Annotated in this window: 37 protein-coding genes and 1 tRNA gene; 17 read left to right on the top strand and 21 right to left on the bottom strand. The window is 59.1% G+C overall.

All coding sequences use genetic code 11. The features are described from left to right. Positions 1-443: 443 nt before the first annotated feature. The 4 genes from NFR47_RS08360 to NFR47_RS08345 form a co-directional block, all read right to left on the bottom strand. Entirely contained in the window at positions 444-1655 is a 1212-nt protein-coding gene (locus NFR47_RS08360) for an MFS transporter (RefSeq protein WP_251215121.1), read from the bottom strand. Between the two features lie 55 nt (positions 1656-1710). Continuing rightward, positions 1711-3825: a S46 family peptidase gene (locus NFR47_RS08355; RefSeq protein WP_251215120.1), complete on the bottom strand. Its 2115-nt coding sequence runs from the start codon at positions 3823-3825 to the stop codon at positions 1711-1713. 9 nt (positions 3826-3834) lie between these two features. Further along, positions 3835-4794, bottom strand: a complete 960-nt coding sequence (gene nadA, locus NFR47_RS08350; RefSeq protein ID WP_251215119.1) for a quinolinate synthase NadA — start codon at positions 4792-4794, stop codon at positions 3835-3837. A gap of 408 nt (positions 4795-5202) precedes the next feature. Then, positions 5203-6258, bottom strand: coding sequence for an Mrp/NBP35 family ATP-binding protein (locus NFR47_RS08345; RefSeq protein ID WP_251215118.1), 1056 nt, complete (start codon positions 6256-6258; stop codon positions 5203-5205). 184 nt (positions 6259-6442) lie between these two features. Between NFR47_RS08345 and NFR47_RS08340 the strand changes: the two genes are divergently transcribed. The 9 genes from NFR47_RS08340 to NFR47_RS08300 all read left to right on the top strand — a co-directional run bounded on the left by NFR47_RS08340 (position 6443) and on the right by NFR47_RS08300 (position 19927). Beyond that, a complete protein-coding gene (locus NFR47_RS08340) occupies positions 6443-8902 on the top strand; it encodes a glycoside hydrolase family 95 protein (protein WP_251215117.1) in 2460 nt (819 codons plus the stop codon). Between the two features lie 104 nt (positions 8903-9006). After that, positions 9007-10794: a signal peptide peptidase SppA gene (sppA, locus tag NFR47_RS08335; protein WP_251215116.1), complete on the top strand. Its 1788-nt coding sequence runs from the start codon at positions 9007-9009 to the stop codon at positions 10792-10794. Between the two features lie 190 nt (positions 10795-10984). After that, positions 10985-11446 carry a 6-pyruvoyl trahydropterin synthase family protein gene (locus NFR47_RS08330; protein ID WP_251215115.1) on the top strand — a complete coding sequence of 154 codons (462 nt, stop codon included), beginning with the start codon at positions 10985-10987 and terminating at the stop codon, positions 11444-11446. A gap of 23 nt (positions 11447-11469) precedes the next feature. Next, positions 11470-14343, top strand: a complete 2874-nt coding sequence (gene polA, locus NFR47_RS08325) for a DNA polymerase I (RefSeq protein ID WP_251215114.1) — start codon at positions 11470-11472, stop codon at positions 14341-14343. Between the two features lie 167 nt (positions 14344-14510). Beyond that, a complete protein-coding gene (locus NFR47_RS08320) occupies positions 14511-16064 on the top strand; it encodes an NAD(P)/FAD-dependent oxidoreductase (protein WP_251215113.1) in 1554 nt (517 codons plus the stop codon). A gap of 5 nt (positions 16065-16069) precedes the next feature. Then, positions 16070-17089: a glycosyltransferase family 2 protein gene (locus tag NFR47_RS08315; RefSeq protein ID WP_251215112.1), complete on the top strand. Its 1020-nt coding sequence runs from the start codon at positions 16070-16072 to the stop codon at positions 17087-17089. A 12-nt stretch (positions 17090-17101) separates the two neighbouring features. Further along, positions 17102-18226, top strand: coding sequence for a glycosyltransferase family 4 protein (locus NFR47_RS08310; RefSeq protein WP_251215111.1), 1125 nt, complete (start codon positions 17102-17104; stop codon positions 18224-18226). Continuing rightward, the gene (locus NFR47_RS08305; protein WP_251215110.1) at positions 18207-19364 is read left to right on the top strand and encodes a glycosyltransferase family 4 protein; all 1158 of its coding nucleotides are present in this window, start codon (positions 18207-18209) and stop codon (positions 19362-19364) included. Before NFR47_RS08310 ends, NFR47_RS08305 begins: the two co-directional genes overlap by 20 nt. Then, positions 19361-19927: an acyltransferase gene (locus NFR47_RS08300; RefSeq protein WP_251215109.1), complete on the top strand. Its 567-nt coding sequence runs from the start codon at positions 19361-19363 to the stop codon at positions 19925-19927. The genes NFR47_RS08305 and NFR47_RS08300 overlap by 4 nt, the downstream gene beginning before the upstream one ends. Positions 19928-20280: 353 nt before the next feature. On the opposite strand, the gene NFR47_RS08295 is transcribed toward NFR47_RS08300, so the two are convergent. Next, positions 20281-21018 (bottom strand): RsiV family protein, encoded by a 738-nt coding sequence (locus NFR47_RS08295; RefSeq protein ID WP_251215108.1) that lies wholly within the window; start codon positions 21016-21018, stop codon positions 20281-20283. A 207-nt stretch (positions 21019-21225) separates the two neighbouring features. Between NFR47_RS08295 and NFR47_RS08290 the strand changes: the two genes are divergently transcribed. After that, positions 21226-21300 (top strand) — tRNA-Glu (locus NFR47_RS08290). 133 nt (positions 21301-21433) lie between these two features. On the opposite strand, the gene tpiA is transcribed toward NFR47_RS08290, so the two are convergent. Together tpiA and lysS are read right to left on the bottom strand one after the other, a co-directional pair. Continuing rightward, positions 21434-22192, bottom strand: coding sequence for a triose-phosphate isomerase (gene tpiA / locus NFR47_RS08285; protein ID WP_251215124.1), 759 nt, complete (start codon positions 22190-22192; stop codon positions 21434-21436). 300 nt (positions 22193-22492) lie between these two features. Further along, a complete protein-coding gene (gene lysS / locus NFR47_RS08280; RefSeq protein WP_251215107.1) occupies positions 22493-24214 on the bottom strand; it encodes a lysine--tRNA ligase in 1722 nt (573 codons plus the stop codon). 187 nt (positions 24215-24401) lie between these two features. Here lysS and NFR47_RS08275 point away from each other — a divergent pair, with 187 nt between their 5' ends. Continuing rightward, the gene (locus tag NFR47_RS08275; protein WP_251215123.1) at positions 24402-25739 is read left to right on the top strand and encodes a DNA/RNA non-specific endonuclease; all 1338 of its coding nucleotides are present in this window, start codon (positions 24402-24404) and stop codon (positions 25737-25739) included. Between the two features lie 116 nt (positions 25740-25855). Here the strand turns inward: NFR47_RS08275 and NFR47_RS08270 are convergent, their stop codons facing one another. From NFR47_RS08270 to NFR47_RS08255, 4 genes are all read right to left on the bottom strand, one after another. Further along, a complete protein-coding gene (locus NFR47_RS08270; RefSeq protein ID WP_251215106.1) occupies positions 25856-26512 on the bottom strand; it encodes a phosphatase PAP2 family protein in 657 nt (218 codons plus the stop codon). 77 nt (positions 26513-26589) lie between these two features. Beyond that, positions 26590-28095, bottom strand: a complete 1506-nt coding sequence (locus NFR47_RS08265; RefSeq protein WP_251215105.1) for an MBOAT family O-acyltransferase — start codon at positions 28093-28095, stop codon at positions 26590-26592. Beyond that, positions 28092-29669, bottom strand: a complete 1578-nt coding sequence (locus NFR47_RS08260) for an SGNH/GDSL hydrolase family protein (protein ID WP_251215104.1) — start codon at positions 29667-29669, stop codon at positions 28092-28094. The genes NFR47_RS08265 and NFR47_RS08260 overlap by 4 nt, the downstream gene beginning before the upstream one ends. Next, positions 29669-30352 (bottom strand): zinc metallopeptidase, encoded by a 684-nt coding sequence (locus NFR47_RS08255; protein ID WP_251215122.1) that lies wholly within the window; start codon positions 30350-30352, stop codon positions 29669-29671. The genes NFR47_RS08260 and NFR47_RS08255 overlap by 1 nt, the downstream gene beginning before the upstream one ends. A 216-nt stretch (positions 30353-30568) precedes the next feature. On the opposite strand from NFR47_RS08255, the gene NFR47_RS08250 reads away from it, so the two are divergent. From NFR47_RS08250 to NFR47_RS08230, 5 genes are all read left to right on the top strand, one after another. Then, positions 30569-31813 (top strand): ABC transporter permease, encoded by a 1245-nt coding sequence (locus NFR47_RS08250; RefSeq protein ID WP_251215103.1) that lies wholly within the window; start codon positions 30569-30571, stop codon positions 31811-31813. Further along, positions 31810-32532 (top strand): bifunctional demethylmenaquinone methyltransferase/2-methoxy-6-polyprenyl-1,4-benzoquinol methylase UbiE, encoded by a 723-nt coding sequence (gene ubiE, locus NFR47_RS08245; RefSeq protein ID WP_251215102.1) that lies wholly within the window; start codon positions 31810-31812, stop codon positions 32530-32532. The genes NFR47_RS08250 and ubiE overlap by 4 nt, the downstream gene beginning before the upstream one ends. Positions 32533-32621: 89 nt before the next feature. After that, positions 32622-33062, top strand: a complete 441-nt coding sequence (locus NFR47_RS08240) for a hypothetical protein (RefSeq protein ID WP_251215101.1) — start codon at positions 32622-32624, stop codon at positions 33060-33062. Continuing rightward, positions 33059-33532 carry a hypothetical protein gene (locus NFR47_RS08235; RefSeq protein ID WP_251215100.1) on the top strand — a complete coding sequence of 158 codons (474 nt, stop codon included), beginning with the start codon at positions 33059-33061 and terminating at the stop codon, positions 33530-33532. The genes NFR47_RS08240 and NFR47_RS08235 overlap by 4 nt, the downstream gene beginning before the upstream one ends. 103 nt (positions 33533-33635) lie before the next feature. Continuing rightward, positions 33636-33842 (top strand): hypothetical protein, encoded by a 207-nt coding sequence (locus NFR47_RS08230; protein ID WP_251215099.1) that lies wholly within the window; start codon positions 33636-33638, stop codon positions 33840-33842. Between the two features lie 56 nt (positions 33843-33898). Here NFR47_RS08230 and NFR47_RS08225 read toward each other — a convergent pair whose 3' ends face one another. The 7 genes from NFR47_RS08225 to NFR47_RS08195 all read right to left on the bottom strand — a co-directional run bounded on the left by NFR47_RS08225 (position 33899) and on the right by NFR47_RS08195 (position 38931). Then, complete coding sequence (locus tag NFR47_RS08225; RefSeq protein ID WP_251215098.1) at positions 33899-34525, bottom strand: outer membrane beta-barrel protein; 627 nt, start codon at positions 34523-34525, stop codon at positions 33899-33901. Between the two features lie 25 nt (positions 34526-34550). Then, a complete protein-coding gene (locus tag NFR47_RS08220) occupies positions 34551-35192 on the bottom strand; it encodes a DUF4136 domain-containing protein (protein WP_251215097.1) in 642 nt (213 codons plus the stop codon). A gap of 146 nt (positions 35193-35338) precedes the next feature. Beyond that, positions 35339-35947, bottom strand: a complete 609-nt coding sequence (gene folE, locus NFR47_RS08215) for a GTP cyclohydrolase I FolE (protein WP_251215096.1) — start codon at positions 35945-35947, stop codon at positions 35339-35341. Positions 35948-35964: 17 nt separating this feature from the next. Next, on the bottom strand, positions 35965-36546 hold the full coding sequence (gene rdgB, locus NFR47_RS08210) for an RdgB/HAM1 family non-canonical purine NTP pyrophosphatase (RefSeq protein WP_251215095.1): 582 nt from the start codon (positions 36544-36546) through the stop codon (positions 35965-35967). A 5-nt stretch (positions 36547-36551) separates the two neighbouring features. Continuing rightward, on the bottom strand, positions 36552-37310 hold the full coding sequence (locus NFR47_RS08205) for a hypothetical protein (RefSeq protein ID WP_251215094.1): 759 nt from the start codon (positions 37308-37310) through the stop codon (positions 36552-36554). Next, the gene (locus tag NFR47_RS08200) at positions 37307-37942 is read right to left on the bottom strand and encodes a hypothetical protein (protein WP_251215093.1); all 636 of its coding nucleotides are present in this window, start codon (positions 37940-37942) and stop codon (positions 37307-37309) included. Before NFR47_RS08200 ends, NFR47_RS08205 begins: the two co-directional genes overlap by 4 nt. A gap of 122 nt (positions 37943-38064) precedes the next feature. Further along, on the bottom strand, positions 38065-38931 hold the full coding sequence (locus tag NFR47_RS08195) for an HAD family hydrolase (RefSeq protein WP_251215092.1): 867 nt from the start codon (positions 38929-38931) through the stop codon (positions 38065-38067). A gap of 55 nt (positions 38932-38986) precedes the next feature. Between NFR47_RS08195 and NFR47_RS08190 the strand changes: the two genes are divergently transcribed. Next, entirely contained in the window at positions 38987-39517 is a 531-nt protein-coding gene (locus tag NFR47_RS08190) for a nitroreductase family protein (RefSeq protein ID WP_251215091.1), read from the top strand. 161 nt (positions 39518-39678) lie between these two features. Here the strand turns inward: NFR47_RS08190 and recJ are convergent, their stop codons facing one another. The 3 genes from recJ to lipA form a co-directional block, all read right to left on the bottom strand. Further along, the gene (recJ, locus tag NFR47_RS08185) at positions 39679-41442 is read right to left on the bottom strand and encodes a single-stranded-DNA-specific exonuclease RecJ (protein ID WP_251215090.1); all 1764 of its coding nucleotides are present in this window, start codon (positions 41440-41442) and stop codon (positions 39679-39681) included. A 140-nt stretch (positions 41443-41582) separates the two neighbouring features. After that, positions 41583-42509: a lipoyl(octanoyl) transferase LipB gene (gene lipB, locus NFR47_RS08180; protein ID WP_251215089.1), complete on the bottom strand. Its 927-nt coding sequence runs from the start codon at positions 42507-42509 to the stop codon at positions 41583-41585. Continuing rightward, positions 42506-43393, bottom strand: a complete 888-nt coding sequence (lipA, locus tag NFR47_RS08175; RefSeq protein ID WP_251215088.1) for a lipoyl synthase — start codon at positions 43391-43393, stop codon at positions 42506-42508. The genes lipB and lipA overlap by 4 nt, the downstream gene beginning before the upstream one ends. Positions 43394-43957 lie beyond the last annotated feature (564 nt).

The following is a 43957-nucleotide window of genomic DNA, read 5'->3' as shown; positions in this document are numbered from 1 at the left end:
CGTCAAGGCTCCCGACTCACGGGCGCGGTAGCCCGCAGCAGGCGCTGAAGCAATCGCTCGGATGAATGACAGAAAAATGAATAATGAATAGTTAATAAGGAATAATTGACAAAGACATGAAAAAGCAATTATTCACTATTCATTGTTAATTATTCATTAACCCAAGTTTTCTGCCAGACTGGAATGAATAACTGACGGCACAAATGAACTATCCTGTCAGACCGAGAAAAAGCTGAAACGTTCTTCATGCCAGCCGACTAATCCGCCCGAAAAAACGGCTCAACAGCCCGCTAAATCGTTTTAGCACCTCGGCGGTATGCCGCCAGCGGATTGCTGAATCTGCCTGGCCTCGCTGGCAGCACCCTTTCGACGAACCGAAACGCCAAGACGAAAAAAGTGCGTGAATGAACCGTAACCCATGCCATTCCGGGCCAGAACTGCTTTTATCGGGAACCGTTTCTGAGGTCAGGCAGAAAACCTGCGACAACCCCCAAAAGCGGCAGGAAAGAACTGATACGGAAAATGAACCCGACACCGGTACGATCGGCCAACCACCCGAAAAACGCCGAGCCGATGCCGCCCAAACCGAACGAAAGCCCGAAGAAAATGCCCGCAATCATCCCGACCTTGCCAGGCATGAGGTCGGTGGCATAGACCAGAATGGCCGAAAAAGCGGACGAAATGACGAGCCCGATGACGACGGACAAAACAATGGTAGCCTGCAAACCCGTATAGGGGAGCGCGAGGGCGAAAGGCGCGGCCCCGAGAATGGAACCCCAAATAACGTACTTGCGGCCGAAACGGTCGCCGAGAAAACCGCCTGCGACGGTACCCACGGCGGAAGCGGCGAGAAAAGCGAAGAGACAGAACTGGGACGCCTGGACCGAAACGCCGAACTTGCCGATAAGGAAAAACGTGAAATAGCTGTTGATGCAGGCGATATAGAAATGCTTGGAAAACATCAGCACAATCAACATCGCCATGGCCCGCCGGACCGTCTTGCGAGAGAGACCGCAGCCCTCGGAATCCATAGCCCCGGAAACTGCCCGGACATGGGCCAGCTGCCGGCTGTACCACTTGCCGACCCGCACGAGAACGACCGCCGCAACGATGGCCGCCAAAGAAAACCAACCGATCGCACCCTGCCCGTAAGGCACGACGACCAGGGCCGCCAACAAAGGTCCCACGGCCGTACCGCCATTGCCGCCGACCTGAAAGATGGACTGCGCCAACCCCTTGCGTCCGCCCGAAGCCAACTGCGCGACCTGCGAAGCCTCGGGGTGGAAAATCGACGACCCGAACCCGATGATGCTGACGGCGGCGACCAACACCCGGAAATCGGGCGCAACGGCGAGCGCACACAAACCGACCAGCGTGAAACACATGCCGACGAACAGGGAATAAGGCCGGGGATGACGGTCGGCATATCGCCCGACGAAAGGCTGGAGAATGGAAGAAGTCAGCTGAAACACCAAGGTAATGATACCTATCTGCGCGAAGGACAGGTCGAATTTCTCCTTGATAAGCGGGTAGACGGCGGGCACGACGGACTGAATCATGTCGTTGAGCAGATGGGCGAACCCGATGACGAACAACACGACGAAAGCCGTACCCTGGACACGGGCGGCAGACGAAACGGAAGAAGCGCTACGCATAGCAACCAACCAAAAAAAGCCGGGGCAGGGCCCCGGCCTGAAGAAAACGAACGGACTATCTGAACTGCATTTCGTCGAGCAACCACCCGGCGCCCGCGAACTTGTCGATGACGAACAGCACGTAGCGCACGTCGACAGCGATAGTCCGCTGCAACTCGGGCTCGAACGCCACGTCGCCGGACATGGCTTCCCAATTGCCGTCGAAAGCGAGACCTATCAAATCGCCGCGCGAATCGAGGACGGGCGAACCGGAATTGCCGCCCGTAATATCGCAGTCGGCGAGGAAAGCGACGGGCAGCTCGCCCTGCTTATTGGCGTAAGGCCCGAAATCCTTGGAATAGTACAGTTCCTTGAGCTTCGCAGGCACGGTGAACTCGGCGGGGTTCTTGGGGTCCTCCTTCTCGATAACGCCCTTGAGGGTCGTATAGTGGTTGTAACGGATTCCGTCGGCAGGGTCGTAAGGCAGCACGCGACCATAGGTGAGACGGAGGGTGAAATTGGCATCGGGCGCCCAGGCCTTGTCGGGATACTGACGCATCAACCCGGCGACATACTTACGATGACCCTCGCGGTAAAGCTGCGAGAAAGGACGGGATGCCTTGCTCAGCTCCACGTATTTCTTCCACACCGATTCGGCGAAAGGCACGAAAGGATCGGCGGCCCACTTTTCGGCGGAAAAATCGTCGACCAACGCCGCGGTCTTCTCCTCGGAGACGAAAACGGAATTGTCATAAAGATAATCAACGTAAGCATCGGTATCGCCGCCGAAATCCCTGTCGACGATTTCGGTGTAGAACGACGGCAGGTCGGTCATGTGCTCGCGGGCGATTTTCAGCATCCGCTTGGCCACCTTGCGGTCAGTGGGAGCATTATAATCCTTGTACCAATCGGCTAACCGCTGCTTGCTCTTCTCGGGGTCGGCGATTTTCTCCTTGCCCATGAAAGAACGGCAGGGAGTAAGCGCCTCGACGGACATAAGGAACGCTTCGGCGAGGTACTGACGATTATGGTCGATTTCTCCGCGGCCGTCGACATACTCCTTGATTTTGGGCAGTGCCGTAATGAAACCCTCCTCAGGCACGGTGTTCTGCTGTGCCCAGGCCTGGAACTCAGCCTCCTGCGCCTGCTTGCGGGCCTTGACGTTCAGCTTCTCGATGCCGCGCGACATGCCGATGGAATTCTTCCAATAATTGGAGGAACGGGCATATTTGGACGCATACTGGATGCGCACCTTGTCGCTGGCCAACATATCCTCCCAAAGGATAGCCTGCCGCTCCCCGCGGATGAAGATACGGTTGGGATTGGAAACACCGAGCATATCGTCGATTTCATAGGAAGTCATGTAACGCTCGGTAGAACCGGGAAAGCCCATAATCATGGCGAAGTCGTTTTCGTCGACCCCGTCGAGCGAAATCCGCAGGAACCTGTCGGCCTTGTAAGGCTTGTTTTCAGGCGAATAATCGGCAGGCTTGTTATCGGGTCCGGCGTAGACGCGGAACACGGAGAAATCGCCCGTATGACGCGGCCACATCCAATTGTCGGTATCGCCGCCGAACTTTCCTATGGACTGCGGAGGAGCGCCGACCAGCCGCACGTCGGTAAACTTCTCGATGATGAAAGCGAAGAACTGGTTGCCGCCGAAAAAAGCATCCACCTCGACACTCATGCCGGGATACTCGGCAAGGAGCTTTTCGGTCAGCGCCTTGCGATTGGCGGCCGTAATCTGCTCGAACTCCTCCTGCCCGGCAATGGAAGGCACGTTGCCGATGATTTCGGACGTGACGTCCATGATTTTGCGGATGAACCGCACGGAAAGACCGGGAGCGGGCAGCTCCTCCTCGGGCGACATGGCCCAAAAACCGTTCTTGAGATAATCGTGCTCGACGGACGAAAGCTCCTGGATGGACGAAAAACCGCAATGATGGTTGGTGAAAAGCAACCCGTTGGGAGAGACGATCTCCCCGGTGCACCCGTTACCGAAGATGACGATGGCATCCTTAAGCGACGACTTATCAACGCTGTAAATATCTTCGGCGGAAAGTTTGCACCCGCGCGCCTTCATCGTGCGGATATTCATCTTCTGGAGATAAGGCAAGAGCCACATCCCCTCGTCGGCGAAGGCCGAAACCGAAGCGACCGAAGCGACGAACAACAACAAAAGTTTCTTCATATCAACTAACTATTTAATCTGTATCATATTCAAAATAGAGCGTTCGGCCTTGAGCCGCGTCTGCTCGTCGAGGATGATTTCGGGGGCCTCGTTTTCGAGACACGCCACGATATTTTCGAGCGTCACCATCTTCATGAAACGGCAGTTGTTGCAACCGCATGTCTCGTCGTCGGGCGGCGCAGGAATAAACGTCTTGTCCGGAAAACGCCGCTGCATCTCGGCAAGAATACCCGCTTCGGTAACAACGATAAATTCGGTCGAATCAGTATCCCCGCAGTAGTCAAGAATGGCTGCGGTAGAACCGACGAAATCGGCAATGTCGAGGATGTAGGCCCGGCACTCGGGATGGGCAACGACCTTGGCCTTAGGATGTTTCCGCTTGAGCTCCAACAGCTTTTCGAGCGAAAATTCCTCGTGAACATGACAGGCACCGTTCCACAGAACCATGTTTTTCCGCCCGGTCAGTTTCTGAATATAAGAGCCCAAATTGCGGTCGGGCCCGAAAATCAACGGCTGGTCGGCCGGAATGGACTGCACGACTTTAAGCGCATTGGAAGAGGTACAGCAAATATCCGTCAGGGCCTTGACACCCACCGTCGTATTGACATAGGAAACCACCTTGTGATCGGGATAGCGGGCCTTGAATGCCGCAAAAGCCGCGGCATCGCACGATTCGGCCAACGAACAGCCCGCTTCGGGACAAGGTATCAGCACCTTTTTCGAGGGGCAGAGCACCTTTGCCGTCTCCGCCATGAAGTGAACTCCCGCAAAAAGGATGATTTCGGCGTCTATCGTTTGTGCGCGAACTGCAAGCGCAAGGCTGTCGCCCAAAAAATCCGCTGCCGATTGCACTTCCGGGCGTGTATAGTAGTGGGCCAATATGACGGCTTTCTTTTGACTTTTCAATTCGGCAATGCGGGCGAGCAAGCGTGTAGTGGATTGGGTATCCGAAGTTTTTACGAGGTTCATTTGCGGGTTCGAGTTTTCGGGTTTCGACAGGTTTTATATTTTTCTTTTTTAGTTAATTTAAATAATTATTAAAAAGAATAAATATAATGGCTGTTAGGCGTGTTAATGATATTTCAGAAAAGAATCTTATCAACAGAAGTATATATAGTATTTTTGTGAAAATCATTTATAATCAGATATATAAAACATATTTGAACAACTATTGATAATCACTATAAACAAATTGACAGCAGTTTTTTATAAACAATTTCTCAGTTTCGGTTTTGACAGAAGTACTAATAAATCGTCAAAACTTTTTTTTGTTCTTTCCGGGAATTCATATATGACCGTCGTTTCTGATATTCGCAATTTTTGGGAGAGTAAAGTTATCTCGAATTATTGACGAATTTTTGGTGTATTATACACAGTTTATCGACTGCTTTTTACGGTTTTTTCAACGATTTGCTCTGCGATGTTGCGATACCATTGTTCTACGCGTGCGTCAATACCGACAGCCGGGCGCCCCTCTTCGGAACCGTCCATAATGGATTGAACAATAGGAATTTCGCCTAAAAAATTGATGTCGTTTTCTTTGGCGAAACGCTGAGCCCCTCCTTTGCCGAAAAGGTAATAACGGTTATCTGGCAATTCTTCGGGAGTGAACCAGGCCATGTTTTCGATTATACCGGCGATAGGAATATCGACATTCGGGTTGCGGAACATTTCAACTCCGCGGACAACATCGGCGACAGCGATCTGCTGCGGGGTAGAGACAATGACTGCAGAATCTATCTTCAGTTCGCCGATAATCGAGAGGTGGATATCTCCGGTACCCGGGGGAAGATCGCACAGCAGAAAATCGAGCGTTCCCCACTGGGTCTGATGAATCATCTGTTTCAGTGCATTGACTGCCATGGCACCGCGCCACAACAAGGCGTCGGTGGGCTTGATAAAGAAACCGATGGACATGAGTTTGATGTCCATGGATTCGGCGGGAACGATTCGGTCCATGCCGTCCTCTTGTACAGCGTCGGGCAGGTAACCTTCGACGCCGAACATTTTAGGCTGCGACGGACCGTAAATATCGGCGTCAAGAATACCGACCCGGAATCCCATGTTGCGCAAGGCAACGGCGAGGTTGGCCGTGACGGTCGATTTTCCGACCCCGCCTTTACCGGATGCGACGGCAATAATATGAGCAATGCCGCCTGTGGTAGTCGAGGTTTTCGGTTCAGGGCGTGGAGGCTGTCCACCCTCTTTGATGACAACCAGAATTTCGGATTGGGGAAAATGCTCTTGCAGAACGGTTTCGACCTGTTTCCGGATTTTTCCGGCGAACGGGTCCCGGGTCTTGGCGAAGCGTAATACGATAGTAATTTTGTTCGCTGTGGAAGCGATATGTTCGATAAAACCGTCGGAAACAATGTCTTTTCCGGTTTCGGGATGAACGACGGCTGCAAGTAGCCCTTTGATTTCGTTTTCCATTATTGACAAATAACTTCTATGGACAAAGATAGCGCAAGTCGAGAGCAATGCCAAATTTATTTGGACATTGCCGAGACGCAGCCTATCTTCTGTAAAGATACGAATAAGCTGAGTGTAATGCCAAATTTATTTGGTGCTGCATGCAGTTCATATTATTTTTGTATAAAACAAAGAATCCTGCAAGATGAAAAATTGGTTTTTTGGATTGTTGGTACTGGTCGGATGCCGGACCGAAAGCGAGGATTTGAAACTTCGCTACGACCGTCCGGCGGAAGTGTGGGAAGAAGCCCTTCCGCTGGGCAACGGTCGGATCGGGGCCATGGTCTTCGGCGCTCCCGAACACGAGTGTTTCCAGTTGAACGAAGAAACGGTGTGGGGCGGCTCGCCCTACAACAATACCAATCCGGCCGCCAAGGATGCCTTGCCCGAAATCCGGCAGCTGATTTTCGAGGGACGAAACCGCGAAGCGCAGGAACTTTGCGGTCCGGCCATCTGTTCGCCGCAGGGTGCCAACGGCATGCCTTATCAGACGGTAGGTTCGCTGTGCCTGGATTTCGAGACCGGAGCGGAGTTTTCCGATTACGAACGGGAGCTGGACCTCGGGCGGGCAGTGGCGGTCACCCGTTTCACGTCGGGCGGTGTGACTTATCGCCGGGAAGCCTTTACTTCGTTTGCGGACCAGTTGCTGATTGTCCGGCTGACGGCTTCCAAAAAGAACAGCATTTCGTTTACGGCCCGGTATGCGACGCCTTACAAGACGAATGTCGTGCGGCATGCCGACGGAAACGAACTTTGGCTGGAGGGCAGGGCCGATGACCACGAGGGCATCGAGGGCAAGGTGCGGTTTGCCGCCGTGACGCGTATCGAGCCCGTGGGCGGTGAGTTGAAAATATTGTCCGACAGCACTTTGCAGATATGCCATGCCGACGAAGCAATCGTCTATGTTTCGATAGGGACCAATTTCAGAAATTATAAAGACGTGTCGGGCGATGCCCCGGAGCAGGCCCGGAGCCATTTGGCCAATGCAGGGCGCTGTTACCGGAAGGCGCTTCGGGACCACGAAACAATTTACAAGCGTTATTTTCGGCGCGTTTCGCTCGACTTGGGGCGTACGGCGCAGGCCGACAAGCCGACCGACGTGCGGGTCCGCGAATTCGCTTCGGTAGGCGATCCCCAGTTGGCTGCGCTTTATTTCCAGTTCGGACGCTATTTGTTGATAAGTTGTTCGCAGCCGGGCGGGCAGGCGGCCAATCTGCAAGGTATCTGGAACCATCGGCGCCATGCGCCTTGGGACGGGAAATATACCACCGACATCAATGTGGAGATGAATTATTGGCCCGCCGAGGTCACCAACCTGGCCGAGATGCACGAACCCTTCCTCGGTTTGGTCCGTCGGACGGCCGAGCAGGGTCGGGCGGCCGCAGCCATGTACGGCTGCCGGGGTTGGACCTTGCACCACAATACCGACATCTGGTGTTCGACGGGGGCGGTGGACGGTCCCAAATACGGTATCTGGCCCACTTGCAATGCGTGGTTCTGCCAGCACCTGTGGGATCGTTACCTCTTTTCGGGCGACAGGGATTATTTGGCCGAAGTCTATCCCCTGATGCGCGATGCGTGCCTGTTCTATCTTGATTTTCTGGTGACCGAGCCACGGCGCGGCTATTCGGTCGTGGCGCCGTCGTATTCGCCGGAGAACGCGCCGAAGGTGGACGGAAAACGCGATTTCGTTGTTGTGGCCGGTGCAACGATGGACAATCAGATGGTCTACGACCTTTTTTCCAATACGCTCGACGCGGCCGCAGTCGTGGGCGAGAATCCCGCGTTGACGGACAGTCTGCGGGCGGTGCTGGGTCGTTTGGCTCCCATGCAGGTGGGGCGTTGGGGGCAGTTGCAGGAGTGGCTCGAAGACTGGGACAATCCGCAGGACCGCCATCGCCATGCGTCGCACTTGTGGGGGCTTTATCCGGGGCGTCAGATTACCGGCGCGCATCCGGCGCTGATGCAGGCGGCCCGTACAACGCTGCATGGCCGCGGCGACCATTCGACGGGTTGGTCGATGGGGTGGAAAGTATGTTTCTGGGCGCGGTTGCTCGACGGCAACCATGCTTATAGGTTGATTGCCGAGCAGCTGCATCCGACTTCCGACACCCGGGGGCAGAACGGCGGGACCTATCCCAATCTGTTCGACGCCCACCCTCCTTTCCAGATCGACGGCAATTTCGGCTGTACGGCCGGAATCGCCGAAATGTTGGTGCAGAGCCATGCCGGAGCGGTGCATCTTTTGCCTGCGCTGCCCGACGTATGGGCCCGCGGGTCGGTGAAAGGGTTGCGCTGCCGGGGCGGATTCGTGCTGGACGAAATGACATGGGACGGCGGCCGTCTTCGGAGAGCCGTGTTGACATCGACGGTGGGCGGGGTGCTCCGCATCCGGTCGGCCGTGCCTTTGAAGCTGAACGGCAGGGCGTTGCGGACTGCCGGCACTGCCCCATGTCCGAATCCGTTGTTGCGGGCGCAGACCGTCCTTGCGCCGCTCGTTTCGCCGGAAGCACCCCGGCAGCCGGATGCCGAACACATGGATTTGCTCTACGATGTGGAAACGAAGCCCGGAAAAAGCTATTGTTTTACCGGAGTAGAGGAATGAATGTTACACTTTATCGAAAAACGATAAATTTTATTTGTTTCTCGGAAAATATGGTTATCTTTGCATACGACAGAGCCGCACAGCAAACTTAAATATATATAGGTATGAATTTCTTCAAAACATTTTTGGCCGGGGTGCTTGCCTTTTTGGTGGGTTCGTTCCTCTCGCTGTTTTTCTGGATTTTTCTGTTCGGAATGATTGCCGGCATGGCTGCGTCGCTGAACGGAGGTCCCGTAACGGTTCGTCCGGGGTCGATTCTCAAAATCGACCTGGCCGAAGAGATCGTCGATTCGCCGTCGACCGATCCCTTTGCCGCCATCGACTGGATGACGATGACTTCGACCAAGCAACTTTCGCTTATCAAGGCGTTGCGGGCCATCGAAACCGCCAAGGACGACGACCGCATCGAGGGTATCTACTTGCGGCTCAACGGCGGAGGCGGAATTTCGGGCTCGGCCATCTTGGAGGAACTGCGCGCTGCGGTGGTCGACTTCAAGGAGAGCGGCAAGTTCGTGGTCTCGTACAACGAAGTCTATTCGCAGGGCCAATACTACTTGGCTTCGGCCGCCGACAGCATCTATCTTCAGCCGCAGGGCGGTATGGACTGGACGGGGCTTTCGTCGACGCTGATGTTCTATAAGGGATTGTTCGACAAGCTGGACCTCAAGGCCGAAATCTTCCGCCCGACGGTCTGCAAGTACAAGAGTGCCGTGGAGCCCTATATTCTGACCAAGATGTCGGACGCCAACCGCGAGCAGATGCAGCAGCTGGTCAATTCGCTGTGGAAAACCATTGCGGAGGGGGTTGCCGAATCGCGCCGTATCGACCTTGCGGAACTGAACCGCATTGCCGACGGTCTGGAGGTTTCGCTGCCGGAAGAAGCGCTCGAGAAGAAGTTCGTCGACGGATTGCTTTTCGAGGACCAGATGGACGATGTCTTCGCGGCGCTGGGCGTGGAGACGGACAAGCAGGGCGACTATCGGTTCGTATCGCTGGGCGAATACGCGTCGCAGCTTCCGGCCGACACGAATTTTGCCGCTCCGCAGGTGGCGATTGTCTATGCCGAGGGCGAAATCGTGGACGGAGAAGCGTCGGGCGGTACTATCGGCGGCAACACGATGGCCCGGACGCTGGCCGAAGTACGTGAGGACGACGACGTGAAAGCGGTGGTCCTGCGCGTGAATTCGCCGGGCGGCAGCGCGCTGGCTTCGGACCTGATTTGGCGCGAAATGGAACTGCTCCGGGCCGAGAAGCCCGTAGTGGTGTCTATGGGTTCCTATGCGGCGAGCGGCGGTTACTATATTTCGGCTCCGGCCGATGTCATCGTAGCCGACAAGATGACGCTGACGGGTTCCATCGGAGTATTCGGGATGTATATCGACAAAATCGACGCGCTGAAGAACAAGTTGGGCATCACGCTGGACGGCGTGAAAAGCAATGCTTCGGCCGGAGCCGGAACGGTGGCGCCGCTGACGCCGCTGGAACGGGCTGCCGTCATGCGCGGTGTGGACAAGGTCTACGAAACCTTTACGGGCTATGTGGCCGAGGGCCGCAACCTGCCCATCGAAAAGGTGCTGAACATCGCCGGGGGCCGCGTATGGTCGGGCGAAGATGCGCTGGGAATCGGTTTGATCGACACCTACGGCGGTCTGAAGACGGCCATTGCGCTGGCAGCCGACAAGGCGGAAATCGGCGGCGACTACCGCGTGGTCGAAAAGGTGGACCAGCCGACGGGCCTTGCGGCGATTCTTGCTTCGTTGGAGGTTCGGGTACGGACGTTGGTATCCGGTTCGCAGCTTGGTGTTCCGGAAGCCGAACTGCGGCAGATGCGCGAAGCGCTGAACCGCCAGGGTGTCATGATGTATTCGCCCTACAAGGTGGAATTGCGATAAGTCGCACGCAGTCGAAATACGGGCCGCTTCTTTATCGAGAAGCGGCCCGTATTTTTTGTGGTTGAGGGCGGAATAGGGTATCGGGGGTTTCTCGGCTTGCGCACTTTGTCTGTACGCCGAAGATAGGCTGCGTCTCGGCAATGTCCAAATAAATTTGGCATTGCTCTCGACTTGCGTTATCTTTGCATTTATGGCAACGATAAGACTGACAAAAGAATTTTCGTTCGAGGCGGCCCATGCGCTGGAAGGCTACGACGGTCCGTGCCGCGAAATACACGGCCATTCGTACCGTTTGTTCGTGACGGTGAAAGGCGAACCCTCGACTGCCGAGGGCGACCCCAAGTGCGGGATGGTCATGGACTTCGGGATGCTCAAACGCATCGTGACCGAGGAAATCGTCGGTCGGCTGGACCACACGCTGATTCTGAGGGCGACAGCGGCCAACGAGGAGTTGCGTGCGACGCTCGCCCGGCAATTCGGCAATATCGCGGAGGTGGATTACCAGCCCACCTGCGAGAACATGCTGGCCGATTTCGCGCAGCGGATTGCGGCCCGGCTGCCGCAGGGCGTGCAGCTCTGGTCGCTGCGCCTGCACGAAACCGCGACCTCCTTTGCGGAGTGGTTCGCCGAAGACAACCGTCCCGGAGCCTGAGGCCGGGACGCAACCGAAGGGATATGAAAAAACTGTTTCTGGTCGACGCATACGCGTTGATGTTCAAGTACTACTACGCATTTCTGGGACGCCCGATGCGTAACCGCACGGGGATGAATACCTCGGTGGTGTTCGGGTTCGTCAAATTCCTGCGCGACATTCTCAAGCGCGAGCGCCCGGATTTGCTGGGCGTGGCGTTCGACCCCAAGGGGGGCAGCTTCCGCCGCGAAATCTTCACGGACTACAAGGCCAACCGCAGCGAAACGCCCGAGGACATCATCCTTTCGGTGCCCTATGTCAAGCGGGTGCTGGAGGCGATGTGCATCCCGATTCTGGAGGTGGCGGGCTACGAGGCCGACGACGTGATAGGGACCCTTTCGCAGAAGGGCGCCGACGCGGGCTACGACGTCTATATGGTGACGCCCGACAAGGACTACGGCCAGTTGGTGCGCGACAACTGCAAGATTTACAAGCAGAAAGGCACGGACGGAATCGAAATCGTAGACCCTGCGGCCATCCGCGAGAAGTACGGTATCGACGACCCGGTGCTCGTGCGCGACATCCTGGCCCTGTGGGGCGATGCGTCGGACAATATCCCCGGCGTGCCGGGTATCGGCGAGAAAATCGCGTGCAAGCTGGTGCAGGAATGGGGTCCGGTGGAGAACATCCTGGCCAACGTGGCCAGCATTCCGGGCAAGCAGGGCGAGAAAATCGCGGCGTGGGCCGACAATCTGATGTTGGCCAAGAAGCTGACGACCATCTGCTTGGACGTGCCCATCGAGTTCCGCGAGGAAGAATTGACGATGTGCGACCCGCATATCGACGACCTGCGGGCCCTGTTCGCCGAATTGGATTTCAAGTCGTTTCTTGGCGACCTGACCAACGTGGCGCCCGCCGAACCGCTCTCCGACGCTCCCCGGCAGGAGGCGCAGCGCCAATTGGCCGAAATGGCCCGGGCGAAGTCGGCGGCGGCCAAAAAGGCGGCGCTGGCGGGGCAGGGCGACCTCTTTGCGGGTCCGGCGGTGCCTGCGGCCGACGCGGTCGTGGAAGAATCGCTGCTTGTGGAAACCGTTCCCGAGCCGGAGCCGCTGCGGACGGCGCTCGACACGTCGCACCTGTATATATTGGCCGACACGCCGGAAGCGGTGCGGCAGGCGGTGGCCGAAATCGAAAAGTATCCCGAATTCTGTTTCGACACCGAGACCACGGGGCTGGATATTTTCACCGACCGGATCGTGGGGCTGTCGCTGGCCGTAAGGGCCCACGAGGCGTGGTATATCCCTTTCAAGGAGGAAAATACGGCGGAGCTGGCGGCTTTGGTGAAGCCGCTTTTCGAGAACGAAAAAATCGACAAAATCGGGCAGAACGTCAAGTTCGACCTGATGGTCCTGCGGCGGCTCGGAATCGCCATGCGGGGCCGGAAGTTCGACACGATGATTCTGCATTATCTGCTCGACCCGGAATCGCGCCACAACATGAACGCCTTGTCGGAGCGCTATCTGAACTATCGGCCCATCGAAATCGAGACCTTGATAGGCAAGGGCTCCAAGCAACTGACGATGGACCTGGTGAACGTGGAGCGGGTCAAGGAATATGCGGCGGAGGATGCCGACGTGACCTACCAGCTCAAGCAGAAACTCTATCCGATGGTCGAGGAGCTGGGGCTGCACGACCTCTATTTCCGCATCGAGGAGCCGATGATCGAGGTGCTGGCCGACATCGAAATGGCTGGTGTGCGCATCGATGTCGACGCGCTGGCTGAGTACAGCGTGGAGCTGAGCCGGAAAATCGCGGAGCTGGAAGCCGAAATCCGCCGCGAGGCGGGCGAACCGTCGCTCAACATCAATTCGGCGCGCCAGCTGGGCGAAGTGCTCTTCGGCAGGATGCGCATCGCCGAGAAACCCAAGATGACCAAAACCAAGCAGTTTTGCACCGACGAGGAGTATCTGCAATCGTTTGCCCACAAGCACCGCATCGTGGCCTTGATACTCGAATACCGCGGGGTCAAGAAACTGCTGTCGACCTATGTGGAGGCGCTGCCCCAGCTGGTGAACCGGGCGACGGGACGAATCCATACGTCGTTCAACCAGGCCGTTACGGCGACGGGCCGTCTGTCGTCGGCCAATCCCAATCTCCAGAACATTCCGGTCCGCGAGGAGATGGGCCGCCGCATCCGCAAGGCGTTCATCCCTACGGACGAAGAACATGTGTTGCTGTCGGCGGATTACAGCCAGGTGGAGTTGCGGCTGATGGCCCACCTCTCGGGCGACGAATCGCTGATAGCGGCGTTCGAGCACGGCGAGGACATCCACGCGGCGACAGCGGCGCGTCTGTTCGGCAAACGCATCGACGAAGTGACGACCGAAGAGCGCCGCCGGGCCAAGACGGCCAATTTCGGAATCATCTACGGGATTTCGGCGTTCGGCTTGAGCCAGCGGCTCGAAATCCCCCGCAAGGAGGCCCGCGAGCTGATAGAGGGTTATTTCGCGTCGTATCCGAAAGTGAAGGAATACATGGAGCACGTGGTCGAAAAGGCCAAGGAGGAAGGTTTCGTTGCGACGATTTTCGGCCGTCGGCGTTACTTGAACGACATCGCTTCGCACAATGCCGTGGCGCGCGGTCTGGCCGAGCGCAACGCCGTGAACGCTCCGATACAGGGTTCGGCGGCCGACATCATGAAGATAGCGATGATCGAGGTGCACCGCCGTTTTGCGGCCGAGGGAATCCGTTCGCGGGTCATCCTGCAGGTGCACGACGAATTGGTGGTCGACACGCTGATAGCTGAACAAGAGCAGGTTGCACGTATCATCACGGAGAGCATGGAGCAGGCCGCGGCGCTCAAAGTCCGGCTGCTGGCCGAGTGCGGAGCGGGCCGGAACTGGCTGGAAGCACATTGAGTATAAAGTGAAAAGTGAAAGGTGAAACGTGAAAACGAAAATATTCAAGAGCCGTTCATAAGACGGATTCGGAGCGCACGTTTTTGCCGGATGCAGTCCGCAGGTGCCTCGGTTTCCGTTCAATTGCATTTTTGACCTTTAACTTTTAACCTATAACCTTTAATAGAATGTCCCGTCAAATCACCCTTGTCCTCTCCCCGCGCGAAGCGGCCGACGCCCGGTTTTATACGGCGCTGGCGGCCCGTCGGATGGGTGTGGCCGAACGCGACGTGGCATTGGTGCGGGTGGTCAAGCGGTCGATAGACGCGCGGCAGCGCCAGCCGAAAGTCAACCTCACGCTGGAAATTTTCGTCGACGGCGAGCCGACGCCGGGGCCCGTGCATTTCGATTATCCGTCGGTGGCAGGGCGCACGGAGGTGGTTATTGTGGGGGCCGGTCCCGCGGGGTTGTTCGCGGCTCTGCGGCTTATCGAGCTGGGTCTGCGGCCCGTTCTGTTGGAGCGGGGGCGCGACGTCTCGGCCCGCAAGGTCGACATCGCCCGAATCAACCGCAACGGCCGGGTCGACCCCGATTCCAACTACGCGTTCGGCGAGGGTGGCGCGGGGACTTTTTCGGACGGCAAGCTCTTCACTCGCAGCAAGAAACGCGGCGATTACAACAAGGCGCTCCGGACGCTGGTTTTCCACGGCGCGACGCCCGAAATCCTCTACGAAGCCCATCCGCACATCGGCACCGACCGGCTGCCGGGCATCATCCGCAACATCCGCAAGACCATCGTCGACGCAGGCGGCGAGGTGCTTTTCGAGCGGCGGGTGACCGGCCTGATAATCAAGGGCGGGCGGATTTGCGGCGTGGAGTGCGGCGACGAACGGATCGAGGGGGCCGCGGTGGTGCTGGCGACGGGCCACTCGGCGCACGATATTTACGAACTGCTTCACAGGCAGGGGGTCCGGCTCGAAGCCAAGCCCTTTGCGATGGGGGTCCGCATCGAGCATCCGCAGGCGCTCATCGATTCGATTCAGTACCACTGCGCCGAGCGCGGCGAATACCTTCCGGCGGCGGCCTATTCGCTTGTCAGCCAGGAGGGCGGCCGCGGGGTCTACTCGTTCTGCATGTGCCCCGGCGGCTTCATCGTCCCGGCCATGACCGATGCCGCGCAGTCGGTGGTCAACGGCATGTCGCCCAGCGGCCGCACGTCGCCTTATGCCAATTCGGGAATCGTGACGGAGGTAAGGCTCGGCGACTTCGGGCATCTGCGCGCCGAATGGGGCGAGCTGTCGGGACTGAAGTTCCAGCATCAGTTCGAAGAGCTCGCGCGGCAATACGGCGGCGAGCACCAGATAGCTCCGGCCCAGCGCGTGGCCGATTTCGTGGCCGGGCGTGCGAGCGGTACGCTGCCGTCGACCTCCTATATTCCGGGTATCGTGCCGTCGCGGCTGGACCGTTGGATGCCGCGCTTCATCGCGGAGGGGCTGCGGGCCGGAATCGCGACCTTCGGCCGCCGGATGCGAGGTTTCGTCACCTCCGACGCGGTGGTCGTGGGGGTCGAATCGCGCACCTCGTCGCCCGTCCGCATTCCGCGCGACCCGGCGACGCTGATGCACCCCGACGTCGGCGGTCTGTTCCCGTCGGGCGAGGGTGCAGGCTATGCGGGCGGCATCATTTCGGCGGCGCTCGACGGCGAGCGGATTGCCGACCGGGTGAAAGCATACATTCAATAAAACCGATGATAAGTGAAGAGACTTCGGAACCGGTTGTTTCGATAATCGTTCCGGTTTACAATCTGGAAGCCTACGTCGACCGTTGTCTGGAATCGGTCGCGGGGCAGACGTTCGGCCGTTTCGAGGCCATCGTGGTCGACGACGGTTCGTGCGACGGCTCCTGGGCCGCGATTCAGCGCCACGCCGCTGCCGACGCACGCATCGTGGCGGTTCATAAGGAAAACCAGGGTGTCGCCCGCGCCCGCGAAACGGCGCTTGCCCATGTTCGCGGGCGGTATGTCTGTTTCCTGGACGGCGACGACTGGTGGGAGCCCGACATGCTGGAGCGGATGGTGGCGGCCATCGAGGAGGAGGGAGACTGCGATATGGTATGCTGCGGATATACGCGTGTTTCGCGGACCTACCGGACGGCGGTGCCCGAACGAAACTTAGGTGTAATGGACGGTGATGTTTTTTTGCAAAGCGTTGTCGGACATGAAATTATGCCTGCCCTGTGGTCCAAGATTTATCGGCGGGAGCTGTTCGGCGAATCGCTTTGCCATTATCCCATGCCGATGGGGCAGGACCTTCTCCTCAATTTGCAGATTGGCTGCCGGGTCGCCCGGGTCCGCATAATCGACTATGTAGGTTACAACTATTTGCAGCGGGCCGGGTCGTCGATTCACCGCAACAAGCTGACGTTCGATTACTGCAAGAAGTTTGCGGAGTGCGTGGACGATATTTTCGTGCGGAATGCCGGAGCCGTCACCCCGGAGCAGGCCGAATTCCTGTCATTGGTCAGCGGGGTGAGGTGGTACGTAAGCTATATTTCCAAAAGCAGCAACAGCTGGAGAGGTTCGGACGAATTAGCCAAGAAACTGCACGAGATGGCACCGCGTTATCGGAAAGCCTTGCGGACGATTTTTTCGGGCAAGCAATTGCTGCTTTTCCGGCTCGACCGACGGCGGGCCTTGCGCCCGGCGGTTATCGCCCTTTCAACGGTGTTCCGTTGGGGTGAGAGTATCAAACGCCGTTTGTCGCGCTGATAAAAGGATAACATGAAGACAGAGAAACCGATTTTTCAGATTTTTGCTTCCGCGACATGGGGCGGCGGCGAACAGTTCATAGCCGATCTTTCTCGGCGGCTGACGGCCGACGGCTACAAGGTGGTGCTGATTGCCCGCTCGGGGCAGGTCATCCGTGAACGCACGGCCGACGTGCCGGTTCCGTTCTATCGCCTGCCGCTCAAGGGGATACCCGATTTGTTTTCGGCGGTGGCGCTTGCCTGGCTGATGTTGCGTCATCGTCCGGCAACGGTCCATGTGCACCATTTCAAGGATGCGTTTACGGCGCTCTATGCCCGGGCCCTGGTGCGGGTGTTCGGACTGCGGCCGCGGATTGTGCTGACGCGTCATTTGGTTCGCCGGGCCAAATGCGATTGGCTGCACCGTTGGCTGTACCGCCGTTTGGACCGGGTGGCGTTCGTTTCGGAACGGGCCCGGCAGGAGTTTTTTTCGACCGGTCCGGCGATGGACCGGGAACGGACGACCATTATCCTCAACAGCTCGCCCGAAGGACGCATGGGCGGCGAAGCACCCGATTTGCGGAAAACTTACGGGCTGGCTCCCGACGTTCCGCTGCTGCTGTTTTGCGGACGGCTGGTCGAGGAGAAAGGCTGCGACGTGTTGTTGCGTGCTTGTGCCCGAATGGGGGGAGGAAGAGGCTTCGCGCTGGTTTTCGCCGGGACGACCGACAACGCGGAATATCTTGCGAAGCTCCGTGCCTTGGCGGCGAAGTTGCCGCCGGAGGTCCGGGTCGAATTCATCGGTTTTGTGCCCAATGCGGGAGCGTTGCTTGCGCAGGCCGATATTTCGGTGCTGCCCTCGGTCGTGCCCGAAGCGGGCGGCGGTCTGACGCTCATCGAGTCGATGCAGGCGGGCTGCGCGGTTATCGCTTCCGACAACGGTTCGCAGCCGGAGTATGCGGTGGCGGGCGTTACGGGGCTGCTGGTCCCTCCGGCCGACGAAGCCGCGCTGGCCGCCGCGCTGGCCCGGCTACTGGACGACAAGGCCCTGCGCGATGCGATGGGTGCGGCCGGGCGTCGCCATTTTGAAGAAAATCTTGCCTACGAACATTTTTACTGCAAATATCTTGCTCTCTACCATGACGGACAAACCGCTTAAGATAGCCTACGAGGCCAAACGCATCACCCACAACGCTACGGGTTTGGGTAACTACGGCCGCACCATCGTGGAGATGCTGGCCCGGTCGGCTCCGCAGAACCGCTATTTGCTCTATACGCCCGACCTCGGGCGGGAAGCCCTGCGCAAACGATTGCCGGAGTGCGAACAGATTGAATTCCGCCTGCCCCGGACCCCGAAACACGGGTTGGCGAAAGCGTGGTGGCGCAGCGCGGGGGTCTGCCGTGAACTTCCGGCCGACGTATCGTTGTTCCACGGGTTGGGGGCGGAGCTGCCGTGGGGGCTGCGCAAGCGGGGCATCCCGTCGGTAGTGACGATTCACGACCTGATATTCCTGCGTTTTCCGGCCTATTACAAGTGGTTCGACCGCCGGATTTATACGTGGAAATACCGTGCGGCTTGTCGGCAGGCCGACCGCATCATTGCCATCAGCGAAGCGACCAAACGCGACATCGTCGATTTTTTCGGCATTGCGCCCGAGAAAATCGACGTGGTTTACCAAGGCTGCGACGAGAGTTTCAAGCGCGAGGTGACGGACGAAACCAAACGGGCGGTGCGTGCGCAATACGGGCTGCCCGAGCGGTATGTGCTGAGCGTGGGGAGTATCGAAGAACGTAAGAACCTGCTGCTGCTTGTGCAGGCGGCGGCCCGGATGACGGAGCCGATTCATATCGTGGCGGTCGGGAAACGGACCCCCTACACGGCTGAAGTAGAGAAATTTGCGGCGGAAAACGGTCTTGCGGAGCGGCTCCACATCTATCACGACGTCAAATTCGCCGACCTCCCGGCGTTCTACCGGATGGCCGAAGTGTTCGTCTATCCTTCGCGCTTCGAGGGGTTCGGCATTCCGATGATCGAAGCGGCGTGCTGCGGCGTGCCGACCGTCGGGGCGACGGGTTCGTGTCTGGAAGAAGCGGGCGGGCCCGATGAGGCCTATGTCGACCCGGACGACCCGCAGGAGCTGGCCGACAAGCTGACGGAGATTCTTGCGGACGAAGAACTGCGCCGCCGGATGACGGAGCGGGGCCGCGCCTACGTAGCCCGGTTCGAGCCCGAAAAGCTGGTCGCCGACCTGCTGGCGGTCTATGAAAAAACTGTCGACTCAAAAAAAGGACTATGAAACTAACAGCAATACCCGGAAAAATCTGCCGCGAAGCGGTCAACGCCTACGAATCGTTGGGACGCCTGGTGATGCGGCCCCTGTTTGCCTCGTGCGGGAAGAATTTGGTTTTCTTTCCGGTGCGTTCCCATTTCAGCTACAAACGTATTACGGTCGGCGACCATGTATACATAGGTCCCCGGGCTTTCATGCTGGCGCATCTGAGCAATATACGTATCGGCAGCAACACGGCCATCGGGCCGAATGTCACCATCATCGGCGGGGACCACCGCTACGACCACGTCGGGCGGACCATAAACGGATTTCCTCCTCCCGAAAAGTTACCGGAAAATGACCGCGACGTGGAAATCGGCGACGATGTCTGGATTGGATGCAACGTAACGATTCTTAAGGGAGTGACTATCGCGCGCGGTACGGTCGTGGCTGCCGGGGCGGTGGTTACAAAGAATTTTCCGCCCTATTCGATTCTTGGCGGAGTACCGGCCAAGGTTATCGGGCGCCGGTTCACGGATGAACAGATAGCGCAGCACGAAGCGGAAGCGTATAAAACTAACACTCTGTAAAACAATATATTGAAACGTTTTAGCCAGGGCGTGAAGATTGTCTATATTAAATTTTCTGAAAAAAATCGCAAAAAAATTTAATAAAAACTTGCGCGGTTCGATTTTTCGCCTTATCTTTGCAGTGAAGTTTTAAGGTTCATTTAGGTTAGTAGTTTTAGGTTGGTTGAGGAGATCGGCAGGTTGCAGTAGGGAGACTGCTGCTAAGACTTCGAGGGCGGTGCTCGTCCGAGGGGTCGAATACCTCCGATTCACCCTCGTTTTTCGGTGGGGTGGTTCCCGCTGAAAAAAGGTCCGGATCGCAAGATCCCGGACCTTTTTTGTTTGTGCGGCCTTCCGGCCAGCGGAAGCGAGTGTCAGAGCGCCTCCAGCTCCTCGTGCGTAACTTCGACGTCGATTTCGCCGTTGGCGTAGCAGGCGATTTCGTAGGGGTTGTAGTGGAAAATCATCCCCTCGGGCGTGATGCGGAAATTGTCGGTCACCGATATGTAGTCGGGGAAGAAGCCTGCGGCGGAGAGCTCTTCGTCGTTGGCGGCGTTGTAGGTTTGGCAGAGCTTGGTGCGGATCAGCGCCTGCAAGGGCTCCATCTTCTCCTCGCCGAGGAGGTCGGCGGCCGACAGCTCGTAGCCGTCGGCGAGCGAATAGGTGTGGTATTCAGTGGAATACATGCCGTGGGCACCGCCGAGGTAGCTGGACCTGTAAATCATGTAGCAAAGCAGCGTGTCGACGACCGAACCTTCGCTTTCGACCGAAATTTCGTATTCGGCTTTCCGCTCGGGGCGGAGCGATTCGGGCAGCGTCAGCTGTTGGTCGGTCTGCCGGAGCGATTCGGCGATGGCCGCGGCGGCCGGACCCTCGAAGTCTTCCAGCTCGAAGAAATAATTGATGTTGCTCTGTTCGATAGCTTGCAGGGCTTCGGACTTGCGGGCGTTGGCGATGGTCGCGAAACGGTAATCCACCTGACAGTCGTAGGTGGGCCGGACAAGAAGCGTATCGAGTACCGAGGCGGTGAAACGGGGTTTCACGGGACGGTCGGAGCAGGCGGTCGAAGCGGCGACAAGAAGCGCGGCAGCGAGAATGCGGGATGTTTTCATGGGCGCACGATTTTGCGGAACGGTCGTTGCGGGGTTGTTCGGGCTGTGCCGGAGTTCGGTACAGCCGCCCGAACGGGACCGTTCCGAATGTAAATATAGACAAAAAGCGGGGAAAAAGAAACCCGCCGCGAAAAATTTTGTACAATGGGGTGCAAAAATTTTGCAGTTTGCCGAATTCGCGCTATCTTTGCCCCAGCAAAATCATCCGGTGGATTCATCTAAGGGTTAGGATACATGCCTCTCACGCATGACATAGGGGTTCGAATCCCCTATCCACTACCAATCGGGTTCCGGTCTTACGCAAGTTAGGGCCGGAATTTTTGTTTTGGGGAGCCCGGGTGCTGAAAGGGCGGCAGGCAAATAAAAAACGAGGAGAAATCGTTCTCCTCGTTTTTCGTTGTTTTGGGAAACAGGTTTATTTCCCGAAGCCCTTGCCGATGGCCAGGAAGTCATCGGCCTTGAGGGCGGCACCGCCGATCAGACCGCCGTCCACATCTTCCTTGGCGAAGATTTCGGCCGCGTTGGAGGGTTTGCACGAACCGCCGTAGAGGATGGCGCACTCGTCGGCTGCGGCGCCGAACTTGTCGGCCAGCACCTTGCGGATGTAGGCATGGATTTCCTGTGCCTGCTCGGCCGTGGCGGTCTTGCCCGTACCGATGGCCCAGACGGGTTCATAGGCGATGACCAGATTCTTGAACTGCTCGGCCGTGAGGTTGTAGACCACTTCCTCGATTTGTTGCTTCACGACGTCGAAGTGCTTGCCGGCCTCGCGTTCGTCGAGGTTCTCGCCCACGCAATAGATGGGGGTCAGCCCGTTGGCGTAGACCTGCGTCATCTTCTTGTTGAGGGTTTCGGAGGTCTCGCCGTAGTATTGGCGGCGCTCCGAGTGGCCCAGGATCACATACTTGCAGCCCAGCGCTGCAATCATTGAGGCTGCCACTTCGCCCGTGTAGGCGCCTTTTTCCTCGGCGGCGCAGTTCTGCGCGCCCAGCGCGATGTCCGAGCCCTTGAGTGCTTCGGCTACCGTCGACAGGTGGGTGAACGGCGGGCAGACGATGAAGTCCACGCACTTGCACACTTCGCCGCGGCCTGCGGCGACCCCTTTGGCCAGTTCCACGCCCTCGGCCGGAAGCGTGTTCATCTTCCAGTTGCCGGCTACGATTTTCTTTCTCATGTTCGGTTTGTTTTTATAGATTATGTTGTATACGATTGCAGTCAATAGCACCCATGCGAGCAGGAGGAGCAGTTTCAGCATGAACCGTTTGCCGGGATGCCCCGCATCGTCCGTGAGCGGAAAGATCAGCCCCGCGAGAAGGGGTACGGCATAGGTCCATAACAGCATTCGGTTCCGGTGCTTCGGTGTCATTCGGGGCAGCACCCGCCGCAACGACAGCCACCAGACGAAAATCAGGAGAGCCGCAGCGAGCGCCATCCACACCGTGCCAAGCGTCGCACCGTTGATTGTGGACATAGGCTATTCCTCGCACCACTTTTTGACCTCCTCCATCGAGGGGGCTTTCAGACCGAGCTTGTTCTTCTTGTTGAACCCGCAGAGGTCGTTGAAGAACTTGCCCGCCGAGAGCTTGCGGAGCGAATCGACCGTCAGATAACCCATCTTCTGGATGACGGGCACCCATTCCTCGGGCACGCCGATTTCGATGTACTTCTCGGCCGGGTCGCTGACGGCTTTCTTTTCGGGACGCATCTGCGGGAAGAACAGCACGTCCTGGATGGAGGTCTGCCCCGTCATGAACATCGTCAGGCGGTCGATGCCGATACCCATGCCCGAGCACGAGGGCATGCCGTATTCGAGCGCACGGACGAAATCCGTGTCGATGAACATCGCTTCGTCGTCGCCCTTTTCCGAGAGGCGCAGCTGTTCCTGGAAGCGTTCGAGCTGGTCGATGGGGTCGTTCAGCTCGGAGTAGGCGTTGCAGAGTTCCTTGCCGTTGACGAACAGCTCGAAGCGTTCGGTCAGGTCGGGATTTTCGCGGTGGCGCTTGCAGAGGGGCGACATTTCGATGGGGTAGTCGGTCACGAACGTAGGCTGGATGAGTTCCTCCTCGCAGTATTGCCCGAAAATGGCGTCGATGAGCTTGCCTTTGCCCATCGTGTCGTCGATTTCGACGTTGAGCCGCTTGCAGGCTTCGCGCAGCTGTTCTTCGCTTTGGCCCGTGATGTCGTAGCCCGTCTTTTCGCGGATGAGGTCGGTCATCGTCACACGGCGGAACGGCGCCTTGAACGACACGGCCTTGCCGTCGATGGTCAGTTCCGTGGTCCCGTTGGTGGCCATAGCCACCCGTTCGAGCATCTGTTCGGTGAATTCCATCATCCACAGATAGTCCTTGTAGGCCACATAAATCTCCATGCACGTGAATTCGGGGTTGTGCGTGCGGTCCATGCCTTCGTTGCGGAAGTTCTTGCCGAATTCGTAGACGCCGTCGAAGCCCCCGACAATCAGTTTCTTAAGGTAGAGTTCGGTGGCGATGCGCAGGTAGAGGTCGATGTCCAGCGAGTTGTGGTGCGTGATGAACGGCCGGGCTGAAGCGCCGCCCGGAATGGGCTGGAGAATGGGGGTCTCGACTTCGATGTAGCCGCGTTCGTTGAAGAAGTCGCGCATCGTGGCCATGATTTTGGCCCGCTTGACGAACGTCTCCTTGACCTGCGGATTGACAATCAGGTCGAGGTAGCGTTGGCGGTAGCGGATTTCGGGGTCGGTGAAGGCGTCGAACGTCTTGCCGTCCTTTTCCTTGACCACCGGAAGCGGCCGCACCGACTTCGACAGCACGGTGAACTTGCGGCAGTGGACCGACAGCTCGCCCGTGTTGGTGTGGAACGCGAAGCCCTCTACGCCGATGAAGTCGCCGATGTCGAGCAGTTTCTTGAAGACCGTGTTGTAGAGCGTCGGGTCGCCCTCGGGGCAGATGTCGTCGCGGCGGATGTAGACCTGGATGCGGCCCGTGTGGTCCTGGAGCTCGAAGAACGACGCGCTGCCCATGATGCGGCGCGACATGATGCGTCCGGCGATGCGGACCTCCTGGAAATTGCCCTTGGCAGGGTCGAAGCCCTCGGCGATTTCATGGGTCGTAGCCGTCACCTCGTAACGGGCGGCGGGGTAGGGTTCGATGCCCAACTCGCGCAGCGCGGCGAGCGACTGCCGCCGGAGCTGTTCCTGTTCACTGAGTTCGATGGTCATGTGTATGTCGTTTTTATGTTGTCGGTTTATCCGTGCAAAAGTAATGAAAAAAGGCGAATATTAAGTTGTGAATCCGTATATTTGCAACAATCGGCCTCGGGCCGGAACCGAATGAGCGATGAAACGATTGATTGGAGATGCCGGGAAACGACGGAGTTCCCTCCTCCTATGCCGGAGGGGTTTGATAATGGGGCTGATGGCCTTGTGTGCGCTTTCGTGCGGCGATGACGCCGAGAACGGGGAAGAGCCGTTCGCGCAAATCGTGACTGCGTCGTTCGTCTTCGACGAGACGGACCCTGCGGCCAATACGGTGCAGGTGGTGTCGAATACGGCGTGGCAGGTGATCTATACGCCCAGCGACGTCTTTGTCAAGGCGGAGCCTTTTGCGGGTTCGGGCGTCGGGTCGTTCCGAATCGTCCAGATGCCGCAGGGCATCTCTATCCAAGTGAACGTGCGGCCGGTGGCAGGCGGTACGACGGGCGGGCCCATCACGGTGACACGGGCTGCGGGGGAGAATCCCGACCCTGACCCCGACCCGACGCCTGTGCCGGCTTACCGTTTCCCGGAGCTTCCCTCCAACTGGGTGGCGCCGACGGGCAGCACGGCAGCCCTCAAGGACGACCGGGCGTTCTTCACCCATTGGTCCAAGAGCGTGAAATCGAAGAAGACCGTGCGCAACTACTCCTATTGCTACGATACGCGGCGCCACAATCCCGTGTGGGTGGCCTATCCGCTGCATCCGGTCTACCGCGAGGGCGGCACGGGGCGCACCGACCCCGACCCGTGGGCTCCCGATCCGGCGCTCGACGAGAGGTACCAGTCGAAGATATACAAGCACGACGGCGAGGGCGACGGCATCTACGACGGTTACCAGTTCTGGGGCAACACGCTGCTGAAGTCCCTGGGCAAGAAAGGCTATTGGTCGAAAGGCCACCTTTGCATGTCGAGCGAGCGCGGCGGCAAAGATGCGGCGCTCAACATACAGACCTTCCACCCGACCAACATAGCGCCGCAGTCGAGTGCCGCGGCTTCCGACTTCGCGACGGTGTGGAGCTACGTGGAGACCCTGTTTTCGGGGACGAACGACTACAAGAACACCGACTTCACGGCCGACGACGGGTCGCAGAACATCAACATCGTCGCTGACACGCTGTTCCTTGTGGCGGGCTGCTACTACGAGCACGACGACTGGGCCGATTACGATGCGTCGAACTACAACAAGAAGCCGACAACCAGCAGCCTGTCGAAAATGTGCATCATGCCGACGCACCAGTTCAAGATGGCGCTGCGCACCAAGAAAGGCAACACGGGCAAGCGCATCGCCGACTGCACGGCCGACGAGTTGCAGGCCATCGGGTTCTGGATCGAGGCGTTCCCCACGCTTTCGGGCACGAGCGCCACGGCCGAATTGAACCGGAGGGTCGTTCCGGTGTCGTTCATCGAGGAGAAGATGGGCATCGAATTCTTCCCGGACGTGCCGGCTTCGGTCAAGGCAAGCTACAACTCGGCCGACTGGGGATTCTGACGGCCGACGCCGTATGAAAAAGCCGCTCCGTGGTGTCGGGGCGGCTTTTTTGTGTCGGGCCTGCGGTTTACGGGGCGGGTTCAGCGGCAGTTTCTGCGGTGGGTTCAACGGCGTGTTCAGCGGCAGTTTCTGCGGTCGGCAAAGTATCGGGCGAAGCGTCGGAAAATCCGCCAGGCGCCCCACCCGAGGAGCCCGCCGACGAGCGCCCCCCACACCAAGTCCATCGGGAAGTGCTTGGCCAGATAGATGCGCGAGTAGCAGATAAGCAGCGTGCAGGCGGTCATGAGCCATGCGAACCAGCGGCGGCGGATAACGCTGACCGAGAGTACGGCAAGGGCCACGATGGTGGCGGCGTGGGCCGATACGGTGCCGTAATGACCGCTCACGGCTCCGGCCGGAACGTGCACCGCCCAGTCGCCGGGCATGGCGGCGCGGCGGATAGCCACGAGCGAATCGGGTGCGACGGCCAGCCCTTCGAGTTCGGGGGTGAACATGGGCCGCCAGCGCGGCTGGAAGTCGGGCAGCAGCCCGCCCAGCACTCCGTTGTGCTTGAAGATGCCCGAAACCATGTCGGAAAGGGCGATGGCCGCCGACATCAGCACGATGAATATCAGCAGGCTGCGCCACCCGTAGCGGCGCCATACGAGCCACATGATCAGGCCGTAGAGCGGCAGCCACAGCAGCGTGCTCGAAACGGCGAGCATGATGCGGTCCATGACCGGACCGCCGTCGAAGTTGAGCGCCAGGAAAAGGCCGTGGTCGAAGTCGTACACTTTAAGCGGGAATTAATGGTTAATAATGAATAGTGAATAATTTCGGCAGACACTATTCACTATTAAATATTCATTGTTCAGAACTGGAAATAGATGAACGGCTGTATGTCGCTCGACTTGATTTGCATGACGCACCAGATCATCGCGGCGACGAGCAGCACCTGCATGGGCAGCGGCGACCGGGCGACGGTGTGCCGGGCGAGGGTGTCGGCCCTGCTCGGCAGGAAGTGCAGCGCGTATCCGGCGGCGATAAGGGCGAAGACCGCCGTGTAGCCGGCCACCACCTGCGGGATGACCGGGGCGTTGAAGTTGCGGACGATTTGGTGGAGCATCAGGGTGACGGTCTGCATGGATTCGGCGCGGAACAGCAGCCAGCTGAAGCATACTATGTTGAACGTCAGCAAGATGCCCAGACCGCGCCATACGGGGTGCATCTCGGCCCCGGTCGCCTTGGCTCCCGGAACGAGCGACATCCACAGCTTGTGGAGCGCCAGCGCCACGCCGTGCAACGCGCCCCAAAGTACGAACCGCAGGGCGGCCCCGTGCCATAGTCCGCCCAATATCATCGTTATCAGCAGATTGGCGTAGGTCCGCGCCCGGCCCTTGCGGTTGCCGCCGAGCGAGATGTAGAGGTAGTCGCGCAGCCACGACGAGAGCGAGATGTGCCACCGCCGCCAGAACTCGGTGATGGTGGCCGACTTGTAGGGGGCGTCGAAGTTCTTGGGAAAGCGGAATCCCAGGAGCAGCGCGATGCCGATGGCCATGTCCGAGTAGCCCGAGAAATCGCAGTAGATTTGCAGGGCGTAGCCGTAGATGCCCATGAGGCACTCGAATCCGGTGTAGAGCAGCGGTTCGTCGAAAACGCGGTCGACGAAGTTGAGCGAAATGAAGTCCGACACGACGGCTTTCTTGAACAGACCGCTCAGAATCAGAAAGATGCCCGTGCCGAACATTTCGCGCGTGACGATGACGGGGTTCTGCCGGATTTGGGGGATGAAGTCGCGGGCGCGGACGATGGGTCCGGCGACCAGCTGCGGGAAGAACGAGAGGTAAAACAGGTAGTCGAGCCAGTTGTTGAGCGGCCACAGCCGTCCGCGGTAGACGTCGATGGTGTAGCTCATCGACTGGAAGACGAAGAACGAAATGCCGACCGGCAGGAAAATGTTCTGAAACTGGAGGAACCCCTGCCCGAAGAGCTGGTTGGAGATTTCGATGAAGAAGTTGGTATACTTGAAATAGGCCAGCATCCCGAGGTTGACGGCCACGCTCAGCGCCACGAGCCAGCGTTTCGTGCGCCGGTCGATGGTGTTGAAGATGGCGCGGGCTATCCAGTAGTCGCTCGCGGCGGCGAAAATCAGCAGCAGGAAGTAGATGCCGCTCGACTTGTAGTAGAAGTAGAGCGAGAAAAGGATGACATAGACGATGCGCGCGGTCGGCCTGCGGTGGAACGCGGCGTAGAGGAGCAGGAATCCGGTGAACAGGAACAGAAACAGTCCGCTGCTGAAAATCAGCGGCGAAGAAGCGTCGTAGGTGAGCAGCGCCCCGAGGCGGGCGGCTATGTCGTCCGTCGCGGGCAGCATCATGGTGCGGAGGGGTCGATGGGCCGGGGGCGGTAGAGTAGCTGCCGCCGGATGCGTTCGTGCTGGAGCGAATCCATCACCGGAACCTCGGGCTGCCGTTGCCGGTGGCTTCGGCGGAGGGTGCAGGCGCGGTGGTTCAGCGCGTCGAAAAGCGCATGGGCTATGCGGGTGCCTCCGGCGTAGTTGATGTGGGTGTAGTCCTTGCCCGCCCAGCCGTTGCGGACGAAGCGTTCCATGCCGCCCAGCGCACGCATGGCGTCGCTCGTGGGCCAGAACGCGGCCTGCGAACGCCTTGCGGCAAGCCGTTGGTACGAAATCATGTGGGGCACGGCGTCCATCCGCTCGAAATCGGTGTCGCTGCGCACCGAGCGGTCGCTGACCCCCATGACCAGAACCGCGGCGCCGGGGAAGCATTCGCGCACGAAGCCCACCATCTTCTCGATTTTGGCGGCGTAGTTCGTATAGTTGTAGACCCCCTGCTGCATGATGTTGAGCCCGTATTGCAGGATGACAAGGTCGTAGTCGAGCATGGCGTCGATCTGGGCGTCGACCGAGGGGTCGGTCCAGAACATGGCCTGCCCGTTGTTGCTGCGGATCGAGTAGTTGTCCACGCTCACCCCCTCGCCCTCCATGACGGCGCCGTAGCCCACGAACCGTTCGTGGCCCCGCACTACGCGGAAGCCCAGCGAGCCGATGCGGGGTGCCGTCACGGCGATTTGCCGGACGGAGGGGTCGCCCGCGATGGCGAATTCCTGCCGCAGCGTGTCGTTGACCGTCACTTCGACGCGACTGCTGTCGGGCGAGAGGAAGAAGATGCGCCCGCAGGTGCAGTCGTCGAGCTTGCGGCGGTAGGCGGTGGGTTCCCAGCGCGTCGAGGCGCCGGGCCCGGCCTGGCACACCCAGCCCGAGACGTAGAATTTCTGGCGCAGGCTCTCGGGGGTCTTCTTGCGCTGCATGATGTTGTAGGCGGTCCAGCCCTTGGACACGGTCTTGACCGTGCGGCGGAAGTAGGTGAGCGGCGATGCCACGGGTGCGAAGCCCGGGCCGCCCCCGCCGAAGGTTTCCTGCATGCGTTCGCGCAGGTCGGCCGTCAGAATGTCGCCCTCGATGAACGAATCGCCCAGCACGGCGATGCGCACGGGGCGCCCGTCGGCGAGCAGTTTGTCGTAGAACGCCCGCATGCCGTCTGTGCGGACCGAATCGTATTCTTCGATGGGGACGATGCGCCGTTCGGGGCACAACACGGTGTCGGGCCTGAAGAGGGGCCGCAGGGTGGTGTCGCGGCCGATGGTCCACTCGAAAAGGGTCTGCACATGGGGCGTGGCCACTTCGGTTTCGATACGTTCGGCCACTTCGGCCATGTCGACATGGAATTCTTCTTCGTCGAAGACCGCCGACGAGGGGGTGTCGGCCGCGCTGTCGTCGAAAGCCACCAAGTCCGAGAGGATGTTGGCACGCCGGAACTTCACGCCGCCCACGCTCTGCGGGGGGATGAAACTCACGGCCACGAGCACTCCGAGGAGCGCCGCGGCCGCAATCCATCCGCTGCGGGTGTAGTTTTCGGGGGCCCGTTCCATCAGCGGCGGCGTCCGAGAATCAGAAAGACGTAGTAGAGTACCGAGGCGATGGCGCTCACGGCCGCAACTAAGTAGGTCCGCGCGGCCCACGAAAGGGCTTCCTTGGCTTGTGCAAGCTGGGCACCCTGCATGGTGCGGCTGCTTTCCAGCCATTCCAGGGCGCGGGCCGAAGCGTTGTATTCGACGGGCAGGGTGACTATCGAAAAGAGGGCCGACATGGCGATGAGTCCCACGCCGATCCAGCAGACAAGTTCGTTGTTGGTCGCCGCCATGATAAGCAGGCCAACGATGATGGTAATCATGGCTGCCTTGGAAGAGAACGTCACCACGGGAACCAGCTGCGAGCGCAGCCGTAGCGGGGCGTAGTCGCGGGCGTGCTGGATGGCGTGGCCGCATTCGTGGGCCGCAACGGCGGCGGCCGCCACGCTGTCGGACGAGTAGACCGATTCGCTGAGGTTGACGGTCATGTTGCGCGGGTCGAAATGGTCGGTCAGGTGGCCCTTGACATGGGTCACGCGCACGTTGTGTATGTTGTTGTCGCGCAGCATCTTCTCGGCCACTTCGGCACCCGTGAGCCCGCCCGGGAAGCGGACCTTGGAGTATTTGGCGAAGACCGACTGGAGCCGCGCCTGCACGATGTATCCGGCGATACCGATGACGATGATGAGCACGAAGATGCCCATCGAGGCCGGGTCGTTGGCGTAACGGTTGACGTAGAGCGCTGCATGGAGCAGTGCGACAAGGGGTTGCATGATCATAAGCTGCGGTTTTTGGGGTGCGTGCCCCGCGACGGCCGTTGCGGCAGGCGGACCCGCGCTGCACAAAAATGCCGTCCGGTGGGGCAAAAATACGAATTTTTATGTTACTTTGCATGGATTTCCCATAAATCGTACCTCACTGTGAATCTCGCCTTTTTCATAGCGCGCCGCACGGCGCGGCCCGCACCCGGAGAGAAGTCCGGGGTCATGGAGCGCATCGCCGTGGTGTCGGTGGCGCTGAGCGTGGGGGTGATGGTTCTGACGCTGGCCGTGATGATGGGTTTCAAGCGCGAGGTCTCGCGCAAGATTACCGGGTTTGCGGCCCATGCGACGCTGACCGATGTCCGGAGCGTGCGGTCGCTGAGCCCGGCTCCCGTGCGGCGGAGCGGCGAGCTCGAAGCGTTGATTCGTTCGGTCGACGGATTCGTTTCGTTGACCCCCTATGCCGTGCGCGGGGGCATCGTCCGCACCGACGACGCGGTCGAGGGGATTTTGCTCAAGGGGGTCGACGGCAGTTACGACTGGCGCACGTTCGGCGAATGGCTCGTCGAGGGCGAATTGCCGCGCGTGGGCGGTTCGGTGCGGACCAAGGATATTCTGCTCTCGCGCAATCTGGCCCGGCGGCTGATGCTGGGGGTGGGCGACCGGGTGGAGATGCTCTTCGTGGAGCACGGCGACATGCCCCGCCGCGACCGCTTCAAGGTGGCCGGAATCTATGCGTCGGGGATGGACGAGATGGACAACACGGTGGTCATGACCGATTTGCGCAACGTCCAGCGGCTCTCCGATTGGGGTCCCGACCTGGTTACGGGCTACGAAATATTTGCCGACGGCCTGGCCGCTTCCGACGATTTCGCGCGGCGGCTCGACCGGGCGCTGTTCTACGACGAGAGCGGTCTCGGCGACAACCTCACCGTGCGGAGCGTCGGGGAGCAGTACGCCAACATCTTCGACTGGCTCAAGGCCCACGACGTCAACGCGGCGGTCATCATCGGCATCATGTTGGCGGTGGCGTTTTTCAACATGACGACGGCGCTGCTTGTCATCGTCATGCAGCGCACGCGGATGATCGGGCTGCTCAAGTCGTTGGGAATGCGCAACGGCCCCTTGCGCCGGATATTTCTGTGCCGGGCCGCTTTCATCGCCCTGCGGGGCATGGCGTGGGGCAACGGCATCGGGCTGGCGCTGTGTCTGTTGCAGCAATGGACCGGGGTGGCGAAGCTCGATGCCGAGGGCTATCTGCTGTCCGAAGTTCCGGTTGCGCTGGGAGGAAGCTGGCTGCTGCTGCTCAACGTCGGTGTGTTGGCGGTCATCGTGGCCCTGCTGATAGTCCCGGCTTCGGCCGTCTCGAAGATAAAACCTATTGAAGCACTCCGCTACGAATGACGGTAAAACCTTATAATACACGTGCTTCCAAGAAGGAAGAGGTGCGCGAAATGTTCGACAGCATCGCTCCGCGCTACGATTTGCTGAACCACACGCTGTCGCTCAACGTCGACCGCTGGTGGCGCCGCCGCGTGGTCGTGGAGGTGCGCCGGGGGGCTCCCGCGCAGATTCTCGACATGGCGACGGGTACGGGCGATCTGGCCATCGAGCTGGCGCGGCATATCCCCGGTGCGCATGTCACGGGCGTCGATTTGTCGGACAGAATGTTGGCCGAAGCCCGCCGCAAGGTAGCGGCGCAGGGACTTGCGGAGCGTATCGAACTGCACCAGGGCGACGCCGAACATCCCACGGCCGAAGCCTGCTACGACGCGGCGACGGTGGCGTTCGGCGTGCGCAACTTCGGCGACCTCCACGCGGGGCTGTGCGGGTTGGCCCGCGCAATAAAACCCGGGGGCAAAGTCGTTATATTGGAGTTCTCGCGGCCGCGCAGCCGGTTGTTCCGGGCGCTGTTCGGGTTCTATTTTTGCAGGATTCTGCCGTGGGTGGGCGGGATGGTCTCCCACGACCGCCGGGCCTACGACTATCTGCCTGCCTCGGTGGGGGAATTCCCCTCGCCCGAAGCGTTCTTGGCGATGATGGGCCGCGCCGGATTCGCCGACTGCCGGGCCCGGAGCCTGAGCGGCGGGATAGCGTATATATATATAGGTGTGCGGCGATGACCCTTTCGGATATGAGTGCTACGCGTAAAATATTTTTCTTGTTGTTGTGCCTTGCGGTGTGCGCGGGGATGACTTCGTGTCGCCGAAAGTTGGAAAAGGCGCGGGAAAACATCCGTGTCGAAGCGGTCGAACGGGTCGGGATGCGCGGTCTGACGGAGCTGGACGTTGTGCTGCGCCTGCGCAACGACACGGGCTATAAGTTGGTGCTGGACAAGGCTTCGCTCGACATTTTCATGGGTCCGTCGTTCGTCGTGGGGGCGGAGCTCTGCGACCCGGTCACGGCCGAACGCCATACCACGCAGAGCATTGCGACCCGCTGGCGCCTGCGGATTTCGGACCCCTTTACGCTTTACGCTTTTGCGCGGCGCATCCGGCAGCAGCAAATCGCTTCCGTTGCGGTCGACTGCGCGGCGGAGGGCCGATGCGGTCCGGTGCCCTTGAATATTTTCCGCGGGAAGGTCCCTTTGTACGAATTTTTGAATACCTTTGGCGTGGAGTTGGAAGAACTGCAAAACCATTTTGAACCGTGATAAACAAGTATCTGATTGGGCTGCTGGTGTTTGCAGCGGCATTGTGCGGGCGTCCGGCGGCGGCTCAGTCGCTCGGCGCCTTCAAGGGACGGCTGGCCCGGCCTGCGGCGACGCCGTATGCGCAGACCCCGGCCACGGTGACGGTGACCGAATACGGCGACGCAGCGGAAGCGGTGGCCGAGGCATCGCGGAGCGTCCGAACCCCGGCGCTCAAGGCCTATCGGGTGTGCATCTTTTCCGACAATGGCCACAACGCCCGGGCGGGTGCGGCGGCGGCCAAGGAGCTCTTCGAGGAGACGTTCCCCGGCACGCCGGTCTACATGTTCTACGAAAATCCCTATTTCCGGGTGACGGTGGGCAATTGCCTGACCCTTGAGGAAGCCATCATTCTCAAAGGCCGCGTGTCGGGCACTTTCCCCAAGGCTTTTCCCAAAAGCGAGCCGCTTTCGCTGCGCGATTTCCGGTATTGAGCGGCGGTGCGATTCGGAAAAATCTTGGAATTTCCTTGCATATTTCTTACGATTGTCTAACTTTGCGGCGATGTAAAACAACTAATTTCAAACGTTTGAAGCTATGAAAAAGATTTTTTCTTTCGTTGTGGTTCTCGCTGCTGTGGCTATGGTAGGCTGCTGCGGCAACGCCAACAAGAAGGCTGCCGAGGCTGCCGCTGCTGCTGAAGAGACCGCTGTCGTGGAAGCTGCTGCTGAAACCGCTTGCACCGGTGAGTGCGAGAAGTGCGATTCGACGGCTTGCGAGAAGTGCGAAGCTGCTGCCGAATAACCAATCCGGTACGGAAAAAAGAGGGCTCCTGGACGATTCCAGGAGCCCTCTTTTCATTAGAACGAAATACCTACCCGCAGGCCGAAGTTGCTGAGGTTGTCGACCTTGTAGGTGAGCAGGTTGGTGCTGTTGGTCGCGTAGCTGTAATAGAGTGCCAGGTGCAGTCCGAAACGGTAGTTCGGATTGGGGAAGATCGAGACGCCTACTTCGGGCGAGAGGTAGAATCCCCAGGTGTTTTCGTACTGCTTGATAACATAGTAGTACGACGAGAACTGCGAGTAGCAGGCGCCCAGCTTCATCCCGACGTAGGGTTGGAAGATGCTGTCGTTGAGCCAGCTGTAGCGGCCCGTCGCACCGAACGGCAGTTGGAACACGGCGTGTTTCTGGTTGGTCGTCAGCGCCGAGCCGTCGTTCAGGTAGAGCGTCCGGCGGTCGATGTTCTGGAGGTTGGTGTGGAACGAGATGAACGGACCCACGGCCACGGCCGGCGTGATGCGGTAGCCGCCCTCGAAGTTCATGCCCCAGCCCGAAGCCTTGTCGGCGAACGATTTGCCCAGCGGGACGTTGACTTGCCAGTCGATGTTGATGTAGGACTTGGGGAAGATTTGCGCCTGACCGGGCCGGGCAAGGGCCAGCAACAGGGTGCAGAGCGCTGCAATACGGAGGTATTTTGTCGTTTTCATGATTGCTGCGTAAAATGGTGATCGGTTATTCGTAGAGGTAGGGCGATTGCGCGAAAGCCTGTTCGACGGCTTGGAGCGTGCGTTCCTGGTTGAGGCTGGCATTCGAGGTCAGCAGACCGCTCATGAAGCTGTCCCAGACGACGGGCAGGCGTTTGCCCTCGACCCGGGTGGCTTTCAGGTCCATCATTTCGAGCAGCAGCGACCCGGCCGTGTAGCCGTAGTAGACGCGGTAGGGGTAGAACCAGCCCATCCAGTCGCCCCAGTAGCCCGGGCTCCAGTAGTAGGGATAGTACCACCACCAGTAGGGGTTGTTCGAGCCGACGAAGTAGGTTTCGCGTTCCACATAGCTCAGTTGGACGCCTAAGTCGGCGTTTTGTTTTTCGGAAGTCCGCAGGAATCCGGCCGCTTCCAGCTCGAAGGCTACGGTGCCGACGATTTCAAGCGCGTCGGCGTCCTTCCAATATTCGGTTTGTTTGTTGTTGCCGATAATCAGAATGCTGTCGGGCAGATAGAAGGTCTCGAAAGCCGCGAAGTCGGCGGCGCGGTCGCGGTCGGTGTAGACTAAGTACTCCCGGTGCAGGGCCGATGTCGACGGATCCTTCTGGCACGAGCTGACCGCAGCTGCGAGCAGTGCGATCGCTAAGAAGTGAATGGTTTTGACGGTCATGGTTTTTCAGATTTATGGTTTGCTGTCGGGCGGAATGTTTCAAAATTCGTTCCGCAAGCGGTTGTGTGCTCCGGAAAAACCGGACGGGTCATAAAAAAAGACGCTCTCTGCGAAGAAAGCGTCCGAACGAAAACGGTTGCGCACCGTTAGCGGTATCGGTGGGAAATCAGCGTCATGAACTCTTCGCGCGTGCGGTGGTCCGAAAGGAAGATGCCCGTGAACGCCGAAGTCGTCGTCGCCGACTGTTGTTTCTCGATGCCGCGCATCTGCATGCACATGTGGCTCGCTTCGATGACCACCGCCACCCCCATCGGGTTGAGCGCTTCCTGGATGCAGTCGCGGATTTGGACGGTCAGCCGTTCCTGTACTTGCAGCCGCCGGGCAAAGCACTCCACTACACGGGCTATCTTCGACAGGCCCGTAATGCGGCCGTCGGGGATGTAGGCCACGTGGGCTTTGCCGTAGAACGGCAGCATGTGGTGTTCGCAGAGCGAGTAGAGTTCGATCTCCTTGACCAGCACCATCTGTTTGTATTCTTCGCGGAACATCGCCGAGCGGAGGATTTCGAGCGGGTTTTCGTCGTAGCCTTTCGTCAGGAACGACATCGCCTTGGCCACCCGTTCGGGGGTCTTCAGCAGTCCTTCGCGGGCCGGGTTCTCGCCCAGGAGGCGCAGGATTTCGCTATAATGGCCGCGGAGCGCTTCGACGGTCGCGGCGTCGAAACGTTCTTCCTTTTCGTAGTTTTTTGTCTCCATAGGGCCGCGAAGTTAGGTTATTTCTCGATGGAATGCAAATAGGCGGCAAGTTTGCGCACGGCACGGCCGCGGTGCGACACGGCGTTTTTCTCGGCCGCGTCCATCTCGGCGAACGTCTTGTCGCCGCCTTCGGGTACGAACAGCGGGTCGTAGCCGAATCCTTCGGCGCCGCGTTCGGCGGGGATGATATGTCCCTCGACAATGCCCTCGAACAGGTGTTCTTCCCCGTTGAGAATCAGCGCGATGACCGTGCGGAACCGGGCCCGGCGGTTCGTTTTTCCCTCTAAGTTTCGCAGCAGCAGCCGATTGTTGGCCGCGAAGTCGTGACCGTCGGTGGCGTAGCGGGCCGAGTGTACGCCCGGGGCTCCGCCGAGCGCTTCGACTTCGAGCCCCGTGTCGTCGGCAAAGCAGTTGCGGCCCGTGCGGGCGTGCAGGTAGCGGGCCTTTTGCAGCGCGTTGCCTTCGAGGGTGGGCTGTGTTTCGGGTATCTCTCCGGTCACTCCGCAGTCACGCGGGGTCACCAGGCGGTAGCCGTCGCCCAGCACGGCGCTTGCTTCGGCCAGCTTGTGGGCGTTGTTGGTGGCGAAAAGGATTTCCATTTGTTTCAGTACCAATAAGTTTTGCCGTGGGAGCCGTATAAGATCACTACTTGGTCATCGTCGACATATCGGGCGTCGACCTCCACTTCTTCGTGGTCGATTGTCGCGGTCAGCTTCAGTTTTCCGCGTTGGAACTGCAAGCGTTTTTCCGAATTGTATTTCAGCGGTTCGAGTGTTTCGTAGGCGACGGTTCCGAAATCGGGGGAGTAGACCCCTTCGGACAACTTGCCCGTGCCGTTGATTCTCAGTTCGCACCAGTAGCGGGTCGGGCCGTCGGGCTGCGGCTGGTTGCAGTAGAACGGCGTCACCGACCATTGTTGGTTGCCGTCGGGGAGCCGGAGGTCGTAGGTATCCGGTCCGGTTTCGTGCTTGCGGCAGCTGATTGTCGGCATCTCGCTTTCCAGGCAGCTTTGCGAAGAATAGGCATATCGCCAGACGGCCCCTTCGGCCGAGAGCGGCTGCCCGCCGGTGTAGATAATCAGGTCGCTGGTGCCGTCGATAATGTGGCATGCGTCGTCGGAAATGACGATGCGCGAGGAGTAGAAATAACGATTGTGCACGACTTCCCGCTCCTCTTCGGAGGCGGAGTAGTAGAGGTCGAAAAGCAGCACGCGCGTCGCATCGGCGGCCGTTTCCCCGAGGCAGCGGTTCGCTTCCCGGAATATGTAGAAGCCCTCTCGGGTCGGGTCGAAATTTTCGGCCTCATGGATTTTGCAGCCCGTCAGCGCGGCCGCGGCCGCCAGCCATATCAATGCCCGTTTCATTTTGCACGCATGTTTTGAGGTTTGAACTTGTAGCCGACACCCATCATGAAGACGCCCTGCGCGCCCAGTCCCAGTTCGGCGAATCCGAACAGCGAGCGTCCCACCGAAATGCCTATCGGCGTGAGCTGAAAGGCGAGGAAGCCATTGCGGAAGCGGTCCGAATTGTGGTCGAAGCGTCCGCCGGAGAGCGTCGCTCCGAGCCCCAGCGTCGAGTACATGCGCACCCAGCTGGAGTTGACCCACGTGAAGCGCACAACGGGCATGACCGTGAAAGCATGGGCCCGGTTGCGGCCGACAGGCGAAAAGTCCCTGTTGCTGTACGAGCGGCTGTATTTGCCGTAGTAGCTGAGCGTCACCCCAAGGTCGAACCACTTCTTGAACCGATAGTCGTAGGTCAGCGACCAGGTTCCGCTCGTGTAGACCGGGCCGCGGTGGGTTCGGTCGTAAAAGACTCCGTCGGCGCAGCCCTCCCAGTCGAACATGGAGGGCAGAATCGGGTAGGCTCCGACGGTCAGGCGCAGTTCGTGTTGCGGAGTGAACGGCCTGCGCACTCGGATGGCGGCCGGTTCTTCCTGCGCGAGCAGTCCTGCGGGCATGGCCGCCAGCAAGAGCAGCAGTAGTAGTTTCTTCATAGGTTCGGGGTCTTGGCAGGTTTCGGTTACAAATATAGGATAATTCCCCCCCCCTGCAAGAAACCGGCGGTTTATTTGCCGTCGGGCTCCGGATTTTCGGCCCGCGCTTGCCGGGGGCCGGGTCAGAAGATGGTTTCTCGCTTCTGGAGTTTTTCGTCGAGGTCGAGCTTGTCGATAATCAGCTTGACGAGCGTGTCGATTTTGGAGCCCTCCGAATAGTCGGCCGGACAGACGTGGTTCACGCGGTTGTCCTGGATGAGCGACGCCATCTCCTTGTGGGCTCCTTTCTGTTCGGGGTTGTAGACGGCGATGGAGTGGCCGCCGTAGTTCTTGACCAGCCGCATGCAGGGGATGTCGGTGGTGCCGTCGCCGACGTAGATCATCCGGCTGAACGGCACGGGACGTTCGTTCTCGGGGATGTAGCGGTTGACCAGCTTGGAGTCGGAGACCGATTCGACCCCCTTGTTGATTTTGAAGATGAACTGCGTCTTGTTGGTGTAGTTGACCGCCACGGCGGGCCAGTAGGCGATGCCGTCCACGTCGTAGAGGAACGAGCAGGCGTAAATCTTGCGGAATTCGCGGGCTATTTCAGTCCCCTCGATAATCTCTTTCAGCCCCGACGAGTTGATATAGTGGAGGATGCGGATGCCGCGCTCGGCGCCGTAGCGGTTGATGCGTGCGAACCACTCTTTCACCCCGCGGAACAGGGCGACCTTGCGTCCCGATTCCTGGAAGGCTTCGCGGCGGAGCGACAGCCCCTTGGACTTGGCGCCCTGAATCATGCGGGCCATGTAGGTGAGCACCATGTCGGCGTCCTGCTCTTCGGCCAGCGAGTTGGCTTCGGTCCAGAATTCCTTGTTGCTTTTGCCCACGGCGGGGATGAAGTCGTATTCCTGCATGTTGCCGGGGGCCAGCGTCCCGTCGAAGTCGTAGATCAGGGCGATGGTGAAACGGTAGGTGTCGTTCATGGTGAAAGGATATTTTGCCATTCAAATATACGCTTTTTTCATTATCTTTGCAAGAAGCGCTCGAAAACAACAGCTTATGGAGTTCAAGGAAATCATACGCATGCGCCGTTCGGTCCGCAAGTTCAAGGCGGAGCCCGTGCCCCGGGCTGTGGTGGAACGGTTGCTCGCCGTCGCTTTGTCGGCCCCCTCGTCGCGCAATACCCGTTCGACGCGGTTTTTGGTGGTCGACGACCCGGCCGCCGTGGCCCGGATGGCCGGGATGCGCGATTACGGCGCAGGGTTCATGAAAGGGGCACCGCTGGCTGTCGTGGTCCTGGGCGAGACGGCCAAGACCGACCTTTGGCGCGAAAACTGTGCCATCGCGGCGACGCTGCTGCAGCTGGCCTGCGTGGACGAGGGGTTGGCTTCGTGCTGGGTCCATGTCGACGGCCGCCCGCGGCTCAAGGATGCCCCCGACGGGGAAATGGCGGCCGATTATCTGCGGAGTTTTCTGCCAGTTCCCGACGGCTGCGAACCTCTGTGCACCATCGCTTTGGGTTATTCCGATTTCGTTCCCGCGCCCCTGCCCCCGGCCAACGACAAGGCAAGGGTGACTTGGCTGAAGTGAAAAGTGAAAGGTGCAGGTAAGCGGAATTGAAACTTGCTGCGCGATTGAAAAAGAAAGGTGAAAGGAGCAAAAGCCCTTTCACCTTTTTCAGTCAGATGCGAAAAGCATTCGGATAGACTTTTCACCTTTGACCTTTCACTTTTAACCTTTCACTTTTCACCTTATTTCTCCACTGGCTTGATGTCCTTGATGCGCAGTTGCGTGGTGACGCAGCCGCGGTAGTGGTTCTCGACAATCTGGTAGCATACGTCGATGGGCTTGCCCGCGCGGACCCATTGGTAGTGGGTGGGTTGCTGGAACGCAATCGACTGGATTTTGGTGTTGGGCTTCTGCCGCTGCATCAGGTCCATGCGCAGGTGTTCGCACTCCATGCCGACCAGCTTGGCATCGCCGTGGTTGCTCACGCCGTAGGTCACGAAGACCGGGGCCGCGTTGCCGGGGCCGAAAGGCTGGAAGCGGTTGAGGTGGTCGCGGAACTTGGGCGTGATGTCGGAGAAGAGCAGTTCGCTGTCGATGTCGACCTGCGGAACCAGCATCTGCGGGTCGATGTGCTGTTCGACGAAATCGTTGAACCGCCGTGTGAATTCCTCGACGTTCTCGGGTTTCATCGTCAGCCCCGCGGCATACATGTGTCCGCCGAAGTTTTCCAGCAGGTCGGAGCACGATTCGACGGCCTGGTAGAGGTCGAAGCCCGGTACCGAGCGGGCCGAGCCCGTCACGAATCCGTTGCTCATGGTCAGCACGACCGTGGGCCGGTAGTAGGTCTCTATCAGCCGCGACGCGACGATGCCGACGATCCCTTTCATCCACTTCGGATTGTAGATGACGGTGCTTTTGCGGCGTTTCAGTTCGGGGTTGCTCTCGATGTAGTTGTGGGCTTCCTGCGTCACGGAGCGGTCTATCGACTTGCGGTCCTGGTTGTAGGCGTCGATGACGTTGCCGAATTCTTCGGCGACGCTCTCGTTGCCCTCGATCAGCAGTTCCACAGCCGCATGTCCGCCCGACGGAGACGCGTTTTCGTCCGTCTCGTCCATCCGCATGCGGCCTGCGGCGTTGATGCGCGGGCCGATTTTGAACACGATGTCGTCGATGGTGATGTTGTGCTTGTCCAGTCCGCAGATTTTGATGATGGAAAGCAGTCCTTTCGACGGTTCGCGGTTCAGGTACTTCAGCCCGAAGTGGGCCAGGATGCGGTTTTCGTCGACCAGCGGCACGATGTCGGAGGCGATGCTGACGACCAGCAGGTCGAGCAGCCCGAGAATCCGCTCGAACGGAATGCCGTTTTTCTGGGCATAGGCCTGCACGAGCTTGAATCCCACGCCGCAGCCCGACAGTTCGTCGAACGGGTAGGAGCAGTCGACCCGCTTGGGGTCCAGTACAGCTACGGCACGGGGGATCTCCTCGGCCGGAAGATGGTGGTCGCAGATGATGAAATCCACGCCTTTCTCTTTGGCATAGACGACCTTTTCCGTGGCCTTGATACCGCAGTCGAGGGCGATGATGAGCCCCACGCCCTTGCGGGCTGCGAGGTCGATGCCCTTGACCGAAATACCGTAGCCTTCGGTGTAGCGGTCGGGGATGTAGAAAGTCAGGTTCTGGTGCCCGAGCTGGCGGAGGAACTTGTAGACCAGCGCCACGGCCGTGCAGCCGTCGACGTCGTAGTCGCCGTAAACCATGATTTTCTCATTGTTCGCGACGGCCCGTTCGACCCGTTCGACCGCCTTGTCCATGTCCTTCATCAGGAACGGGTCGTGGAGGTCGGCGAGGGTGGGCTTAAAGAACTTTTCCGCCTTTTCTACGGTGTCTATGCCTCTCTGTACGAGTAGATTGGCCAGCACAGGCGAGAGTTTCAGCGCGGCCGCCAGCGCAGCCACCGCTTCGGCATCGCCCTGCGGCTTCACTACCCAACGTTTTTCTATGGGCATATGAACTATTATTTATATATTTTAACATTTACTTTCTTCTTTTTCCGGCGGACGGCCGTTTCGCCGACCGTTCGTTTTGTTTTGGCATGCAGGCCGCAGTTTCGTTCCGCGACACCCGCAAGGCTTCGGCCCGATAAGGGTCAGATTCGTATTTCAACGCCCAGCTGTTCTCCCAATTCTTCGAGAACCAGCCGTTTGACTTCTTCCATGGCGACTTCGCGCCTTGTTTCGCGGGCCATCGAGGTCACGCCGCGGTCGCTGAATCCGCACGGGTTGATCCGCGAAAACCACTCCAAATCGGTGTCGACGTTCAGCGCGAACCCGTGCATGGTTACATAACGCGATGAGCGGACGCCTATTGCGCAGATTTTGCGGGGCGCATCCCTTTTTATTCGGACCGTTTCTTCGGTACTTTTTCCGGCGCTCCGTTCCTCTTTGGCGCTTTTTTCGTCGGTCTGCTCCTCTGCGGCGTTTTCCTCTGCGGCGTTTCTTCCGTCAGTCTCTGCGTCCTTGCTCTCTGCGGCGTTTCTTCCGTCGGTTTCTTCCGCGTTCCTTTCCGTTTCGGCGCTTCGTTGTTCTTCCGGTCCTCCGAGCCACACGCCCGAAGCTCCGTCTATACGCCCCGCCGCAATGCCGTAGTGCGCCACCACGCGGATGACCGTTTCTTCGAGCCGGCCGATGTATTCCCGCAGGCCGATTCCGAGCCGTTCGAGGTCGAGAATCGGGTAGCAGACCAGCTGTCCCGGTCCGTGGAACGTGATGTCGCCGCCGCGGTCTATGTGAAAGAACTGTGCTCCCAGTTGCTCCAAGGCTGTGCGGCCCACCAGCAGGTTTTCTGCGTGGCCGCTTTTGCCCAGCGTGTAGACCGGGGGGTGTTCGACCAGCAGCACCGTGCCCGCGTCGTCCGGCCTTGTGTCTGTCTTGTCTGCCGCAGGGCCGCTTTCTTTCGCCCCGCAGCCGTTCCGCCGTCGGTTTTTCTCCGCGAGGAGTTCCTCGAACAGCGTCCGCTGCAATTCCCAGCAGGCGGCGTAGTCCATCGGTCCGAGGTCGCGGCAGCGGACTTTCATGCCTCGGAGCCTTTCGCTTTGCGGAGCGCTTCTTCGGCCATGTACGACGATCGCACCAGCGGCGCGCTCGCACAGTAGCTGAAGCCCATTTCCAGAGCCCGGAGCCTGTACCAGTCGAATTTTTCGGGAGCGAGATACGCCGCAACGGGATAGTGCTCCAACGAAGGCCGAAGGTACTGGCCGAGCGTCACGATGCCGACCCCTGCCTGGCGCAGGTCGTGCAGCGTTTGCAAAACTTCCTCATCGCTCTCGCCGAGGCCGACCATCAGACCGCTTTTGGTCACGGCGCCCCGTTCGCTCAGGTGGCGCAGTGTCTCCAGACTGGTCCGATAGGTTGCTTTGGAGCGCACCAGCGGCGTCAACCTCTCGACGGTTTCGATGTTGTGCCCGATGATGTCGGGCTTCGGCGCGACGACCACGTCCAGCAGGTCGGGCCGTGCGTCGAAATCGGGAATAAGGAGCTCAATGGCGGCGTCGGGATTCTGCTGTCGGACGGCCTCCACGGTCGCGGCCCAGTGGTGGGCTCCGCCGTCGGGGAGGTCGTCGCGCGTCACAGACGTTACGACGACATGCCTAAGTTTCATCAGCGCAGCGCTTTCGGCAACCCGTCGGGGTTCGTCGGCGTCGGGGGCAAGGGGCCGGCCGGTCTGCGTGGCGCAGAAGCGGCAGCCGCGCGTACAGATTTCGCCCAGAATCATGAAAGTCGCGGTCCTCCGGCTCCAGCATTCGGCCTGATTGGGGCAACGGCCGCTGCTGCAAATGGTGTGCAACTCGTGTTTTTCGACGATCCGTCGCACGTCGGCGTAGTCGGCCGTGCGGTGCAGACGGATTTTCAGCCATCCGGGTTTTCTGAGTGCGTCTACCTTGTCATGGAACTTCGGCATTTAAGTTCACTATTTTCCAATTGATGCAAAAATAGGAAAAATAATCGACATTTCCCCGGAAAATCCCGATTATTGCTTCCCGTTCGTAAGAATCTTCGGCACAGCCGTTCCGCAGGGGGATTTTTTTTCGTCGATGAAAAGTGAAAGGTCCAAGGTCAAAAGTGTTTTCGCTTTCGGTCCTCCTTTTCTCTTTAGTCCTACTTGTCCCTCCTTTCTCGTTTTGCCCCGTTTTTGTCATTCAGACCGTCTTTTTCTCCTTTGTTCTTTTACTCTGCTCTTTCTCTTTTGTACCATCCCTTGCCATTCAGTTCGTCCCCCCTGTCATTCTGAGGAGCCCTCTCCCCGTCATTCCGAGCACCTGCGAGCCCTCCCCTCTGTCATTCTGAGGAGCGTAGCGACGAAGAATCTAATACAAGGTCATTCTGAACGGAGTAAAGAATCTATTTCTACGCTAAACTTTTGCGAGCAACTCGCAGTTCTATTTTCCTTTTCTCGTACTTTCTTGTGCAAGAAAGTACCAAAGAGCTTTTGCACGGTGAAAATGGCGGCATCCGTCTTCGGTCG

Source organism: Alistipes muris (genome assembly GCF_943193205.1).
In the GTDB taxonomy this organism is placed as follows: domain Bacteria; phylum Bacteroidota; class Bacteroidia; order Bacteroidales; family Rikenellaceae; genus Alistipes; species Alistipes muris.
Note: the sequence above shows the minus strand (reverse complement) of the source record. Positions and strands in the feature narration are given on the sequence as shown.

Coding starts and splice junctions, on each gene's coding strand:
- NFR47_RS08360 (WP_251215121.1), bottom strand. CDS start 1,655: ATGCGTAGCGCTTCTTCCGTTTCGTCTGCCGCCCGTGTCCAGGGTACG.
- NFR47_RS08355 (WP_251215120.1), bottom strand. CDS start 3,825: ATGAAGAAACTTTTGTTGTTGTTCGTCGCTTCGGTCGCTTCGGTTTCG.
- nadA (WP_251215119.1), bottom strand. CDS start 4,794: ATGAACCTCGTAAAAACTTCGGATACCCAATCCACTACACGCTTGCTC.
- NFR47_RS08345 (WP_251215118.1), bottom strand. CDS start 6,258: ATGGAAAACGAAATCAAAGGGCTACTTGCAGCCGTCGTTCATCCCGAA.
- NFR47_RS08340 (WP_251215117.1), top strand. CDS start 6,443: ATGAAAAATTGGTTTTTTGGATTGTTGGTACTGGTCGGATGCCGGACC.
- sppA (WP_251215116.1), top strand. CDS start 9,007: ATGAATTTCTTCAAAACATTTTTGGCCGGGGTGCTTGCCTTTTTGGTG.
- NFR47_RS08330 (WP_251215115.1), top strand. CDS start 10,985: ATGGCAACGATAAGACTGACAAAAGAATTTTCGTTCGAGGCGGCCCAT.
- polA (WP_251215114.1), top strand. CDS start 11,470: ATGAAAAAACTGTTTCTGGTCGACGCATACGCGTTGATGTTCAAGTAC.
- NFR47_RS08320 (WP_251215113.1), top strand. CDS start 14,511: ATGTCCCGTCAAATCACCCTTGTCCTCTCCCCGCGCGAAGCGGCCGAC.
- NFR47_RS08315 (WP_251215112.1), top strand. CDS start 16,070: ATGATAAGTGAAGAGACTTCGGAACCGGTTGTTTCGATAATCGTTCCG.
- NFR47_RS08310 (WP_251215111.1), top strand. CDS start 17,102: ATGAAGACAGAGAAACCGATTTTTCAGATTTTTGCTTCCGCGACATGG.
- NFR47_RS08305 (WP_251215110.1), top strand. CDS start 18,207: ATGACGGACAAACCGCTTAAGATAGCCTACGAGGCCAAACGCATCACC.
- NFR47_RS08300 (WP_251215109.1), top strand. CDS start 19,361: ATGAAACTAACAGCAATACCCGGAAAAATCTGCCGCGAAGCGGTCAAC.
- NFR47_RS08295 (WP_251215108.1), bottom strand. CDS start 21,018: ATGAAAACATCCCGCATTCTCGCTGCCGCGCTTCTTGTCGCCGCTTCG.
- tpiA (WP_251215124.1), bottom strand. CDS start 22,192: ATGAGAAAGAAAATCGTAGCCGGCAACTGGAAGATGAACACGCTTCCG.
- lysS (WP_251215107.1), bottom strand. CDS start 24,214: ATGACCATCGAACTCAGTGAACAGGAACAGCTCCGGCGGCAGTCGCTC.
- NFR47_RS08275 (WP_251215123.1), top strand. CDS start 24,402: ATGGGGCTGATGGCCTTGTGTGCGCTTTCGTGCGGCGATGACGCCGAG.
- NFR47_RS08265 (WP_251215105.1), bottom strand. CDS start 28,095: ATGATGCTGCCCGCGACGGACGACATAGCCGCCCGCCTCGGGGCGCTG.
- NFR47_RS08260 (WP_251215104.1), bottom strand. CDS start 29,669: ATGGAACGGGCCCCCGAAAACTACACCCGCAGCGGATGGATTGCGGCC.
- NFR47_RS08255 (WP_251215122.1), bottom strand. CDS start 30,352: ATGGGCATCTTCGTGCTCATCATCGTCATCGGTATCGCCGGATACATC.
- ubiE (WP_251215102.1), top strand. CDS start 31,810: ATGACGGTAAAACCTTATAATACACGTGCTTCCAAGAAGGAAGAGGTG.
- NFR47_RS08230 (WP_251215099.1), top strand. CDS start 33,636: ATGAAAAAGATTTTTTCTTTCGTTGTGGTTCTCGCTGCTGTGGCTATG.
- NFR47_RS08225 (WP_251215098.1), bottom strand. CDS start 34,525: ATGAAAACGACAAAATACCTCCGTATTGCAGCGCTCTGCACCCTGTTG.
- NFR47_RS08220 (WP_251215097.1), bottom strand. CDS start 35,192: ATGACCGTCAAAACCATTCACTTCTTAGCGATCGCACTGCTCGCAGCT.
- folE (WP_251215096.1), bottom strand. CDS start 35,947: ATGGAGACAAAAAACTACGAAAAGGAAGAACGTTTCGACGCCGCGACC.
- rdgB (WP_251215095.1), bottom strand. CDS start 36,546: ATGGAAATCCTTTTCGCCACCAACAACGCCCACAAGCTGGCCGAAGCA.
- NFR47_RS08205 (WP_251215094.1), bottom strand. CDS start 37,310: ATGAAACGGGCATTGATATGGCTGGCGGCCGCGGCCGCGCTGACGGGC.
- NFR47_RS08200 (WP_251215093.1), bottom strand. CDS start 37,942: ATGAAGAAACTACTACTGCTGCTCTTGCTGGCGGCCATGCCCGCAGGA.
- NFR47_RS08195 (WP_251215092.1), bottom strand. CDS start 38,931: ATGGCAAAATATCCTTTCACCATGAACGACACCTACCGTTTCACCATC.
- NFR47_RS08190 (WP_251215091.1), top strand. CDS start 38,987: ATGGAGTTCAAGGAAATCATACGCATGCGCCGTTCGGTCCGCAAGTTC.
- recJ (WP_251215090.1), bottom strand. CDS start 41,442: ATGCCCATAGAAAAACGTTGGGTAGTGAAGCCGCAGGGCGATGCCGAA.
- lipB (WP_251215089.1), bottom strand. CDS start 42,509: ATGAAAGTCCGCTGCCGCGACCTCGGACCGATGGACTACGCCGCCTGC.
- lipA (WP_251215088.1), bottom strand. CDS start 43,393: ATGCCGAAGTTCCATGACAAGGTAGACGCACTCAGAAAACCCGGATGG.